Origin of the sequence: Streptomyces sp. NPDC051987 (assembly GCF_040680735.1) — a bacterium.
Taxonomy (GTDB): domain Bacteria; phylum Actinomycetota; class Actinomycetes; order Streptomycetales; family Streptomycetaceae; genus Streptomyces.
In genome coordinates, this window is record NZ_JBFAXI010000024.1 from 1 (window position 1) to 55,126 (window position 55,126).

The following is a 55,126-nucleotide window of genomic DNA, read 5'->3' on the forward strand; positions in this document are numbered from 1 at the left end:
TGCCCGAATCGCGCGGCGGCCCCCCCGCCCCGCCCCCCCCCCCCCCCGCCGCTCACGCCGCCAGCACCCTCTCCAACGCGCCCAGCGCCGACCGCAGTTCCTCCGCGGTGATGGTCAGCGGCGGGGCCAGCCGGATCGTGGAGCCGTGGGTGTCCTTGACCAGGACGCCCTCGCGCATCAGGCGCTCGCCGATCTCCCGTCCGGTGCCGATCGCCGGGTCCACGTCGACACCCGCCCACAGCCCGCGCGAGCGGAAGCCGACGACGCCCCTGCCGACCAGCTCCGTCAGGCCGTCCCGCAGGAGCACGCCCAGCTCGGCGGCCCGGCGCTGGAACTCGCCGCTCTCCAGCAGTTCGACCACCGCCGTGCCGACCGCCGCCGCCAGCGGGTTGCCGCCGAACGTCGAGCCGTGCTCGCCGGGACGCAGCACGCCCAGCACCTCCCGCCGGGCCACCACCGCCGACACCGGCACGATCCCGCCGCCCAGCGCCTTGCCGAGCAGCAGCACGTCCGGCACCACGTCCTCGTGGTCCACGGCGAGGGTGCGGCCGGTGCGGCCGAGGCCGGACTGGATCTCGTCGGCGACGAAGAGGCAGCCCTTGCGGCGGGTCAGCTCGCGGACCCCGGTCAGATAGCCCTCGTCGGGGATGAGCACCCCCGCCTCGCCCTGGATGGGCTCGATCAGCACCGCCGCCGTGGTCTCGTCGACCGCCGCCTCCAGCGCGGCCAGGTCGTTGTACGGCACGATCCGGAAGCCCGGCGTGAACGGGCCGAAACCCGCGCGGGCCGTGTCGTCGGTGGAGAAGCTGACGATCGTGGTCGTACGGCCGTGGAAGTTGTCCGCGGCGACCACGATCGTGGCCCGGTCGGCCGGGACGCCCTTCACGTCGTAGGCCCATTTGCGGGCCACCTTGATGCCCGACTCCACGGCCTCGGCGCCGGTGTTCATCGGCAGCACCATGTCCTGGCCGGTCAACTCCGCGAGCCGTTCGGCGAATTCGGCGAGCCGGTCGTTGTGGAAGGCACGGGAGGTGAGGGTGAGGCGGTCCAGCTGACGGTGCGCGGCCTCGACCAGCGCCGGGTGGCGGTGGCCGAAGTTCAGGGCCGAGTAGCCCGCCAGCATGTCGAGGTAGCGGCGGCCCTCGACGTCCTCCACCCAGGTGCCCTCGGCGCGGGCGACGACGACGGGCAGCGGATGGTAGTTGTGCGCGAGGACCGGGCCCTCCGCCTCGATCAGCTCGGCGGAGGTGCGGGCGCGTGCGGGTGCGGTCATCAGGGGGATCTCCTGGTCCTCTGCGGATGTCACCGGATTTCCTGGGTGCAGCACTTGATGCCGCCGCCGGCCTTGTGGAACTCCGACAGGTCGACGGGGACGGGCTCGTAGCCCTGGCCGGCGAGGCGGGCGGCGAGTGCCTCGGCCTGCGGCGCGATGAAGACGTGGCGGCCGTCGGAGACCGAGTTCAGGCCCCACGCGAGCGCGTCGTCGCGGGTGGCCAGGACCGCCTCCGGGAACAGCCGGCGGAGCACCTCGCGGCTGCCGGGGGAGAAGGCCTCGGGGTAGTAGACGATGTTCTCCTCGTCCAGGACGAACAACGCCGTGTCCAGGTGGTAGAAGTACGGGTCCACCAGGGTCAGGCTGATCACCGGATGGCCGAAGAACTCCTGGGCCTCCCGGTGCGCATCCCGGGTGGTGCGGAACCCGGTGCCGGCGAGCAGGTACCGGCCCGTCCAGACCAGGTCGCCCTCGCCCTCGGCCACTGATCCCGGGCGGTACACGTCGTAGCCCGCGGTCTTGAACCAGAGGTCGTAGTGGGTCGACTCGGGGCGCCGCTCGGGCGAGTGGAAGAGGGAGCCGAAGACCCGGCCGCCGACGACGACCGCCGAGTTCGCGGCGAACACCATGTCGGGCAGTCCGGGGACCGGTTCCAGCCGGTCGATGCTGTGGCCGTGGGCGCGGTAGGCGCTGATCAGCGCGGTCCACTGCTCCTGGGCCAGGTCGACGTCGACCCTGGTGTCGGGGTTCATCCAGGGATTGATCGCGTACTGCACGGCGAAATGTCTGGGTTCGCAGACGAGAAAGCGCCTGAGGCGCGGCACACGGCTTTCGGACACAGAGGGGTTCCTCCGCTTTCCCGCGGTGTCGACTGAGGGTTGACACCACGGTAGAAAGCGTCGGATACGGACGACAAGAAACAAATGTTGCGCGTCTGCGCAGGAACGCTGCGTCTCCGGTCATACAAACGCAGCGTCGGTGCGTTTACGCGCCGCGTCGGTGCGTTCACTCGGGGACGGGGTGGGTGGCCCCGGCCTCCGGGCTCTCCGGGAGCAGGTGCGACAGCACCATCACACTGATCGTCTTGCGGATGAACGGCTCGACACGGATCCGCTCCAGCACCTCCTCGAAGTGGTCCACGTCCCGGGCCCGCACGTGCAGCAGCGCGTCCGCGCCGCCGGTCACCGTCATGGCCGCGGTGATCTCCGGATGGTTGCGGACCACCTCCGCGAGCCGCCGGGGCGGGGCGGCGCCCTCGCAGTAGACCTCGACGTACGCCTCCGTGCGCCAGCCCAGGGCCGACGGCGTGACGGTGGCCGTGAACCCGGTGATCACACCGGTCTCGCGCAGCCGGTCCACCCGCCGCTTCACGGCCGTCGCGGAGAGCCCGACGGCCGCTCCGATCTCGGCGAAACTGGTCCGCGCGTTCGCCATCAACGCGGTGGTGATCTTCCGGTCGAGGTCGTCGAAAGGGACGGTGCCGCTGTTCATGCCCGCACTGTAACCACGGGCGCGGACACTTCGGGAGCGCCACTTCATCCGGCCCGGACGGCCACGTCCGCCGCATGTCCAGCGCCGGGCTCCGCCGCCTACACTCCGTTCATGCTGCGCGCCCTCGCCGTCGACGACGAACGCCCCTCGCTGGAGGAACTGCTGTACCTGCTCAACGCCGACCCGCGGGTCACCAGTGCCGAGGGCGCCGGGGACGCCACCGAGGCGCTGCGCCGCATCACCCGCGCGCTGGAGTCCGGACCGCAGGGCCCCGAGGCCATCGACGTCGTCTTCCTCGACGTCCAGATGCCGGGCCTGGACGGACTGGACCTGGCCCGGCTGCTCACCGGGTTCGCCCGGCCCCCGCTGGTCGTCTTCGTCACCGCCCACGAGGACTTCGCGGTCAGGGCCTTCGACCTCAAGGCAGTCGACTACGTGCTGAAGCCGGTCCGCAAGGAACGCCTCGCCGAGGCGGTACGCCGGGCCGCCGAACTGCGCGGCACCGCGCCCCCGATACCCGTGCACGAACCCGACCCCGACCACATACCCGTCGAACTCGGCGGTGTGACACGGTTCGTGGCGGTGGACGACATCACCCACGTCGAGGCCCAGGGCGACTACGCCCGCCTGCACACCGACCGCGGCAGCCACCTGGTCCGCATCCCGCTGTCCACCCTGGAGGACCGCTGGCGCTCCCGCGGCTTCGTCCGCATCCACCGCCGCCACCTCGTCGCCCTCCGCCACATCGGCGAACTCCGCCTGGACGCCGGCACGGTGAGCGTCCTGGTCGGCGCCGAGGAGCTCCAGGTCAGCCGGCGCCACGCCCGCGAGCTGCGGGACCTGCTGATGAGGAGGGCCTGACGATGCCCACCGACCCCGCCGAGCGCCGGGTCACCGTCACCGGCCCGCCCCGCCGCAGCCGTCGCGGCCACCGTGACTCCGGTCACTACCGGGCGCGCACCGAGATCGACGAGCAGACCACCCTCGGCCACACCTATGTCCGCTCCCTCATGCGCAGCCAACTGCGCGTCGCACTGGTCGTGTTCGCCGTCCTGGTGCTGCTCGTCGGCCCGCTCCCGCTGGTCTTCGCCGCGGCTCCCGAGGCCCGCCGCCTGGAGTGGCTCGTGCTCGGCTTCTGTCTCTACGCCCCGCTGATCCTGCTCGCCCGCTGGTACGTGCGCCGCGCCGAACGCAACGAGCAGGACTTCGTCCGCCTCGTCGAGGACCGATAGACCTGATGAACTCGACCTGCGGCGAGGCCGGATGAACCCCAGCTATGCCGTCCCGGCGGTCGCCCTCGTGGTCCTCGCGACCGTCCTCGTCGGCGCCTTCGGGCTGCGCGTCTCCCGGACGACCTCCGACTTCTACGTCGCCTCGCGCACCGTCGGCCCCCGCCTCAACGCGGCCGCGATCAGCGGCGAGTACCTCTCCGCCGCCTCCTTCCTGGGCATCGCGGGCCTGGTCCTCGTACAGGGCCCCGACATGCTCTGGTACCCGGTCGGCTACACCGCCGGCTACCTCGTCCTCCTCCTCTTCGTCGCCGCCCCGCTGCGCCGCTCCGGCGCCTACACCCTCCCCGACTTCGCCGAGGCCCGGCTCGCCTCGCAGCCGGTACGACGACTGGCCGGGGCGTTCGTCGTCGGCGTCGGCTGGCTCTACCTGCTGCCCCAACTCCAAGGTGCGGGGCTTACCCTGGCCGTCCTCACCGGCGCCCCCGACGCGCTCGGCGGACTCATCGTCGCCGTCGTCGTGGTGGCCACCGTGGCCGCCGGCGGCATGCGCAGCATCACCTTCGTCCAGGCCTTCCAGTACTGGCTCAAGCTCACCGCCCTGCTCGTCCCCGCCCTCTTCCTCGTCCTCGCCTGGCAGAGCGGCGGCGCCCCCACCCACGCCTTCGACGAACCGGCCACCTTCCGCGACCGGCGCACCGTGGACGTCCAGGACACCCTCTCCGTCAGGCTCGACCGCCCCCTCAGCGTCACCGTCACCGGCACGGTCGACGGCCGCCCGGTCCGGGACACCCGGCTCACCCTCCCCGAGGGCACCCACCGGATCACCGCCGGCACCCGCCTGACCTTCGCCAAGGGCGCCCGCGTCCCCGCCACCGACCGCGGCACCAACGGCGGCATGTCCACCTCGCTCACCGAGAGCCGCGAGGAACGCCCGCTGTACGCCACGTACGGCCTGATCCTCGCCACCTTCCTCGGCACCATGGGCCTGCCGCACGTCGTGGTCCGCTTCTACACCAGCCCGCACGGCGTCGCCGCCCGCCGCACCACGGTCGCCGTGCTGGCCCTGATCGGCCTCTTCTACCTGCTGCCGCCGGTGTACGGCGCCCTCGGCCGCCTCTACACCCCCGAACTCACCCTCACCGGCGAGACCGACGCCGCCGTCCTGCTGCTGCCCGACCGGGTCGTCGGCGGCCTCGGCGGGGACCTGCTCGGCGCGCTGGTGGCGGGCGGCGCCTTCGCCGCGTTCCTCTCCACCGCCTCCGGCCTCACCATGGCGGTCGCCGGGGTCCTCACCCAGGACGTCCTCCCGGCCCGCGGCGTACGGCACTTCAGACGGGGGACGGTCCTCGCCATGGCCGTGCCGCTGACCGCCAGCGTGCTGGTGGGCGGTTTACCGGTCGCCGACGCCGTTGGACTGGCCTTCGCCGTCTCCGCCTCCTCCTTCTGCCCGCTGCTGGTCCTCGGCATCTGGTGGCGGCGGCTGACCCCGCCCGGCGCCGCCGCCGGGATGCTGGCCGGGGGCGGCTCGGCGTTCTGCGCGGTGGCCGCGACCATGGCCGACCTGCCCGGCACCGGCGACCTGCACGCCCTGCTCGCCTGGCCCGCCCTCTGGTCGGTCCCGCTGGGCTTCCTCACCATGATCCTGGTCTCCCTGGCCACCCCGGGCCGGGTACCGCCCGGCACGGCCGCGGTCCTGGCCCGCTTCCACCTGCCCGAAGAGCTGCGCGCGGAGGTCAAGGCGTGACCGGGTTCCTGGCGGGCCTCCTCGTGGCGGTCCTCCCGCTCCTCGCCGCCGGCTTCTGGCTCGGCCGGCGCACCGCGCGCCCGGAGAGCCTCGGCGGCCTCGGCACCCCCGTCGAGCACGCCACCTTCGAGACCCTGCACACCGCCTCCCTCGCCGCGCCCCCGCTGCGCGCGGGCCTGACCGAGGAGACCGCCCGCCGCTCGGCCCGCCGGCTGCGCACCCTGCTCGGCACCGACGCCCTCTGCCTCACCGACCACGAGAACCTGCTGGTCTGGGACGGCGTCGGCAACCACCACCGCACCGAGATCACCAAGCGGCTCGCCGGGCCGCTGGAGTCCGGCCGCGGTGAGGCCTTCCCCCTGCACTGCGAGACTCCCGACTGCCCGGTCCGCTGGGCCGTGATCACCCCGCTGACCGTCGACGACCGCGTCCACGGCACCCTGGTCGCCTGCGCCCCGCGCGAGTCCGCCGTCCTGGTCCGCGCGGCCGGCGAGGTCGCCCGCTGGGTGAGCGTCCAGCTGGAACTGGCCGACCTGGACCGATCCAGGACCCGCCTCATCGAGGCCGAGATCCGCGCCCTGCGCGCCCAGATCTCCCCGCACTTCATCTTCAACTCGCTCGCCGTGATCGCCTCGTTCGTCCGCACCGACCCCGAGCGCGCGCGGGAGCTGCTCCTGGAGTTCGCCGACTTCACCCGCTACTCGTTCCGCAGGCACGGCGACTTCACCACCCTCGCCGACGAACTGCACGCCATCGACCACTACCTGGCGCTGGTCCGGGCCCGCTTCGGCGACCGCCTCACGGTCACCCTGCAGATCGCCCCCGAGGTGCTCCCCGTCACCCTGCCCTTCCTCTGCCTCCAGCCGCTGGTCGAGAACGCCGTCAAACACGGCCTGGAGGGCAAGACGGGCACCTGCCGCATCCAGATCACCGCGCAGGACGCGGGCGCCGAGGCGCTGGTCGTGATCGAGGACGACGGCGCGGGCATGGACCCGCTGCTGCTGCGCCGCATCCTCGCCGGCGAGACCAGCCCCTCCGGGGGCATCGGGCTGTCCAACGTCGACGACCGGCTCCGCCAGGTGTACGGGGACGACCACGGGCTCGTGATCGAGACGGCGCCCGGCGCGGGAATGAAGATCACCGCGCGGTTGCCGAAGTACCAGCCCGGGGTGCACTAGGCGCTCCGCGTGCGCCGTGGGTCAGTTGCTCTGGGTGACCACCATCGCCAGGGTCAGCAGGCCCAGGACCACCCAGCCGAACCAGAGCCAGCCGTTGCTGCCGAGTGCCACCGTGTAGGCCGTCACCACGACGAGGCCGCCGACGGTGAGCACCCCCATCGCCTTGGTCGCGCCGTTCGAGCCGTTCGCAGAACCGGGCATCGGGGCACCCTCCTCATGGTCCGACTCCCTCCATGGTGCCCCGGTTCTGCTTCTTCTGGGGGACCCTGTCAGCCCCTGCGTGCGTTCAGGGAGGCCAGATAGGCGTTGTACGCCTCCAGCTCCTTGTCGCCGTCCCGGTCGGCGGCCCGGTCCGTGCGGCGGGCCTGGCGCTGTTCGGAGCCGTACCACTGGAACAGCAGGGCGATCAGTACCAGCACGGACGGGATCTCGCTGAACGCCCAGGCGATCCCGCCGGCCGCGTTCTGGTCGGAGAGCGCGTCGATGCCCAGGGAGGCGGGCGGGTTCTTGAACGTCCCCACCATCGGCTCCGACGCCATCATCAACGCGATGCCGAAGAACGCGTGGAACGGCATGCCCGCGAACAGCTCCAGCATGCGCATGAGGTGCCCCGGCCGGCGCGGCCCCGGGTCGACGCCGATGATCGGCCAGAAGAAGACGACACCGACGGCGAGGAAGTGCACCATCATCGCGACGTGTCCGGCCTTCGAGCCCATCAGGAAGTCGAAGAGCGGGGTGAAGTAGAGCGCGTACAGGCTCGCGATGAACAGCGGGATGGTGAAGGCGGGATGGGTGATGACCCGCATGTACCGGCTGTGCAGCAGGGCCAGCAGCAGCTCACGCGGCCCCTTCCGGCCCCTCCCGGCGACGGGCAGCGCACGCAGCGCCAGGGTCACCGGGGCGCCCAGCAGGATCAGGATGGGCGACAGCATGCTGATGATCATGTGCTGTACCATGTGCACGCTGAACATGACCATCCCGTAGTCGTTCAGCCTGGTGCACATGACGAGCATGATCGTCAGCACCCCGACGACGAACGACACCGTGCGCCCCACGGACCACGTGTCCCCGCGCCGCCGCAGCCGCACCACGCCCCACCCGTAGAGCGCCAGCCCCGCCACACAGGCGACGAGGAAGAAGGGATCCGCGGACCACTGCAGCCCGCGCCCCAGCGTGAACGGCGGCAGATCCATCGTCATGCCGTGCCCGCTGTGATCCATCCGGCGGCTCCTGATTCGTGGGGGGTTGTACGTTTACTACCGACCCCAGATTAGAACCGTCGCCGACCGCACTTGCGACCGGGGGCCGGGCAGCCGACCCAGGGGCGCGGGGAACTGCGCGACGAGCCACAACGCGCCCGCACCCGGCAACGCATCAGAACCTCCCGCGGCGAGGCCCCTTAGAGCACGGTCTCCGCCTCGTCGTACCGCTCCGTCGGCACCGTCTTCAGCGTCTCCACGGCCTCCGCCAGCGGCACCATCACGATGTCGGTCCCGCGCAGCGCGGTCATGTGACCGAACTCGCCCCGGTGCACCGCCTCCACCGCGTGCCACCCGAACCGCGTCGCCAGCACCCGGTCGTACGCCGTCGGCGTGCCACCCCGCTGCACGTGCCCGAGGATCACCGGCCGCGCCTCCTTGCCGAGCCGCTCCTCCAGCTCGATGGAGAGCTGCCGGGCGATCCCGGCGAACCGCTCGTGGCCGTAGATGTCCTTGCCGCCCTCGTCGAAGGCCATCGTGCCCGCCTTCGGCTTCGCCCCCTCCGCCGCGACGACGATCGCGAACCGCTTGCCCGCCTCGAACCGCTCGCCGACCCGGCGGGCCAACTCCTCGATGTCGAAGGGGCGTTCCGGTACGACGATGGCGTGGGCACCGGCCGCCATGCCGGAGTGCAGGGCGATCCAGCCGGTGTGCCGCCCCATGACCTCCACGACCAGCACCCGCTGGTGGGACTCGGCGGTGGTCTTCAGCCGGTCGAGGGCCTCGGTGGCGACGCCTACGGCCGTGTCGAAGCCGAAGGTCACGTCGGTGACGGCGATGTCGTTGTCGATGGTCTTCGGCACGCCCACGATCGGCAGGCCGGCGTCCGACATCAGCCGGGCCGCCTTCAGCGTGCCCTCACCGCCGATCGGGATGATCGCGTCGAGACCGAGTTCGGCGACATGCCCCCGGGCCCGCTCCACACCGTCCCGCAGGTGGGAGGGCTGGACCCGGGAGGAGCCGAGGATGGTGCCGCCGCGGGCCAGGATGCCGGCCACGGCGTCGAGGTCGAGCTTGAGGTAGTCGCACTCCAGGAGGCCCTTCCAGCCGTCCCGGAAGCCGATGACCTCGTCGCCGTGGTCGGCGACGGCACGGTGCACGACGGACCGGATGACGGCGTTCAGGCCGGGGCAGTCGCCGCCGGACGTGAGGACACCAATGCGCATAGCCCGAAACAACCTTCTCCACGTGGGCCGGAGACCGGACCACGCTGTCCGGCTGTCGTCGGCGTCACCCTACCCGCGTGAGGGGGGCCTCCCGCACCGGGCGTCCGCCTGCTGGACGTGCCCGCACATGTGAGCGGACACGCTGTCAGGCGGGCCCCGGAACCGGTTGTTCCGCAGGGGTCACGCAGGCTGCTGAGCGGCCGCGATGCGCTCGTTGCGGAGTGCCTCGTACCACCGGTCGTCGATCGGCGGCAGCGCGTTGACGTCGAGGGCCAGCTTCAGCAGCAGGTCGGCGATGAGCGGGTTGCGGGCGAGCACCGGCCCGTGCATGTACGTACCGAAGACGGTCTCGTTGTACGCGCCCTCCGTGCCGTCCCCGGTGCCGTTGCCCCGGCCCAGCTGGACCCGGGCGAAGGGGCGGGCGGTGGGGCCGAGCTGGGTGACGCCCTGGTGGTTCTCGAATCCGGTGAGCTGCGGGAGCCCGAGGCGCGGGTCGATGTCGGCGAGCACGTCACCGACGCACCGCTCGCCGGTGCCGCGCACGGTCGTCACGTCGAGCAGGCCGAGGCCGGGCTCGCGCTGCCCGAGGTCGTTGATGAACTCGTGCCCGAGGATCTGGTAGCCCGCGCACACCGAGAACACGATCGCGCCGTTCTCCACCGCCCGGTACAGGTGTCCGTCGCGGCGCAGCCGCTCGGCGGCGAGCCGCTGCGGACGGTCCTCGCCGCCGCCGATCAGGTAGATGTCGCCGGAGGTCGGGATCGGCTGGTCGCTGCGCACGTCGAGCCGTGCCACGTCGAGACCGCGCTGGCGGGCCCGGCGCTCCACCACGAGCGCGTTGCCCTGGTCGCCGTAGGTGCTGAGCAGGTCCGGGTAGATCCACACCAGCCGCAGTTGGTTGTCGCTCATGAACGCTTCGTCCTTCGTGGTCAGTTGCCGACGCGGCGGCGCAGGTCCTGGAACGCGGTGTAGTTCGCGATGACCTCGATCCGGCCCGGCGGGCACATCTGCACGGCCTGGTCGAGGGAGTCGCAGACCTGGAAGTGCTGGCCCGCGACCTCCAGACGTACGGCGAGGTCCAGCTTGCGGTCACCGAGCACGAAGATCGGGTGGCCGGTCAGGCGCGTGTAGTCCACGTCCCACAGCCAGGAGGTGTCGGTGCCGTCGGCGCCGCGCGCGTTCACCGAGAGGATGACCGGCGCCGGCGGCGGGTCGATCAGCGAGAACGTCTCCAGCCAGCCGGCCGGGTTCTTGGCCAGCAGCAGCCGCAGGTCACGCCCCTGGAACTGCACGACGTCGTAGCGTCCCGCGACGGCCTGCACCTGGTACATCCGCTCCAGCGCGACCTGCGGCGGCACCCCGAAGACGGCGGCGACGGCGGCCGAGGAGGCCGCGTTCGCCTTGTTGGCGCGCCCCGGCAGCTGCAGGTGGATGGGCCAGGCGGAGCCGTGCGGGTCGAGGACGTGGTCCCCGGACAGCACCCAGCTCGGCGTCGGCCGTCGGAACCCGCACTCGCCGCAGAACCAGTCGTCGCCGGGCCGCTGCATCACGCCGCCGCAGGACGGGCAGGACCAGGCGTCGTCCTTCCACATCTGCCCGGCGGCGACCCAGATCACGTTGGGGGAGGAGGAGGCGGCCCACACCACCAGCGGGTCGTCGCAGTTCGCCACGATGACGGCCTTCGACCCGGCCAGGCCCTCCCGCCAGTTCTCGGCGAGCATCCGGGTCTCGGCGGCGCGGTCGAGCTGGTCGCGGGAGAGGTTGAGCAGCGCGATGCACTTCGGCGCCGTGTCCCGGGCCACCCCGGCCAGGTACTTCTCGTCGACCTCGATGACCCCGAACTTGGCGTCCGAGCCACCGGCCAGCGCCGAGGTGATGCCGGCGGGCATGTTGGCCCCGAGCGCGTTGGACACCACCGGCCCCGCGGCCTTCAGCGCCTCGGCGATGAGCCGGGTGGTGGTCGTCTTGCCGTTGGTCGCCGAGACGAGCGTGACGTCCAGGTGGGTGGCGAGCCGGGCGAGGAGGTCGGGGTCGAGTTTGAGCGCGACCCGGCCACCGATCACAGATCCGCTGCCGCGTCCCGCCGCTCGGGACGCCGCCGCGACCGCCTTGCCCGCGGTCACGGCCAGCTTGGCCCGCGGCGTGAGCGGGTCCGAGTTGCCTGCCATCAGTTCTCGATCCTCCTTGCGTACGCGCCGCGCCTGAGCCATCCGGCAACGTGGTGTGAGGTCAGCCTATCGAGATCCATTCGCACACCCGAATTCCGGCCCGTGCCTGCGCGGCGGGCAGGGCCCGATGCGAACCGTACCCTTACGGCCATGCGACACGGTTCCATTCCGGGCGCCCACGGGCGGGTCCGGCCTCTCACCCTGCTCGGCGACCCGGTCCTGCACGCCCGCTGCGCGGAGGTCACCGAGTTCGGCCCCGAACTCTCCCGGCTGGTGGAGGACTTGTTCGCGACGATGTACGCGGCGGAGGGGGTGGGCCTGGCGGCCAACCAGGTGGGGGAGCCGCTGCGGGTGTTCGTCTTCGACTGCCCCGACGACGAGGACGTCCGTCACCTGGGCCACGTGGTGAACCCGCGCCTGGTGGCGGCGGACGGCGTGACCGTCCGCGGCCCGGAGGGCTGCCTGTCCCTGCCGGGCCTGGAGGCGGGCACGGAGCGGTACGACCACGCGGTGGTCGAGGGTTTCACGGCGGCAGGTGAGCCGGTCACGATCCACGGCACCGGGTTCTTCGCCCGCTGCCTCCAGCACGAGACCGACCACCTGGAGGGCCGCGTCTACGCCGACCACGTCACGGGCTGGCGCAAGCGGAGACTGATGCGACAGGTGGCCAGAACTTCTTGGCACCGGTGAGGACGTCTCCCTGCTTTCAGGGGCGCTCAGCCGAAACCCGACCCGTCAGAACCCCGGACCTCCCACTTTGTCCCCCGCAGCCGCCAGCCGCCCCCACAGCAGATCGGCCAGACTCTTGACCAGCTCCGCACGAGAACACGGCCGCTCTCCCAGCCACCAGTCCCCGGCCGCGTGCATCATCCCGACGATCCCGTGCCCCCACACCCGCGCCAGCTGCTGACTCGCCGGGCCCAGATCCAGCCGGTCCTCGATCACCTGCGCCAGTTCCTCACCCATCCGCCGCAACAGCGGAGCCGAGTGCTTGCCGACGTCGAACCCCTGGTCGGCCCCGGTGCCGCCCTCCGCGGGATGCATCAGGAACCGGTACACCTGAGGCCGTGCCTCGATCGCCGCGAGGTACGTGTCGAGCGTCGCCTCGACCCGCTCGCGGCGCTCCGCGGGCGCGTCCAGTGCCTCCCGCAGCGAGTTCAGCAACGCGTCCGTGTGCCGCTTGGCCAGTGCCGCGTACAGCCCGCTCTTGTCGCCGAAGTGGCGGTAGAGGATGGGTTTGGTGATGCCTGCCTCCGCCGCGATCGCGTTCATGGAAGCCTGTGGGCCGTCGCGCAGCACCACCCGGTCGGCGGCCTCCAACAGCTCGCGCCGTCGGCGGTCGGCGGACCGTTGCTGTTCGGTCCGCTGTGTGGTGTCCATGTGCTCTCCCCACCCCGTGCTGTTTTCGGTGACGCCTGCGCAAACTAACACCTGACAGTCATCCACACTCGAACTGGCTGCCGAGGTGACCTTGGGAGTTGACTTTTCCTACCGACGAGTAACAGACTCGGGTTACCGCTAGTAACACATTATGCGCCGCCGCTGGAGGAGTCATGGCCGAGTTCACCATGGAACTCAACGACGAACAGAAGGAGGTCCGGGACTGGCTGCACGGTTTCGCCGCCGACGTCATCCGCCCCGCGGCCGCCGAATGGGACGAGCGTGAGGAGACTCCCTGGCCGGTCATCCAGGAGGCCGCCAAGGTCGGCATCTACTCCCTCGACTTCTACGCCCAGCAGTACTTCGACCCCACCGGCCTCGGCATCCCCATGGCCATGGAGGAGCTGTTCTGGGGCGACGCGGGCATCGCCCTGTCCATCGTGGGCACGGGCCTCGCCGCCGTCGGCGTCCTCGCCAACGGCACGGAGGAGCAGATCGGCACCTGGATCCCCCAGATGTACGGCGACACCAACGACGTCAAGGTCGCCGCGTTCTGCTCCTCCGAGCCCGACGCCGGCTCCGACGTGGCCTCCATGCGCACCCGGGCGGTGTACGACGAGGCCAAGGACGAATGGGTGATCAACGGCACGAAGACCTGGGCGACCAACGGCGGCATCGCCAACGTCCACGTCGTCGTCGCCGTCGTCGACCCGGAGCTCGGCTCCAAGGGCCACGCCTCCTTCATCGTCCCGCCGGGTACCCCCGGGCTGTCCCAGGGCCAGAAGTTCAAGAAGCACGGGATCCGCGCCTCGCACACCGCCGAGGTCGTCCTGGACGGTGTCCGGGTGCCCGGCTCCTGCCTGCTCGGCGGCAAGGAGAAGCTGGACGAGCGCCTGGCGCGGGCCCGGGAGCGGGCGAGGTCGGGCGGCGAGCGCGTCAAGAACGCGGCGATGGCCACGTTCGAGGCCTCGCGGCCCGCCGTCGGGGCGATGGCGGTGGGTACCGCCCGTGCCGCCTACGAGGTCGCCCTCGACTACGCCATGACCCGGGAGCAGTTCGGCCGGCCGATCATCGACAACCAGGGGGTGGCCTTCCAGCTCGCGGACATGCGGACGCAGATCGACGCGGCCCGGCTGCTGGTGTGGCGGGCGTCCTGGATGGCGGTCAACGGAAAGCCGTTCACCGCGGCCGAGGGGTCCATGTCGAAGCTGTTCGCCAGCGAGACGGCGAAGAAGGTGACCGCCCAGGCGATCCAGATCCTGGGCGGCAACGGGTACACGCGGGAGTATCCGGTGGAGCGGATGCACCGGGACGCCGCGATCTACACGATCTTCGAGGGGACGAGTGAGATCCAGCGGCTGGTGATCGCCCGGACGTTGTCGGGGATGCCGATCCGGTAGCGCCGCGGGGGTGCGGGTGCTTCGCGGGCCTTCCGTGCGTCGTGGTGGCTCGCGCCCGCGCGGCGGAGCCGCACGGGGACAACGCCCCCGCGCTCCATCGACTCACCGGTGCTTCAGAGGTGTCAGTTGCTCGATGTCGTAACGCTTCCGGAGTGCCTCGATCGCCTCGTGGTCGGGTGGACCGCCGTTGCCGAGGATCTCCAGGAGTTCCTCGAAGTAGCGCTCGTGGTCGGGCGGCGGGGACGCCTGGAAGAACATCCGCGCCGGGGTGTCGGTCGGGTTGGCGAAGGCGTGCGGGCAGCCGGGGGGCACGACGATCACCGTGCCCGGGGTGGCCCGCACCACCCTGTTGCCCGAAGTCGACTCCCACTTCTGCCAGTTGTCAGGAGTGCGGACGCGCGGCTCGAAAGCGAGGACGTCCAGCTCGCCTTCGAGGACGTAGAACAACTCCTCGCTGCGGGTGTGCACATGGGCGCCCACGTCGAAGCCCGGCGGGACCTCCACCTCGAAGGTGGAGGCCGTCCTCGAATGCGTGCCCGTCACCTTGAAGGTGACGCGCTGGGCCGACGTGTGGACCACGCGCCCGTGTCCCGGTGGTACGAGGAGTCCCTCGGTCGTGGTCATGGGCCGCTCACCACGTCACCGGAAGTGCCTCGGGTCCCCGGATCAACGCGCCCTTTCTGAAGGGGACCTGCTCCGGGGGAACCGCGAGCCGCAGGCCGGGCAGCCGGTCGAGAAGGGCGTCGACCAGCAGCTCCTCCTCCAGCCTGGCGAGCTGGCCGCCGGGGCAGTAGTGCGGGCCGAAGCCGAAGGCGACGTGCGGGTTGGGGCTGCGGGAGAAGTCGATCGTCTCCGGGTCCGGGAAGACCTCCGGGTCCCGGTTGGCCGCCAGGTAGGAGACGTAGACCGGATCGCCCGCGCGGATCCGTACGCCCCTGACCTCCACGTCCCGCAGGGCGATCCGGGACAGCCCGACCGCGCTGCGGTGCGGGATGTAGCGCAGGAGCTCGTCGATCGCCCGGGGGCGGATCGCCGGCTCGGTGCGCAGCCGGTCGAGCAGGTCGGGGCGGGTCAGCAGCAGGTAGAACATCTGCCCGCTGTTGTTGGTGACCGCCTCGCCGCCGATCTGGAGGAGGACGGCGAGACCGACGGCCTCCTCCAGCGTGACCTCGCCGCGGCCCACCGCGGCGCCCAGCAGCGAGCAGACGTCGTCGCCCGCGCTGTTCTCCCGCAGCCCGACGAGATCGGCGAAGTAGGCTGCCATCTCGCGCTTGGCCTTCTCGCTGACCTCCTTGCCGTGCGAGGAGGACAGGATCAGCTGGGTCCAGAGGTGCATGGCGTGCCGGTCGGCGGCCGGCACACCCATCACCTCGCAGATCACCGCGATGGGGAACGGGCTCAGGACCGCCGCCGTGAGATCGGCGGGCGGTCCGTCCTGGACGAGCTCGTCGACGATCTCGTCCAGCATCAGGCGGGCCCTGGCCCGGACCCGCTCCACGCCCTTGCTGGTGAGCGCGGGGGCCACCGAGCGGCGCAGCCGCGTGTGGTCGGGCGGGTCCAGGAAGCCGACCGCGCCGCGGTCCGGGATGAAGTGCGGGGCGAGCCGGGTGACCGGCTGTTCCAGCACCGCCTCCCGGCTGAACCGGGGGTCGTTGGCCACCATCCGTACGTCGTCGTACCGGGTGACCAGCCACGCCCAGGCCTCGCCGTTGGGCAGCTGGATCCGGGTGACCGGACCCTCCCGCATCAGCTCGGCCAGGGTGGGGTCGAAATCCACCCCCGTCAGGTCCGGCACCTCCCAGTGCCGGACCGGACAGACGGCCTCGCCGAGCGCCTCGCCGGATGCCTCGTCGGCGGGGTCGAGCGGTTCCGTGAGCGTCATCTCGGTCATGCCGCCTTCCCGTCCGCACGCCGCCAGCGACCCAGCGACATCTCCGCGGTGATGCCGGGACCGAACCCGGCCAGCAGGCCGCGCGCCTGGTGCTCGGCACCGCCCTCGTCGAACATGCGGCGTAGCGCGTCCAGCACGACGGCGCTGGCGATGTTGCCGTACTCGGTCAGCGTGGACCGGCTGAACCGGAACGCGTGCGGGTCGACCCGGAGGAACTTGCTCAGGTCGTCCAGGATGCGCGGCCCGCCCGCGTGGACTATGTAGAAGTCCAGGTCGGACGCGTCCCAGCCGTGCAGCCCCGCCAGGTCCTGGAGGGCCGGCGCGAGCGGCTCCATGGTCGCCGGGACCCGCTTGTCCAGCAGGAAGTGGAACCCGGTGGCCCGCACGTCGTACATGATCCACTCCTCGGTCTTCGGGATCAGGTACGAGCCGTTGCGTTCGAGTTGGACGCCCGTGCCGCCCTTGCCGCGGACCACGGCGGCGGCGATGCCGTCACCGAAGAGGCCGTTGGAGAGCAGCGAGCCGACGCCGAGGTCGGTCGGCTGGTAGCACAGCGAGCAGAACTCGCAGGCCACGATGAGGGCGTTGGCGTCCGGGTACGCCGAGCAGAAGTCGTGCGCCCGGTTGATCGCCGCTCCGCCGGCCGCGCAGCCGAGCTGTGCGATGGGAAGCTGGCGGGTGGTGGAGTCGAAGTCCATCTCGTTGATCAGCCACGCCGTGAGCGAGGGCATCATGAAGCCCGTGCACGAGACGTAGATGATCACGTCGATGTCGGTGGTGAGCAGTTCGGCGTCGTCGAGCGCCCGCTGGATGACGGCAGGGACCCGGGCCTTGGCCTCGGCCTCGTAGAGCTTGTTGCGCTCCTCGAAGCCGGGGTGCTTCAGGGTTTCCTCGATCGGCTGCACGATGTGCCGGGTGCGAACGCCCGTGTTCTCGATCAGTCTCAGCGCCAGTGGCAGCTGCGGGTGGTTCTCGTGGTGGGAGCGCGCCAGTTCGAGCGTCTCCTCCATCGTGATCACGTACTCCGGGACCGACACTGAGGGTTTGCACAAAGTCGCCATGAACCGTGCCTGCTTTCAGCCTTCCGGCGGGTGGTGGCCCGACCGGTCAGAGAGGTGGTTCACCTCAGGAGGTGGTTCCCTCACGATCACCCGGGAGGGCGACGATCTCTCGCCGGACTACTCCGAACCGGTGACCCGGTGTCAGGGGCCGAGCACCGCAGAGGTAGCCGCACGAGGCGTGCGCGCGGGCCGGCGCGGCTCCGGAAAAGGCCGAGAAAGCGCAGGTCGGAAGGGGTGTCGGACGCGACAGCCTATCCGTGGGTTCTGTGGGCCGGGCGAGTGGGGACCCAGTCGCCGCCCTCGCGCTGGAACAACACCGGTGGATCTCCGCCGACCGGCGCGCGTTCCTGCATCTGGCGCAGCCCGTCACCGGGCCGGCGACGGCCGGGTTCCTCGCTGTGCCGGCCGAGGGCGAGGAACCGGCGGCAGAGCGGCTGGGCGCTCTCGACGCGGAGTGCGGTGGCACGTACCTGGGGGCGCGGGGAACCGCGCGACCGGCCCCGACGCACCCGCACCCGCCGAACGCCCGCTACTGCCCGCTGCTGTGGGCGATGCAGGCCACGTCGATCCGGTCAGCCAGCTTGGCCAGTTCGATGGTCAGAGCAGCCACCGTGTCCTCGTCCAGCCCGCCCTCGTCGGCCTCCACCAGACGCAGCCACCGAGCCCCCAGCGTCCGCAACAACTTACTCACGTCGGCCGCGGCCACCTGCAAGGTCCCGCGGTCGTCGACGATCAGAGGCAGGGTCACTTCGCGGTTCACACCCGCGATCGTAGTCGTGCGGCCCTCACGCACCCTGCCAAACCGTGGTGATGTTGCAGAACTCCCGGATTCCGTGCCCGGACAGCTCACGGCCGTAGCCGGACCGCTTCACCCCGCCGAAGGGGAACGCCGGGTGGGAGGCGGTCATGCCGTTGACGAACACGCCGCCGGCCTCCAGGTCCCGTACGAACCGGTCCACCTCGGCGTCGTCGCGCGTCCACACGTTCGAACTCAGCCCGAAGGGCGAGTCGTTGGCGATGAGGACCGCCTCGTCCAGGTCGCCCGCCCGGTAGAGCGTGGCCACCGGGCCGAACGCCTCCTCGCGGTGGATGCGCATGTCGCGGTGGATCCCCGCGAGCACGGTCGGCGGGTAGTACCAGCCGGGCCCGTCCGGCCGCTGCCCGCCGCACAGCACCTCGGCACCCGACCGCTTCGCGTCCTCGACCAGCTCCTCCAGGTCCGTGCGCCCCTGCTCGCTGGCGAGCGGCCCGACGTCCGTCTCCTCGTCCATCGGGTCGCCCGTCCGCAGCGCGGCCATGCCCGCCACGAACTTCTCGGCGAACGCGTCGTAGACGTCCGTGTGCACGATGAACCGCTTCGCGGCGATGCACGACTGACCGTTGTTCTGCACCCGCGCCGTCACCGCGATCCGCGCGGCCCGGTCGATGTCCGCCGAGGGCATCACCACGTACGGGTCGCTGCCGCCCAGTTCCAGGACCGTCTTCTTGATCATCTCGCCGGCCGTGGCGGCGACCGCGCGGCCCGCGGGCTCGCTGCCGGTGAGCGTCGCCGCCTTCACCCGCTCGTCGCGCAGGACGTCGTCGACCGCGCCGGAGCCGATCAGCAGGGTCTGGAAGCAGCCCTCGGTGAAACCGGCCCGGTGGAACAGGTCCTCCAGGTACAGGGCGGTCTGCGGGACGTTGGACGCGTGTTTGAGCAGGCCCACGTTGCCGGCCATCAGCGCGGGCGCGGCGAAGCGGACCACCTGCCAGAGCGGGAAGTTCCACGGCATCACGGCGAGCACCGGCCCCATCGGCCGGTAGCGCACCCGCACCCGGGACGCGCCCGAGTCCTTCACGTCCGTCTCCGCGGGTTCCTCGTCGGCCAGCAGTTCCTCCGCGTGGTCGGCGTACCAGTGCATCGCCTTCGCGCACTTGGCGGCCTCCGCGCGGGCCTGCTTGACCGGCTTGCCCATCTCGGTGGTCATGGTGCGGGCGATGTCGTCCCGGTCCGCGTCCAGCAGGTCGGCGGCGGCGTGCAGCAGCCGGGCGCGTTCCGCGAAGGTGCTCGTGCGGTACGTGCGGAACGTGGCCTCGGCGAGTTCGAGCCGGCGTTCGAGCTCGTCCTCGTCCATGGCCTCGAACGTTTCGAGCGTCTCGCCGTTCGCCGGGTTGACCGTCGCGATGGGCATGGCTGACCTCCCTGGGAGCGGGCTTGCTACGACCTTCGCGCGCGGCCCCGGGGACCGCAACGCGTGGGCGTCTGCTCAGCCCGAGTGCTCCGCCAGCCGGTCGAGAAACGCGGCCTGGGCCGTGATGATCACCTCACGGGCCCGGTCGGGGGTCAGCCAGGCCACCCGGTCCAGCTCCGGGAACTCCTGGATCCGGCCCGATCTCGGCGGCCACTCCATCACGAAGGTGCCGGGGGCGATCGTGGCCGGGTCCAGGTCGGCCTCGATCGCCCACGCCGTCACGATCTTGCCGTTGGTCTGCCGGACCTCGCCCAGGTCGATCGCCTCGCCGTCCGGCGGCGGCAGCCCGAGCTCCTCCTGGAACTCCCGCCGGGCCGCCTCCCAGGCCGGCTCGGCGGGCTCGTACTCGCCCTTGGGGACGGTCCAGGCGCCCGCGTCCTTCTTCGCGAAGTACGGCCCGCCCATATGGCCGAGCAACACCTCAAGGCCCTCACCGGTATGCCGGAACAACAGCAGTCCCGCGCTTCGCCTCGGCTCCGTCAACGCCGTACCTCCGGGTGGGCGGCCAGCAGGGACTCCACCGTATCGGCCTCCTCGGGCCGTTTGTCCTCGCGGTAGCGGACCACCCGGGCGAAGCGCAGGGTGACCCCGGCCGGGTAGCGGGTCGACCGCTGCAGGCCGTCGTAGGCGATCTCCACGACGAGTTCGGGGCGCACGGTCACCACCCAGCCGTTGTCCGAGACCTCCAGCTCCTTGAGCCGGGCGGTCTGCCACTGAAGCATCGCGTCGGTCATGCCCTTGAACGTCTTGCCGAGCATGGCGAAGCCGCCGTCCGGGGTGCGGGCGCCCAGGTGGAGGTTGGAGAGCCTGCCGGTGCGGCGGCCGTGGCCCCATTCGGCGGCGAGGACGACCAGGTCGAGGGTGTGGACGGGCTTGACCTTCAGCCAGGAGGCGCCCCGGCGGCCGGCGCTGTAGGGGGCGTCCAGGGCCTTGACGACCACGCCCTCGTGGCCGCGGTCCAGGGCGGCCGCGAGGAATCCCTCGGCGGCCGGCGTCTCCTCCGGTCCGGACACCAGCGTCCGGCGCACCCGCATCGGCTCGGGGACCAGCCCGGCCAGCCGCGCGTGCCGTTCGGCGAAGGGGAGGTCGAGCAGGTCGTGGTCGCCGACCGAGAGCGCGTCGAAGAAGACGGGAGAGACCGGGACCTCCCGCGCGGCCTTCGCCACGTCCGTCCGGGAGCCGACCCGGCCCGCCGTCTCCTGGAAGGAGCGGGGCCGCCCGTCCGCGTCGAAGGAGATCACCTCGCCGTCGAGGACGAACCGGTCGCCGCCCAGCTCACGGGCGGCGGAGGTCACCTCGGGGAGGCGGTCGGTGATGTCGTCGAGCGTGCGGGTGAAGACCCGGACGGTATCTCCGTCCCGGTGGACCTGGACCCGGATGCCGTCCAGCTTCTCCTCGACCGCGCAGCCGCCCAGCTTCGCCACCGCCTCGGCGACCGAGGCGGCGGAGTGCGCCAGCATGGGCAGCACCGGGCGGCCGACGGTGAGCCGGAACCGGTCCAGGGCCGGCGGGCCGTCCGCCAGCAGTGCCTGGGCCACCGTCTGCAGGGACCCGGCGAGCATCACCGCCCGGCGGACGGCGGCCGGATCCGCGCCGGTCGCCTGCGCGAGCCCTTCGGCGGCGACCGCGTCCAGGGCGCCCTGCCGCACCTCCCCGGTGATCAGCCCGAGCAGGAAGCGCTGCTCGTCCGCCGTCGCCGCGCCCATCAACTCGCCCACTATCCTGGTCCGTTCGGCCTGCGAACCGGTCCCGGAGACCTTGCCGAGCTCGCTCAGCCGGGCGTCGACCTCGCGCACCGTGAGAGACGGCTCGCCGGCCGGCGGCACGGTCCTGCCCAGCACCTTCCAGCCGACGCCGAGGCGGCCCTGCGGGAGCCGGCCGGCCAGGTAGGGGATGACCACGGGCACGTCGTCGGGTTCCGTCTCGCGGAAGAGCTCGGCGAGCAGCCCGGTCTTGCGGGACCTGGCCGCGGTGGCGGCGATCTCCCGGGACACGTCGGCGAGCCGGGTCAGCAGCATGCACTCATGGTGCTCCGGATCCGGCCCCGCGACACCCCGACGGCCCCCGCGTCGGGTTCATGCCGAGGCGGACCCGTACACCTGCCGGGTGTTGGGGCGCGGTGCCGGGCGGTGCCGGGCCGCCGGGCCCTCGGCGAAGGCGCGCAGCAGGTTCTCGGTGGTGCGGGTCACGAAGGAGCGGGTGGCGGCGTCCATGCCGTGGTGCCGGCTGCCGTCGCCGGTGGCCGCCATCAGGGCCTCCACCCAGCGCATGGTGCCGGTCGCGAAGACCCCGGCGCCGCCGGGCACCGTGTAGTAGGCCGAGTCGCTGTGACTGCGCCGGCCGGTGCACACCAGGGGCGAGTGGGCCGTGATCTCCAGCGGGCCGGGAGCGGCCGTGCCGGGCACGACACGGTCGTACTCGACGCCCACGAGGTGGGCGAAGCCCTCGCCGGGACGGACCCCGGTGCCCTCGTACAGCCAGTGGTCCGCCGCCGTGACGACATAGGGCGCGTCCACCGGATAGCCCTCGTAGAGCACCCCGGTGAGCGAGGACTCCGGGTCGGCGCCGGGGGCGGCCCGGAAGTCGGTGGTGACCAGGGCGGGCCGGGCGGGGAAGCAGGGATCGGCGGCGTACGCGGACTTGTAGCAGACGACCGTGCGGCCGGGGCCGGTGTCCGAGGCCTCCACGCGGATCCGCCGGAAACAGGTGTTGGCGCCGAGGAAGGCGATGTTGGTCCCGGCGTCCCGGGCGTCCGTGACGTGCCGGCGCTGCTCGGGCGTCCAGTACTCGTCGTGGCCCAGGCAGACCACGGCGGCGGCCCCGGCCAGCACTCCCGGGTCGGTGTGCACGTCCGTCCCCGTGGTGTAGGCCAGCGGTATGCCCACCCGCTCGGCCAGCACGACCGCCGCCCGCTCGTACACCAGGAACTTCTCCGCGCCGTTCTGGTCGTAGGGCCGGTCGAAGGTGACGGCCAGCGAGCGTCCGGCGTAGCTGCCGTCGGAGCCGGCGTAGAGGCTGAGGCCGCCCCACCTGTTGTACGCCTGCCAGGTCGCCGGGGCGTGCATCAGGACGGTACGGCCCGTGCCCCGGGTGGAGCGCACGATCAGCGGGACGTACCGCTGGTGGCCGCTCTCGGCCTCCAGGCGCAGCAGATACGCGCCCTCCGGCCAGCCGGTCGTGTCCACGGTGAGCGTGCGCCGCCAGCCGGCCCGCACGGTGCGGGTGCCGGAGAGGATCCCGGGGGCCTGCTGGGCGCGGCCCGGTACGCGCGGCGAGAGCCAGACGCGGCGGGCCTGCTTCCCGCCGTACCAGCCGACGCGCAGCGCCGAGACGCGGAAAGCGGCGGCCGTGGTGGAGACGGCCAGCCCGAACTCCTCGCCCGGTGTCACGCTCACCCGGTCGGCGTAGCCGGCGATCGCGTCCGGCGTGCCGAGCGACCCGGTGCGCCAGTCGTCGGTCCCCGGGCGCCCGCGCTCCGCCTCCGGCAGGTGCGGATCGAAGGCGCCGGACCGGCCGGCCGGCGGTCCCGGATCGCAGGCGGCGGCCGCGCCCGCCCCGACGCCCGCGCACATCCCGAGGAACCGTCTGCGCGGAGGTCCGGACGCGGGCACCGGCGAGGTTCCCTCGCGCCGCTGAGCGTTCACGTGGCCTCCCTGGACCCGGGGCGTCCGTGCGGTCCCGGCAGCACCGGTCGCCGACCGGGCACGCCCCGGCGACCGTAACCCGCGCGGTCCGGCACCGCACCCCCGAGATCCTGCCGGATTGACAAACCCGGTTGCCGAAACTGCAATGCCTGCCATGACTACCGACGACGTCCTCGCCGGGGTGGGGCCCCGGTTGCGCCGGATCCGCAAGGAGCGGGAGGTCACCCTCGCCGCCCTCGCCGAGACCACCGGCATCTCGGTCAGCACCCTCTCCCGGCTGGAGTCCGGGCTGCGCAGGCCCAGCCTGGAGCTGCTGCTGCCGATCGCCCAGGCCCACCAGGTGCCCCTGGACGAGCTGGTCGGCGCCCCGTCGGCCGCCGATCCCCGGGTGCGCGCCAAGCCGATGGAACGCCACGGCCGCACCTTCCTCCCGCTCACCCGGCAGCCCGGCGGCCTGCAGGCCTTCAAGGTGGTCGAACGGCAGCGGCTGCTCGAACCCGAACCGCGCAGCCATGAGGGCTACGAGTGGCTGTACGTGCTGTCCGGACGGCTCCGGCTGGTCCTCGGGGAGCACGACGTCGTCCTCGGGCCGGGCGAGGCGGCGGAGTTCGACACGCGGGTGCCGCACTGGTTCGGGTCGACGGGGGAGGGGCCGGTGGAGTTCCTCAGCCTGTTCGGGCCGCAGGGGGAGCGGATGCATGTGCGGGCCCGGCCCAAGCGGACGTGACGAATCCGGCGTTCCGCCGGAAGGCTGTTCCCCTGCGGCAAGCGACCGCTTAGTATGCGATGGACCCCGGTCAGACGACGCAGTCGACGCAGTCCCGTGGAGGCACCGCATGCAGGCATGGCAAGTGCACGAGAACGGCGAGCCGAGCGAGGTGATGCGGCTCCAGGAGGTGGAGCGGCCCACGCCCGGCGACGGCCAGGTGCTGCTCAGGGTGCGTGCCGCCAACATCAACTTCCCGGACGTCCTGATGTGCCGCGGTCACTACCAGGTGCGCCCGCCGCTGCCGTTCACCCCGGGCGTGGAGATCTGCGGCGAGACCGAGGACGGGCGCCGGGTGATCGCCAACCCGGTGCTGCCGTACGGCGGTTTCGCCGAGTACGCGGTCGCGGACGCCGCCGGGCTGCTGCCCGCGCCGGAGGCGCTGGACGACGCCGAGGCCGCCGCGCTGCACATCGGCTACCAGACGGGCTGGTTCGGACTGCACCGCCGGGCGGCCCTCCAGCCCGGCGAGACCCTGCTCGTGCACGCCGCCGCAGGCGGCGTCGGCAGCGCGGCCGTCCAGCTCGGCAAGGCGGCCGGGGCCACGGTGATCGGCGTGGTCGGCGGCGCCGGCAAGGCAGCCGTGGCCCGCGCGCTGGGCTGTGACGTCGTTGTCGACCGGCGCGCCGAGGACGTCGTCGCCGCTGTCAAGGAGGCCACCGGCGGACGGGGGGCCGACGTGATCTACGACCCGGTCGGCGGCGAGGCCTACACCCAGTCGACCAAGGTCGTCGCCTTCGAGGGCCGGATCGTCGTCGTCGGCTTCGCCGGCGGCACCATTCCCAGCCCGGCGCTCAACCACGCCCTGGTGAAGAACTACTCCATCCTGGGCCTTCACTGGGGCCTGTACGCCACCAAGAACCCCGGGCTGATCCTGGACTGCCACCGGCAGCTCACCGAGCTGGCCGCCAAGGGGGCCATCAAGCCCCTGGTGAGCGAGCGGGTGCCGCTGTCCGAGGCCGCGGCGGCCGTGCAGCGGGTCGGCGACGGCGTCACCACCGGCCGGGTCACCGTCGTACCGGAAGGAGCCGCGGCATGACCGACGCCGACGAACTGACGCGCCGCACCGCCGAGTTCCTGGCCGCCCATCCGGTGGACGGCACCGACAGACTCGCCTTCCTCAGGGCCCGCTTCGACGCCGGCCTGGCCTGGGTGCACTACCCGGAGGGCCTCGGCGGCCTCGGCGCCCCGCGCTCCCTCCAGGCGGTCGTGGACGCCGAGCTGGAGGCCGCCGGCGCCCCCGACAACGACTCCCGCCGCAACGGCATCGGGCTCGGCATGGCCGCGCCCACCATCCTCAAGTACGGCACGGAGGAGCAGAAGCAGCGCTACCTGCGGCCGCTGTGGACCGGGGAGGAGGTCTGGTGCCAGCTCTTCAGCGAGCCCGGGGCCGGCTCCGACCTGGCGGCGCTCGGCACCCGGGCGGTCCGGGAGGATGGGGGTACCTCCCGCTCGAGCGAAGCCGAGAGTGGGGGAGACTGGGTGGTCAACGGGCAGAAGGTGTGGACCTCCGGCGCGCACAACGCCCGCTGGGCCATCCTCATCGCCCGCACCGACCCGGACGTGCCCAAGCACGCGGGCATCACCTACTTCATCTGCGACATGACCGACCCCGGCGTCGACGTCCGTCCGCTGCGGCAGATCACCGGCGAGGCCGAGTTCAACGAGGTCTTCCTCACCGACGTCCGCATCCCCGACTCCCGCCGCCTCGGCGCGATCGGCGACGGGTGGCGGGTCGCCCAGACCACGCTGAACAACGAGCGCGTCGCCATCGGCGGCATGCGGCTGCCCCGCGAGGGCGGCATGATCGGCCCGGTCGCGAAGACCTGGCGCGAACGCCCCGAGCTGCGCACCCACGACCTGCACCAGCGGCTGCTGAAGCTGTGGGTCGAGTCCGAGGTCGCCCGCCTCACCGCCGAGCGCCTGCGCCAGCAGCTCGCCGCCGGTCAGCCCGGCCCCGAGGGCGCCGGCATGAAGCTGGCCTTCGCCCGCCTCAACCAGGAGATCAGCGGCCTGGAGGTCGAACTCCGCGGCGAGGAGGGCCTGCTGTACGACGACTGGACCCTGCGCCGCCCCGAACTGGTGGACTTCACCGGCCGGGACACCGGCTACCGCTACCTCCGCGCCAAGGGCAACAGCATCGAGGGCGGGACCAGCGAGGTCCTGCTGAACATCGTCGCCGAGCGGGTCCTCGGCCTGCCGGCCGAGCCGCGCACCGACAAGGACGTCGCATGGAAGGACCTCGCCCGATGAGCGCACAGCCCGACCTGCTGTACTCGGAGGAGGAAGAGGCGCTGCGGGCCGCGGTCCGGGACCTGCTCGCCGACCACTGCGACGCGCCGGGCGTGATCGCCCGCACCGAGTCCGGCACCCCGCACGACGCGGCCGCCTGGAAGGCGCTCACCGAAGGCATGGGGCTCGCCGGGCTGCTGGTACCGGAGGAGCTGGGCGGCCAGGGCGCCTCGCACCGCGAAGTCGCCGTCGTCCTGGAGGAGTTGGGGCGAGCGGTGGCGCCCGTGCCCTATCTGTCCAGTGCGGTGGTGGCGACCGAGGCGCTGCTGGCTTGCGGCGACGGGCAGTTGCTCGGGAAGCTGGCGTCCGGGCGGACGGTCGGGGCGCTGGCGGTGGGGCTGCACGTCGCTCCCGGCGGCGCGTTCCGGACCGTACGCGTCGAGGACGGCCGGCTGAGCGGTGAGCTGACCGGGATCGCGGACGCGGTCGCCGCGGACGTGCTGCTGGTGCCCGGGGACGACGGCGGGCTGTACGCGGTGGAGGCGGGCGCCGTCGCCGTCACCCCGCAGGTGTCCTTCGACCTGACCCGGCCGCTCGCCACGGTGACCCTCGACGGGGCGGCGGGACGGCGCGTGGGCGACGCGGAGCCCGCGGTACGGCGGGCGCTGCGGGCCGGGGCCGGGCTGCTGGCCTCCGAGCAGTTCGGGGTCGCCGAGTGGGCGTTGACCGAGACCGTGCGGTACCTCAAGGAGCGCAAGCAGTTCAACCGGCCGGTGGGCGGGTTCCAGGCGCTCAAGCACCGGCTGGCGCAACTGTGGCTGGAGGTCGTGAGTCTGCGGGCCGCCGCGCGGGGCGCCGCCGACGCGTTGGCCTCCGGCGGGGACGCCGACGTGGTGGTGGCCGTGGCGGCGGCCTACGCGGGGCCGGTCGCCGTGCACGCCGCCGAGGAGGCGCTGCAGTTGCATGCGGGGATCGGGATGACCTGGGAACATCCGATTCACCTTTACCTGAAGCGGGCGAAGGCTGACTCGATCGCCTTCGGTACGGCGGGGGCGCATCGGGAGGCCCTGGGCGAACTGGTTGACTTGCAGGCGCCGTGAGCCAGCGGATTCGGGTGCGGGTGTGTGGGGGCTGATCGCGCAGTTCCTCCCCCAGCCTTCGGCCGGGGGCCCCAGCGCACCTTCGGGGCGCCTGGAGGCCTTCCTGGACGCCCGTGCGGGGCCGTGACACCACTCGAACGGGGGTCGTGTCAACCGCACGGGCCCGCCTTCCGCTACGCCACACTTGCGGCCGAACGCCCCGAAACGGGCGTGGCGGAGGAGGTTCGCGATGGCCGTTTCCATCTCTGTGGTGCTGCTGCTCCTGTTCCTGGCCGTGCTCTTCATGCGGCAGTGCGGGCTGAAGCTCTCGCACGCCCTGGTCTGCATGGTGCTCGGTTTCTGTCTGGCCGGCACCAGCATGGGGCCGACCATCAGCGGCGGGCTCACCGCGACCGCGGACCTGGTCGGCAGTCTGAAGCCCTGAGCCGGCCGGTCAGGGCCCGAAGAAGACGCCGATCCCGTTCGCCACGGCGCGTTCCGGGCTGTCGGTCGGGTGGTTGAGCACGCTCACCGTCTTCGCTCCCGCGGTGCGGGCCACCATCGTGGTGGAGCCGCCGCCGTCCAGGCTGAACGCGTCGACCGCCCCCAACCGGCGCATCTCGGCGGCGACTTCGGCGATGGTCAGGCCGCTGCGGTAGGCCACCGCGCCGTCCAGCGCCAGCAGCAGCAGTCTGCGGCCGCCGCTCGCGTAGCCCACGGCCGTGCGCACGGCCGAGGTGGTGTCGTTCAGCCCGGCCGGCGGCTCGCCGCCGCGCAGCACCGGGTAGCCGCCGACCGCGAAGCGGTACCGGATCCAGCCGGCGGACGCCGTCACGCGCTCGCGCACCGAGACCCGTTCGCCCTTGGTGAGGGCACGCAGCCGGTCCGCGCCCGCCTCCCGGCCCAGCAGGACGGTCGTACCCGCGGCGATCGGGCCGCTGCCCGGGGAGGCCGAGGTGGCGACCACCCGGCCCGCCCGGATGCGCACCTCGTAGGTGTCCGTGCTGCACCCGGCGGCCCGGTCGGTGTCCGAGCCGCAGGTGGCGCGCTTGCGGGAGGCCGCGCCCCAGGAGGTGGTGTAGGCGCCGACGGATCCCTGCGCCAGCGCGTACTGGTTGAGCCCGCGCAGCGCGAGGGTGGCGTCGGGAGTGCGGACCGTGCCGGAGAGCGTCAGCCGGCCGAGCCGGGCCCGGCGGTCCACGCCGACCCCGAAGACGTCGGTGGTGTCGGCGCTGGGCGGCAGCGAGGGGCCGAACCGCTGGGCCGTGGGCACCGCCGCCTTGAGCACCCGGCCGTGCGCGATCGCCGGGCCGACGCTCGCGCCGGTCGCCGCCACCCCCGGGTGCTGGGTCTCGGTGATGTCGAAGAAGTCGCCGTTCACGCCCGCGACCGCGCCCGCCGCGTCCGCCATCGCGGACACCGGCGACCGCGCGGCCACCGCGCCCGGGGTGAGCAGGTCCACGTGGACGCGTGGGTCGCTCAGGTCGACGGTCAGCAGGTGGACGTGGACCGTGCCCTTGGCCGCCGGGAGGTCGAACTGCCGGTAGGCGACACCGGACGCGATCCGTACGGCGCCCGGCACGGCACCGGCCGGTGCCGCCCCCGCGAGGGCCGCACCGGCCAGTAAAGCGGACGTGGTGATGACCGTGGACAGCGTTCGGGCCGTCGCCGCGAGCCGTCTCCGGCGATGCGTCACCGCTCCTCCTGATGTCGAGTCGAGTAGCTCAGGACTCAGGAAGTGCAGCAGACACGGGTGGCCGGCGGGGCGGCTAGCCGTCGACTACGCGAGAACGGGTGAGGAAACGCACCCCCTCGGGTGCTTCCAGGGAGAAACCGCTCCCTCGTCCGGGTACCACGTCCACGATCAGCCGGGTGTGGCTCCACACCTCGTACTGACTGCGGGACATCCAGAAGGTGACCGGCTGTTCGACCCCGTCCACCGCCAGCTCCGCCAGCAGGACGTCCGAACCGCCGGTACGGAACTCGCCGTCCGGATAGCACATGGGCGCGCTGCCGTCGCAGCAGCCGCCGGACTGGTGGAACATCAGCGGGCCGTGTTCGGCGTGCAGCCGGCGCACCAGTTCGGCGGCGCGCGGGGTGAGTTCGACGCGGGGCGGCGTCGCTGTCGGGTCGGCCATGGTCGCCCTCCCGGGGCCGGGGCGTCGGACCCCCTCAGTCTCACGCCCCGGCGCGGCCGCGTCCAGCAGCTGACGCCGGTTCACCCGCCGCCCGCGGGACGCGGCACCAGGTTCGCGACCGTACGCTCCACGAGGGGCAGCGCACGCTGGCCCAGGACGGCCGCGGCGATCGACGCGGCCACCGCGGTCAGGGCGAACGGGCCCAGCGGGGTGCAGCCGAAGAAGTGGCTGACTCCCGGTGTCTCGATCACCGCGACCAGGGCGGCGGCCGAGCCGAGCGAGGCCAGGCGGACCAACCCGCTGTCCCGGCGGTCCAGCAGCGTCTGGATCAGCTGGGTGCCGACCACCGCGGTCAGCGCCATCGTGCTGGAGCGGCGGGCCGTGCCGGGCGTGCAGCGGCCGACGAGCCAGGCCATGAGCGCGCCCGCGCTGGTCGTCAGGGCGCGGTGCCGGATCTGCCGGAGCAGGGGCGCGCCGAGCACGGCCGACGCCGACCCGGGATCCGACCGCGTTGCCGGCGCCTTCGGCGTGACCGCCACCGCCATCGCCGGGAACAGGTCGGTGAAGAGGTTGACCAGCAGCATCTGACGGGTGGACAGCGGGGCGCTGCGGGACAGCAGGGTGCCGAGGATGCCGAAGCCGATCTCGCCCGCGTTGCCGCCGATCAGGATGGCGACGGCGTCCGCGACGCTGTGCCACAGCGATCGGCCCTCCTGGACGGCGTCGACCAGCACCGTCAGGTCGTCGTCGGTGAGCACCAGGTCGGCGGCGTTGCGGGCGGCGGCGGAGCCGCGGGCGCTGATGCCCACGCCGATGTCGGCGGCGCGGATCGCCGCCGCGTCGTTGGCGCCGTCGCCGACCATGCCGACCACCCGCCCCGCGTCCCGCAGCGCCTCGACCACCTGCAGTTTCTGCTCCGGTGCCACGCGGGCGACGACACCCGCGTCGCGGAGCATCCGGGCCCTGCCCGTCCGGTCGGCGGCGGCCAGCTCGTCGCCGGTCACCACGACCGTGTCCGCGGGCCAGCCCAGCTCGGTGGCGATCGACCGGGCGGTCTGCGGGTGGTCGCCGGTGAGCATCACCGGCCGTATGCCCTCCTCGTGGAGGCCGCGCACCAGCGCGTCGGCGGTCTCCCGCGGTGCGTCCGCGAAGCCGAGCAGGCCGAGGAACTCCAGCTGCTCCAGAGGTTGTTCGAGAAGGTTCGGCGCGGTCTCGGGGGCGCCCACGCGGCGCTGGGCGACGGCCAGGACCCGCAGTCCTTCGGCGGCCAGCGCCTGTGCCGTGCGCGAGGCGTGCCGGCCGACGCCGGAGCAGGCGGGCAGCACGATCTCCGGGGCGCCCTTCACCACCAGCAGGGGAGCTTCCCCGCCGGACCGGCCGACGGCGGCGGCGTAGCCGCGTGCCGCGCCGAACGCGAGCTCCTGCGACTGCTCCCAGTCGGGGTCGGGCGCCGCCGCGTCCAGGACCGCCGCGTCCGTCGCGTGCTCCGGCGGTCCGTCGCCGTCGTCGAGCTGAGGGCAGGCACGGGCCGCCGCCCGCAGGATGCCGGCGGCCGCCGCCTCGTCCGGGGCGTGGCTCTCCCCGTCGGCGTCGGCCACCCGCACCAGGCGCAGGGTGTTCTCGGTGAGCGTGCCGGTCTTGTCGAAGCAGATGGTGTCCATCCGGCCGAGCGCCTCCAGTGCACGGGGCGCCCGGACCAGCACCCCGGCCCGGCTCAGCCGCCGGGCGGCGGCCAGTTGGGCCACCGTCGCCACCAGCGGCAGCCCCTCCGGTACGGCGGCCACGCCGACGGCCACGCCGCCGCTCACCGCCTCCCGGATCGGGGTTCCGCGCAACAGGGCGAGGCCGGTGATCGCGGCGCCGCCGCCGAGGGTCAACGGCAGGGCCTTCGCGGTGAGTTCGTGCAGCCGCGCCTGCACCCCGGCGGCCGGGGGCGTGCGCGCCGCGAGGTGCACGGCGCGGGCTGCCTCGGTGCGCTCACCGGTGTCCACCACGACCGCCCGTGCGTGACCCGCGGCCACCGTCGTGCCCTCGAAGACCATGGAGTGCCGGTCCGCCACCGGCACGTGCGGGGTGGCCGCGGTGTGCTTCTCGGTCGGCACCGACTCCCCGGTCAGCGCGGACTCGTCGACCTCCAGACCGTCCTCGGACAGCACCCGGGCGTCGGCCGGCACCACGTCGTCCGTGTGCAGGTCGATCACGTCGCCGGGCGCCAGGCGTGCCGCGTCCACGGTGTGCGTCTCCGGCTCCTCGGCGGAGTCGGCCACCCTGGCCTGCCGCTTCTGCTCGGCGAGCAGACCGGACACGGCCTGTTCGGCCCGCAGCCGCTGGATCCCGCCGATCAGGGCGTTGAGGTCGAGGGCGCCGACCACCAGCAGGGCGTCCACGGCCGAGCCGACGATCGCGGACGCGGCCGAGCCGACGGCGAGCACCGGGGTCAGCGGATCGTCCAGTTCACTCCGTACCGCCCTGGCGAGCCGTCGCGTCCAGCGCACCGGTGTGAGCAGTCTGCTCCGTGCCGGCTCGGCCTGCTCCTCCCGCTCCGCCTCCGCGGAGGTGCCGCTCTCCCGTTCGTGCTCCAGCCGCTCCAGGGTCTCCCGCGGCCCGAGTTCATGCCAGTGCACCCGCGCCCTGGGCTGCGGTGTGTCGGCCTTTGCCACCCGCAGGGCGGCCCAGGTGCCGGACAGCAGCGCGGCCGCGGCGGCGCCGTCCACGGGTGCGTGCCGCAGGCCGGGCAGCGCGAGCCGGCCGCCGCCGCGCCGGCCCTGCGACTCGCCCACGGCCACCAGGAGACCGGAGAGCGCGGCGCCCGACCGGGCCAGGGTCTGCGAGCGCCGGCCCACCCGGCGTGCGGCCGGTATCGCGGTCAGCAGCCGCCACACGTCGGGCAGCCCGTGCAGGGCGAGGGCGTCGGCGCTCCAGACGACCGCGCTGCCGCCGTCGGTGAGCGCGAGCGCGATGTCCCCGGCGAGCAGCCCGGCCAGTACCCCGTTGTCCCGGCCCGACCACAGCCGGGCCACCGTGATCACCGCGCCCGCGTCCTCGGGCAGGGAGCACACGATGTCGTCCAGCGGACGCCGGGCGTCCACCACCTGGTCGGCGAGGCCGGTGAAGTCCTCCAGTGCCGGGTCGTCCACCAGCACCACCCGCAGCCCGGCGCGCCGGGCCGCGTCCAGCACCGGCTCCGTCCAGGGATCGGGATCCCCGTCCGCGGTGGTGACCGCGCTGGGATGCAGCACGACCGTGCCGGCCAGCTCCAGCTCGCGCAGCCGCTCCGGATCGCGGACCAGCAGCCCCGACCGGGCCAGGACGGCGCCGAGCACCGCTTCGAAGGCGGTCGGCCCGTACCGGGCGGCCTTGGGGGAGGCCGCGAGCACGGCCTCCGCCGCCTCGGTGACGTCGTGCTTGACCAGCAGGGTGGCCGCCGCGCCCAGCGCACTGCCGGCGAAGGTGTGCGTGGCGTACTCCTGGGCCGGGGTGGTGCGCAGCGGCGGACGCGGAGGGCCGCCGCCCCCGACGCTCGGCCGGTCCCGGGCGCACAGCTCGTCGTGGAAGAACTCGAACGCGGCCGCCCGCGCCATGGTGTCGGCCAGCTGGCAGCCGCGCAGTGCCCCGTCGAGCAGCAGCGCGGCGGGGGTCTGCCCGGCCCCGTGGGCCGCCGCGTTGGCGCAGGTCAGCAGCAGGTCCATGGCGTCGGCGCCCAGGTGGGCACGGATCGCGCCGCGGACGCGGGGGTTCTCCCTGAGCACCGTCACCACCGCGGTGACGGCTCGCGGCGACGGCGGCAGCCGCAGGGAGTACGCGGCGAAACCGATCCCGGCGCCCGCCAGGTCGGCGGCGAGGGTCGCCAGGGCCGCCCGGATGCCCTTCGGGTCGGCCGGATGCGTGACCTCCTCGGCGGCGTCGGTGTCCACGACGAGACCGTGCCGGGTGGCGAGGTCGGCCGCGTGCGCCAGGACCTGGTCCGTGGCCGTCTCCTCGGCGGCGGCCACCACCAGGCGGCCGAGGCCCTCGTCCCAGTAGGCGAACAGTACGTCGGGGTGCTCGGCCAGCGCCTCGGCGACATGCCCGGCGATCCGCCGCACACCGCCCGCGGCTGGGGCCTGTCCGGTGTCGGCGGGCCGCAGGGCGAGGTGGGCGCGGGCCCCGGACCGCCACTGCCGTCCGTCGCCCGCCAGCGCGTTGCGGGCCGCCCGGGTCATCCGGGCGGCCGTGTCCAGACTCCTGACGCCGGCCCGCGCGGTGCCGGCGGCCGCCCCCGCGACCGCTCCGACTCCCGGCGCGGCCGCGCGCGCCAGCAGCCGGGGCGCCTCGGACAGCACCCGCGCGGCACGGGACGGCACCGTCGGCAATCCGAGCGCCATCGTCCGTCACCCCCGGCCCACGTCAGCTGGTCGGGGGCGGGGTCTGGTCGGCGGACGGCGGATCCTCTGCACCCTGCGACGCCTCCGGGGCGGCGGGCGGTGCCGTCGGGTCGGTGGGCGGGGCGGCCGGGTCGGCGGCAGGTGCGGTCGGCACCGTCGGATCGGCCGGCCGCGTCCAGCCGCCCGGCAACTCCTCCGCCAGCATGGGGCCGGGGGCGGCGGTGGCGGGGCGCTCCGGCGCGGACGTGGCCGCGTCGCCCATCGCCACGTAGGCGCCGTGGCCCTCGGCGGCTTCCGGCCGGGCGGTGTCGCCGTCGTGCTGCGGACGGGGCTGGGTGAGCCAGGCCACCGCGGCGCCGGTCAGCGCGACGGGCCACTCGACCAGTCCGGCCGCCCCGAGCACGCCGGCCCCGGCGTACACGGCCATCCGGCGGCCCCGGGGCGAGACGGCCCCGATCTTGTCCAGGGTGCCCTCGGCGGCCTTGGTCACCACTGCGGCGCCGGGTACGTGCCGCACCGCCGAGGCAGCGTTCCGCAGGGGCGCGATGAGGGCCGAGGACGACTTCTGCTCAGCCATGACAACTCCTCGTCAACGCAGGTGTCACACGTTCTGCCTTGCTGAGTGCCCAGGAACACCCGAGACATCCAGGATCCACCGGATATGCCGGAAAGTCGCACCCGCGCGGCGGTCCGGCCGGTTGACCGCCGACGTCCGCATCCATAGCCTCTATCTGCATATGTAGATGACGTATCCGTGGCAGTGAGGACCCTCGCCGATGAGCCAGCCCGTCGTGACCCGCTTCTCCGTGTATCCGGTGGCAGGCCGGGACTCCATGCTGCTCAATCTCTCCGGGGCGCACGCCCCCTTCTTCACCCGCAACGTCGTGGTGGTCGAGGACTCCGAGGGCCGCACCGGGCTCGGTGAGGTGCCCGGAGGAGCGGCGATCACCCGGACCCTGCGGGACGCCGAGCCCCTGGTGGTCGGCGCCCGGCTGGGGGACTACAAGCGGGTGCTGCGGGCCGTGGGGGAGGAGTTCGGCGGCCGGGACGCCGGCGGCCGCGGGGAGCAGACCTTCGACCTGCGCACCACCGTGCACGCCGTCACCGCCGTGGAGTCCGCGCTCCTCGACCTGCTCGGCCAGCACCTGGAGGTACCCGTCGCCGCCCTCCTCGGCGACGGCAAACAGCGCGACGCGGTCCGCGTCCTCGGCTACCTCTTCTACGTCGGCGACCCCGGCCGGACCGATCTCCCCTACCTTCGCGAACCCGACTCGGACGTGCCCTGGTACCGGATCCGCCGCGAGGAGGCCCTCACCCCGGAGGCGATCGTCCGGCAGGCCGAGGCGGCCTACGACCGGTACGGCTTCCGGGACTTCAAGCTCAAGGGCGGGGTGCTGGAAGGAGCCGAGGAGGTCAAGGCCGTCCAGGCGCTCAAGGACCGCTTCCCCGCGGCCCGGATCACCCTCGACCCCAACGGCGCCTGGTCCCTGCGCGAGGCCGTCGAACTGTGCCGCCCGCTGCTCGGCACGCTCGCCTACGCCGAGGACCCCTGCGGGGCCGAGGACGGCTACTCCGGCCGCGAGATCCTCGCCGAGTTCCGCCGGGCCACCGGGCTGCCCACCGCCACCAACATGATCGCCACCGACTGGCGGCAGCTCACCCACGCCCTCGCCCTGCAGTCGGTGTCGATCCCGCTGGCGGACCCGCACTTCTGGACCATGCAGGGGTCGGTGCGGGTCGCTCAGCTCTGCCACGAGACGGGGCTGACCTGGGGCTGCCACTCCAACAACCACTTCGACATCTCGCTGGCGATGATGGCCCACTGCGGCGCCGCCGCCCCCGGCGACTACAACGCCCTGGACACCCACTGGATCTGGCAGGAGGGGCAGGAACGGCTGACCGCCGAGCCGCCGAGGATCGTCGGCGGCGAGGTCGCCGTCACCGACGCGCCCGGCCTCGGCGTCCGGCTGGACATGGACCGCCTGCTCGCGGCCCACGCCCTGCACGAGGAGCACGCCCTCGGCGCGGGCCGGGACGACGCGGCCGGGATGCGCTACCTCGTGGACGGCTGGACCTTCGACGCCAAACGGCCCTGCCTGGTCCGGTGAGCCGTCAGGCGACAGCGGCGCGCCCGGGACGGCCGGGCCGAGGGCGCCGGCCGCCCTGCCGGTGACGGCCCGCGGACCCGTCCCGGCCGGCCGGCGGCGGGGTCAGCGGTCGCGGTGGGCCCGGCGGGCCTCCAGCAGCAGCGGCAGCAGGGACAGGACGACGATCACGCCGATCAGCGGCAGCAGGTAGCGGTCGACGTGGGAGACCGAGGAACCCAGCGCGTAGCCGGCCAAGACGAAGCTCTGCGACCAGAGGACGCCGCCGACGGCCTGCCAGACGGTGAACGGCCGCACCGGCACCCCGAGCGCCCCGGCCGCCGGATGCAGCACCGACCGGAGCATCGGCACGAAACGGCCGATCACCAGCGCCTTGCCGTATCCGTAGCGGGCCAGCAGCCGCTCCGCCCGGACGGCACCCTCCCGCACCCGCGTCCGGGAGGTACGGGCCAGCAGTGGTCGCCCGCCGTGCCGGCCGATCAGGTAGCCGACCTGGCCGCCCGCCACCGCGCCGACGGCCGCGCACAGCAGCACCTGCCACAGCTCCAGCCGGGGCGGCCGGTCCGCGGTCGCCGCGCACAGCACACCGGCCGGGAAGAGCAGCGTGTCACCCGGCAGGAAGAAACCGACCACCAGCAGCCCCGACTCGGCGAAGATCACCGCCAGCACGCCCAGCGCCCCGAAGGCAGCGAGCAGCGAACCGCTGTCCGTCGGATTGACGGCGATCACCACGCTCGCCTCCCCGCCCTGTGCGCCGGCCGTCCCACTCAAGTGTCGCGTGCCGGCCCCGCGGCCCACCCCGCGACACCGCGCCTCCCGAGCGTCCCCGCGGCCGCCGCGGGCTGCTCAGCGGCCCCAGATCCGCCGGTAGGCCTCCCGGTAGCCCGGCGGGTCCCAGGTCGTGGCCCCGGCGCTGTTGGCGGCCGTCGAGACATGGGTGGGGGCGACGTAGCCGCTGGCGGGGCGGCCGGAGAAGGCCCGGTTGAACTCGTCGACGATCTGCCAGCCCTGCTGGGTCAGCGGCTCGGGAACGGTGGCGCTCTGGTACTGCCGGCCGTTGATGCGCTGGAAGGCGGACGGGTCGCCGTCACCGGCACCGATGTTGAAGGGCGGTCCCGCACCGCTGCGACCGGCCGCGCGGAAGGCGGGGGCGGCGTCGGCGAAGTACAGGTCGTTGATGGCGACGGAGTGCGTCCAGGTGTCCGGGAAGCGGGAGAGCAGCGAGGCGATCTCGCGCGGGGTGCGGTTGCCCGCGTCCGGGATGGGGATGTTCTCGTAGGCGAGCAGCCGCACCCCGGCGCAGGTGGCGAGCTTTGCCTTGATCAGATCCGACTTCCGCTTCGCGAACGGCACCGAGGCGTCGGTGAACAGGACGACCCCGGCCCGCCCGCCGGAGTGTGCGATGACCCACTGCGCGCTGATGCCGGCCACGTTCTCGACGCGGGTGGTGACGTTGGTGAAGAGCGGAGGCCGCCGGCTGGGGCCGGGGGCGGCGACCGCGTGCCAGCCGACGAGGGGGATGCCCGCCGCTTCCGCCGCCGCGACCTGCTGCGCGGTGGACCCGGGGTCGAAGCCGCCGATGACGATGCCCGAGGGCCGCAGGTCCACGGCCTCGCTCATGGCCGCCTGGATGCCCGCGGGACTGCCGCCGCCGTCGATCACCCGGAGCTGCCAGCCGACGACCCGAGCCGCCTCCCGCAGCCCGCCCGCGACGCCCGCGACTCCGGGATTGGTCATGGTCTGCGCGACGTAGACGATCGTCCTGCCGGACACCGCCGCGGGGCCGGTGACCGGCCCGTCCCAGGCGGTGTCGGTCCGCTCCGCCCGTGCGACGGCGGCCAGGGCCGCGGCCTGGACGGCGGGGCAGCCACCGGGTCCGGTGGCGGTCACGTCGGGGCCCTGCGGAGCGCCGGACCGGCAGCCGGCCAGCGCGGCGGTCGCGGCCAGCAACCCGAGTACGGCGGACCCGACCAGGCGCCCCCGGCGGGCGGCGGCCCGCTGCGCGCGGCAGGATGCGGCCTGGTGGGCCCGGTCTGCGGCGGACCGGTGGCCCTGACGTGCCGTGGCCCGGTGGGCCCGGTGTGCGGGACCGGCCGGCGTGGGAACCGGCGCCGGGCCATGGCCGGGGGCGAGGGCGGGGCCATGGCCCGGGGCGGGCAGGGAGCCTCGGGTGGCGGTCATGGTGCGGGGTCCGCGGGTCCGTCGTCGGCGGCCGTCGCGGGCGGCGGTACGGCCGCCGGTGTGCCGGGGGGCGCGTCGGCCCCGGTGCGCAGCCGGCGGGCGGAGTACCCGGCCAGGCCGACGGCGAGCAGCAGGGTGCCGCCGTAGAACAGGGGGACCGTCCAGAACGCGGCGCCCAGCTGGCCGATGCCGGTGAGGCCGACGGCCAGCACGGCGACGGCGACGAGCGTGCCCAGGGCATTGGGGCGGCCGGGCCGGATCGCGGTGGAGCCCAGCAGGGCGCCGACGAACGCCGGCAGCAGGTAGTCGAGCCCGACGCTGGGGTTGCCGATCTGCTGCTGTGCCGCCAGCAGCACCCCGGCGAAGCCGACGATCAGCCCCGACGCCGAGAAGGCGTGCACGGTGTACCTGCGGGTCGGAATGCCGACCAGTTCGGCGGCGCGCGGGTTGGCCCCGATGACGTACAGGCACCGGCCGAGCGGCAGCCGCTCCAGCACCACCCACAGGGCGACGGCGACGGCGAGCACGTAGAACGCGGGCAGCGGCAGGCCGAGCAGCGTGGAGTCGTAGAGGTCGGTGAAGCCGGTCGGCAGCCCGTGCGGACCCGGGACGATCCGGCCCCCGCCGGTGACCCAGCCGGTGACGGCGTACAGCATGCTGCCGGTGCCGAGCGTGGCGATGAACGAGTCGATCCGGCCGAACTCGACGATCACTCCGTTGAGGACGCCCACCACTCCGCCGCCTGCGATCACCACCAGGCAGGCCCAGGGCCACGGCCAGCCGGCCCCGACGACGAGGTGCAGCACCATGACATGGGCCAGGCCCAGACCGTAGCCGAGGGAGAGGTCGAAGGAGCCGGTCACGACGGGGACCATGGCGGCGAGCGCGAGCACGGCCGGGATCGACTGGTTGGACAGGATCGAGTCGAGGGTGGCCCGGGTGGGGAACGTGTGCGGCAGCGCGACCGAGAAGACCAGCACGAGCAGCGCGGTGAGGGCCAGCAGGCCGTAGGCGCCCGCGAGGTGCCAGGCGGGACTCCGCCGCAGCGGCCGGCGGCGGGATGCGGGGGGCGGGGGCGCGGCGGTCATGAGCCCGTGGCGGTGCCGGGGGCCGGCGGGGCCGAGGCCGCGCGGGCGAGCCCCGTGACCGTGAGGTCCGCACCGCTCAGCTCGGTGGTCGCCCGGCCGCGGACGAACACCAGGGCACGCCGGCACACCTGAGCCACCTCCTCGAAGTCGGTCGAGACGAGCAGCACCCCGAGGCCGCCGGCCAGCGCCTCGTCGAGCAGCCGATGCACCGCGGCCTTGGCCCCGACGTCCACGCTCGCGGTCGGCTCCTCCAGGATCAGCAGCCGCAGGTCCGCCCGGAGCCACCGGCCGATCAGGACCTTCTGCTGGTTGCCGCCGGACAGGGTGGCGAGGGGGGCCTCGCTGTCCGGCGGCCGCACCGCGAAGCGCTCGATCAGCTGCGCGGCCCTGGCGCGCTCGCGGCGGGTGCCGATCCAGCGCGGCGTGGGTTGACCGCCCGCCCGGGGATTGGCCAGCAGGTTCTCGCGCACAGTCAGCCCCATGGCACAGCCCTCGCGCTGTCTGTCGCCCGGCACCAGACCCACCCCGGCGCCGACGGCCTCGGTGACGGTGCGGGGCCGGTAGGGGCGGCCGCAGAGGAGGGCCCGGCCGCCGAGGAGGGGCCGGGTGCCGGCCAGCGCGCGGCCCAGTTCCAGGTGCCCGGCGCCGGTGAGGCCGACCAAACCCACGGCCTCCCCGGCGCGCAGTTCGAGGGTGACCGGCGCCGTGCCGGCGGTCCACGCGCGGTCGAGGACCAGGACGGGCCGACCGCATCCGGCGACGGCGGCCGACAGCGGTAGGGCGGGCGCACCGGCCTCCTCGGCCTCCGCCGGCTCCTTGGCCGCTGCCGGCTCCTCGGCCGCTGCTGGCTCCTCGGCCTCCGTGGCCCCCACGGCCTCCTCGCCGACGATGTCCCGGACCAGCCGGGCGGGGCCGTGGCCGGCCAGCGGGCCGTGGCTGACGAGGCGGCCGTCGCGCAGGACGGCGAACGCGTCGGCCACCTGGTACACCTCGTCCAGGCGGTGGGTGACGTAGAGGATGCCGTGTCCCCGGTCCCGCAGGGCGCGCAGCACCCGGAAGAGCCGGGCGCAGTCCGCGGCGGGCAGGCGGGCGGTCGGCTCGTCGAGCACCACGAGCCGGGCGCGCGCCGCCAGGGCCCGGCCGACGGCGACCAGCGAACGCTCGGCGGGACCGAGCCGGGCGACCGGCGTGTCCGGGTCGAGGTGCGCGGCGACGGGCTCCAGGGCCTCGGCGCCCCGCTGCCGGGTCAGCCGCCAGGAGATCAGTCCGGCGCGGCGCGCATAGCCGCCGGCCAGGGCGATGTTCTCGGCGACGGTCATCCACTCCACCAGGCCGAGGTCCTGGTGGATGAAGGACATGGCGCGGGCGGCGCCGCGGCTTCCGAGGGGGTGGCCGGCCACTGTCACGGAACCCGCGTCGGCCCGGTGGATCCCGGCGAGCACCTTGATGAGCGTCGACTTTCCGGCGCCGTTGGGCCCGAGCAGGGCGAGCAGCTCACCGGCCCGTACGTCGAGGTCGACCCCGTCCAGCGCACGGGTCCCGCCGAACCGCTTGGTGAGCCCGCGGATCCGTACCAGCGGGTCGGCGGGATCGTGCACGGGACATCTCCGGGGGGTCGGCCTGACGTTCTCTTCTTCCTCTTCTTCCCGGCTCTGGTCTTACGCCGCTCACCTCTCGCCGGTGATGGTCATGGGCGAAATCATGTCATTCCGGAGCTCGCACCCACGGGTCAGGCGCGCCCACGACCTCGGCGCGCCAGGGCCTCAGGCGGCGTCGAGCGGGCACTCGGCCCAGATGACCTTTCCCTCTCCGAGGTAGCGGGTGCCCCAGCTCCGCGTCAGCTGGGCGACCAGGAACAGACCGCGGCCGCCCTCGTCGGTGGTGGCCGCCCGGCGCAGGTGCGGGGCGGTGTTGCTGTGGTCGGAGACCTCGCAGATCAGGGTGCGGCCGTATAGCAGACGGACCCGCACGGGGCCGGAGCCGTGGCGGATGGCGTTGGTGACCAGCTCGCTCAGCACCAGCTCCGCGGCGAACGCGGATTCCTGAAGTCCCCAGTCGGCCAGGCGGCGCAGCGCCGCGGAGCGGACCTCGCTGACCAGGGACGGGTCGGCGGCCAGGTCCCAGACGGCGATCCGGTCGGCCGGCAGGGCACGCGTGCGGGCGACCAGCAGGGCGATGTCGTCATGAGGATGGACCGGCGCCACGTTGTCCAGGACCGTCCTGCAGATCTCCTCAGGGGTGCGACCCGGATGGGCGAGGGTGTCCCGCAACCGGTCGAGCACGACGTCGACGTCGCGGCGGCGGCCCTCGATGAGCCCGTCCGTGTAGAGGACCAGCCGGCTGTCGGCGGGGAGATCGATGTCGACGGCCTCGAAGGGCAGGCCGCCGAGACCCAGCGGGGGCCCGGCGGGCAGGTCGGGGAAGGACACCGTGCCGTCGGGGTGGACGAACGCCGGGGGCGGATGCCCGGCGCGGGCCATGGTGCACCGTTGGGTGGTCGGGTCGTAGACGGCGTACAGGCAGGTGGCGCCGATGATGCCCGGCTCGCCCGTGGCGGGGGCCTCCCGGTCCAGCCGGCCCACCAGGTTGTCCAGGTGGGTGAGCACCTCGTCCGGGGAGAAGTCCAGTTCGGCGAAGCTGCGGGCGGCGGTGCGCAGCCGGCCCATGGCGGCGGCCGAGAGCATGCCGTGACCCACCACGTCCCCGACGAGGAGGCCGACCCGGGTGCCGGACAGGGGGATGACGTCGTACCAGTCGCCGCCCACGTCGGACTCGGCGGGCAGGTAGCGGTGCGCCACCTCGACGGCGTCCTGGTCGGGCAGCCCCTGCGGGAGCAGGCTGCGCTGCAGCGCCAGGACCATGGTGCGCTCCCGCGTGTAGCGCCGGGCGTTGTCGACGGACAGGGCGGCCCGGCCGGCGAGTTCCTGGATGAGCGAGCGGTCGTCGTCGTCGAAGGGGGCGACGTGCGGACCCCGGTAGAACGCGGCCACGCCGAGCACGACGCCGCGGGCCACCAGGGGGACGGCGACGAGGGAGCGGACCTGGTCCAGCATGGCCTCGGTGCGCTGCGGGTCGTGCGCGAGCCAGCCAATGGCGGCCTTCAGGTCCGGTTCCAGCACCGCCTCCCCGTCGGCCAGGCAGCGCAGGTGCGGAGTGGCCGGGCCGTAGTCCACGCGCTTGCCGACCGGGTGGAACGGACAGTCGTCGGCGACGCCGTGGACCACCGTGCGGTACAGGTCGGTGAAGGGGTCGGGGGCCTCCTCGCCCCGTAGGACGGCCTCGGGCAGGTCGATCGTGACGTAGTCGGCCATCCGGGGCACCGCCGTCTCGGCGAGCTCCTCGGCGGTACGACGCACGTCCAGGGTGGTCCCGATGCGCGTGCTGGCGTCGCTCAGCATCTCCAGGCGGCGCCGGGCGGCGAGCGCGTACCGCCCCACCTGCGGCTCTCCCACCAGGACCAGCCCCCTGGCCGGCGGCCCCGCGGGCTGCCGCGCGCCACCAGGGCCACCGGCCGTCGCGCCGTTGCCGCCACCCGCGCCACCCGCGCCGTTCGGACCCCCCGCGCCGTTGCCGCCACCCGCGCCGTCCGGACCGCGCGGTGTGCCGCCCGGAACGCCTGTCGGCGCGGCGGCGCCGCGCGGACCGGCTCGCAGCGGGACGGGTACGGCCGCCGCGGCGACGGGCACAGGGCGAGATGTCGCGGCGACCGGAACGGCCGCGGACGCCGGGACGACGAGGACGGCGGACGTCGCCTGGACGCGCGCGGCGTCGGCTTCCGCGGACGTGGGCAGGGCGGACCCGCCGACGGCACCGCCGAAGCCGGTGGGGGCGACGGTGAGCCGAGGCTCCTCGGCCGGCCACGGGAGGAGGAGGGGCTCGGCCGGTGCGGGGCCGGGCAGGAGGGCCTCGGTGACGAAGCCCTCCACCCCCGTGGCGGTCGTCATCGGGCGGCTCACCAGCGTGACCTGCCGGCCGTCGGACAGGGCCACGCGGACCGCGGCGCGCTGCGCGCAGGAGATCAGCTCGGCGGACTTCTCCAGCAGGATCGCCTGGTCGCAGGGGCGCATCCCGAGGGCCAGGTCGCCCACCCCGACGCTGCGGTGAGCTCGGGCGTCGGCCTCGGCGCCCGTCTCCAGGTACGCCCGCAGCAGGGCCCGCTCACGTCGGGAGCTCTGACCGAGCAGCCGCCTCTCGATGGCGTCGGCCGCCCGGCGGATCACGGTGGCCAGCACCGGGTCCTCGGCACAGCGCGGGTAGCCGAGGCACAGGACACCCTCGATGCGGCCGCTGATCGGGTCGCGGACCGGGCAGGCCCGGCAGGCGTTGCCCTGCGCGCGTTCGGCGAAGTGCTCGGCGCCGTACACCTGGACGAGCCGCCTCTCGGCCAGCGCGAGCCCGATGCCGTTGGTGCCGGCGTACTGCTCGGCGAAGACGAATCCGGGGATGCGCTGGAACGCCGGCAGACTCCTGGCCAGGGACGACTCTCCGAAGCGGCGCAGCAGGACGGTCCCGCTCGCGTCCGCGAGGGAGATGTTCATCCTGGTGCCGGCGAACCGGGACTGCAGCCGGTCCAGCACCGGCACGGCCGCGCGGGTGATCCGGGCATCGTGCTCGAAGTCGTCCCGGAAGGGGAGTCCGGGCTGGTCGGGGGAGAGCCCCAGGGCCCGGCAGCGCTGCCACGAGTGCGAGATGGGCGCGCGGACCTCTGCTTCGACCGCCTCGCCCTGCAGAAAACGCTCACGCGAACGGGCGGGCCCCTTGCCGTCCGTCGCCCGTCTCGTCGCTCCCGCTGTCCCGCCACCCCGAACCATGCTTCGCCTCATTCGCGTCCGCAGAGTCCGTTCACCTAACACAACAGGATATACGGTAGATAACAGACATTGCGTCTTCTGGGTTACAGAACGGCGACCGGGTTGACCGGTGAGCCCGTTCCGCCGGGGATGTTCAGGGGCGCGACGACGAGCAGGAACTCGTACCGGCCCGTCCGGGCCGTCGCGGCCGCCAGGTCCTCCAGACCGACGTTGTCCAGGAGCGGCACCCCCATCGCGGCCAGCGCCAGGGCGTGCACGGGCGAGTGCACGCCGTCCACGGGGGAGGGCCGCACGTCACTGTCGCCGTCTCCGCCGAGCAGCGCGATGCCGCGTTCGGCCAGCAGCGGTACGGCGTCCACGTGGAACCCCGCGCAGGCCGTGTCCGGGTCCCAGGCGCCGAGCTCGGCGCGGCGGCGGGCCTGCCCGGAGCGCAACAGCACCGCGTCGCCCTCGCCGATCCGTACGCCGAGCGTCCGCTCCGCCGCCAGGACGTCCGCCGCGTGCACCGCGAGCCCCGGCTCCAGCCAGCGGGTCCCCAGGACGGCGGGGAGGTCGAGGAGGACGCCTCGGGTGACGAGGGCGCCCAGGTCCGACACCGCGGCGAACCCGGCCCCCGCCGCGCCGACGGTCTCCCGCGCCGTCCGGCCGCCGTAGAGCCGGCCCCGGTAGGAGACATGGCACAGGGCGTCGAGATGGGTGACGGCCTTGCCGTGGTAGTCGGCGGCGATGAAGTCCTTGTGGGTGGCGGGCTCCGGGCTCTCCACGTCACCGAGATCGGTCATGTGGTGCAGGGCGGGCCGGGGGTTGTCCGGGCCGGGCACGGTGTTCCAGGGCAGCGCGAGCGGCACGACCTGCCCGGACCGCACGGCACCGGTGGCCCGCCGTACGTGCTCCGCCGTCACCCGGTTCCAGGCGCCGCGGCCGGCCGGGGTCCAGCGTCCCCAGGTGCGGACCGCGGCGAAGAGCGCGTCGAACTCCCCGCGGGAGACGGCGGGCCCGTTGCCGGCACGGCCCGGCGCGGGGTGCCGACCGTCCGCAGGGCTTCCGCTCATCCGTGCTCACCGTTCCCGGCCTCATGTTTCCCGGCCTCATGTTTCCCGGCCTCGGGTTTCCCAGCCTCGGGATTCCCAGCCTCGCACGACCCGCGCCCGCTCGCCGTGCCGGTTCGCGCCGCGCCCGGCCGCGGGGTCCGCTCGCCAGGGGCGTCCGCCGGGCCGCGGCACGGCGGGCAGAGCCGCAGCACGGACCGTAGATTGAGGAGGAAGCCGTTGAGGCGGGAAGGAGCGTCAGCGGTGGCATCGCGGGTTGACCACACGGCGCTGTTCGCCGCGACACCGAGCCCGTATCTGGTGCTCGGGCCCGACCTCGTCATCGTCGATGTGAACCGGGCCTATCTGGCGGCCACCGGACGCACCCGGGAGGACCTGCTCGGACGGCACATCTTCACCGCGTTCCCGGACAACCCCGCCGACCCGGACGCCGACGGGGTCCGCAATCTCGGCGCCTCCCTGCACCGGGTCCTCGCCACCGGCCGGCCCGACACGATGGCGCTGCAGAAGTACGACATCCCCGTCATGGGGAGGCCCGGGGTCTTCGAGGAGCGCTGGTGGTCCCCGGTGAACACCCCCGTGGCCGGCCCGGACGGGCAGGTGGCCTACATCATCCACCGGGTGGAGGACGTCACCGCGTTCGTCAAGGAGTACGGGGCCGGGCGTCCCGGCGGCGGCCGGGCGGAGGAGTCGCTGAAGGAGACGCACGCCCTGGAGGCGGAACTGTACGCGCGGGCGCGCGAGCTGGAACGGCTCAACGAGGAACTCCGGCAGGCCCACACCCGCGAACGCGAGGTCGCGGTCCTCCTCCAGGAGGCCATGCTCCGCGTCCCCGACCTCGCCCACCACCGCGACATCGCGGTGCGCTACCTGCCCGCCACCGGCTCCCTGAACGTCTGCGGCGACTGGTACGACGTCATCGACATCCCGCCCGACCGGCTCGCCGTCTCCGTCGGCGACGTCATCGGCCACGGTCTGGAGGCGGCGGCCGTCATGGGCATGCTCCGCAGCGCCCTGTCCGCCGCCATCCGGGCCCTGGAACGCCCCGCCCAGGCCCTGGAGGTCCTCGGCCTGTACGCCAGGTCGGTCGAGGGGGCGCTGGGCACCACCGCGGTCAAGGCCGTCGTCGACACGCGCAGTCGGCTGATCACCTACAGCAATGCGGGACACCCGCCGCCGATGCTCATCCACGCCGACGGCGGCTGCGAACTGCTGGACCAGGCCACCGACCCCCCGCTCGGTGCGCGTCCGCAGCACGTCCCCCGCCCGCAGGCGAGCCTGGCCTACCGGCCCGGCGACACGCTCGTCCTGTACACCGACGGGCTCATCGAGCGGCGGGACCAGGACATCGACGTCGGCCTGGACCAACTGGAGCGGGTCCTCGGCGAGTTCGTCCACCTCGGCACCGAGGAGCTCGCCGACACCGTGCTGGCCCGCATGGGCGTGGCCGGGGGCGGCCGGGACGACATCGCGCTCGTCGTCGTACGGCTCTGACGCGTACGGCGCGTCGCCGTCCGCCTCTAGCGGCCGGCCCGCACCCCGTCCAGGGCGATGCCGAGGACCCGGTCGCGCTGGGCGTCGTCCTCGAAGGCGGTGGCCGTGACGCCGGAGACCAGGCGGAGCAGGTCGCCGATCTCCATGTCGGTGCGGACCACGCCCGCCTTCTGGGCCCGCTCCAGGAGCGGGCCGCCGGCCGCGTACATCGAGTCACGGCAGGCCTGGAAGATCTCCGACTCGTCGTTGAGGGCCTCGCGCACCGCCCGCTTGGTCACCATGTAGCCGGTGAAGCGGTCCAGCCACGACCTCAGCGCCGGCCACGGCTCCAGCTCCGCCAGCTCCACGGCGGTCCGGCACAGCGCGTTGACCTCGTCCGCGTAGACGCTCTCGAAGAGGTCGCGGCGGGTGGGGAAGTTCCGGTAGAGGGTGCCGATCCCGACCCCCGCGCGGCGGGCGACGTCCTCCAGGGAGACGTCCGCGCCCCGCTCGGCGAAGGCCTCGCGGGCGGCGCTGATCAGGGTGTCGTAGTTGCGGGCCGCGTCCTTGCGGTGCGGTCTGCGGGCCGCGACGATCTCGCCGACCGGGAACGTGCTGTCCGTCACTGCTGCCTCCCGTGCGACAGGGATGAACCGGAGGGATTCCTCGACTTCGGTTGAAGCGGAGGTGTGCCTCCAGTACAGTGGAGGGGTACCTCCACTTTAGCAGTGCGGAGCGGCGACGCCATGGCCGGACGCGGCCCCCGCCCTTCCTCCGCCCTTCCCCCTGTTCTCGCTCCGCCTGTTCTCGCTCCCTCCGTCAGTTCTCCCTCCGTTCCGATTCCGGAGAGGCACCTCATGCCCAGGAAGTCCACCCGCCTCACCTTCGCGGTCCTCGCGACCGGTGCGGGCGTGTTCTCCATGCTCCAGTCGCTGGTCGCGCCGGCCCTGCCGACCGTCCAGCACGCCCTGCACGCCTCCCAGTCCACCGCGACCTGGGTGATGACGGCCTATCTGCTGTCCGCCTCGGTCTTCACCCCGATACTCGGCCGTGTGGGTGACCTCGTCGGCAAGAAGCGCACCCTTGTCGCCGTCCTGCTGGCCGTTCTGGCCGGCTGTCTGCTCGCCGCGCTCGCGCCGAACATCGGCGTCCTGATCGTCGCCCGGGTCGTCCAGGGCGTCGGCGGAGCCCTGTTCCCGCTCTCCTTCGGTATCATCCGCGACGAGTTCGCGCCGGGTGAGGTCAGCGGCAGCATCAGCAACCTGTCCGCGGTGATCGCGGCCGGCGGCGGCGTCGGCATCGTGGCCGCGGGCCCGATCGTCTCGGCGCTCGACTACCGCTGGCTGTTCTGGATCCCGGTCGGCGTGGTCGCGGTGACCGTCCTGATCGCCGCCCGTTACGTCCCCGAGTCGCCCAAGCGGGCCGCGGGCAGCGTCAGCTGGCTCGGCGCCGCGCTGCTCTCCGCCTGGCTGGTGGCGCTGCTGCTGCCGCTGAGCCAGGCCGGCCAGTGGGGCTGGGGCTCGGTCCGGGTGCTCGGCCTGTTCGGTACGGCCGTCGTCCTGTTCGCCGTCTGGCTGCTCACGGAGTCCCGCTCGGCCTCTCCGCTCATCGACCTGCGGGTGATGCGGCTGCCCGCCGTCTGGACCACCAACACGGCCGCCCTCCTGTTCGGCGCCGGCATGTACGCGATCTGGTCCTTCCTGCCCGGCTTCGTCCAGACCCCGGCCTCGGCCGGCTACGGCTTCGGCGCCACCGTCACCGCCTCGGGCCTGCTCATGCTGCCGATGCTCGTCGCCATGTTCCTCTCGGGCGTCATCGGCGGCCGCGTCGAACACCGCGTCGGCGCCAAGACGCAGCTCACCGCGGGGGCCGCGCTCGGCGCACTGGCCTGCGGCCTCCTCACCCTCTGGCACGACCAGCAGTGGCAGATCGGCGTCGTCGCGGGGCTGTTCGGCCTCGGCATCGGCCTGGCCTTCGCCTCGATGGCAAACCTCGTCGTCGGCAGCGTGCCGCCCGAGCAGACCGGCGCCGCGACCGGGATGAACGCCAACATCCGCACCATCGGCGGCTCCATCGGCGCCGCGCTCACCAGCGTCCTGGTCACCGGCCGGCTCCAGCCCTCCGGGCTGCCGTACGCCTCCGGCTACACCCACGCCTGGGCCCTGCTCGCGCTGTTCTGCCTGACGGCCGCCGGTGCCGCCCTCCTGGTCCCGGCGCGCCGCGCGCCCCGGGCCCCCGACCCGGTCACGGAGCGGCCGGCGGCAGCACCCGTCCGCGTGCGGTAGTGTTGACCTGCGTGATCACGCGGAACACCGCGTGACCGCGCAGCGGGACGTGGCGCAGCTTGGTAGCGCACTTGACTGGGGGTCAAGGGGTCGCAGGTTCAAATCCTGTCGTCCCGACCAGCTTTGACGCAGGTCGTAGGCCGTTCTCTCGTCTTCGGGAGGGCGGCCTTCCGCGTTTCCGGCCCCTTGGCGGTCGCGCCGCCCTAGTCGAACTGGCTCGGCAGCGGTTTCGGGGTCTTGCCGGACAGCACCTGCTGGAGGCGCTGGGCGCCGTTCTGGACGGCGAGGGCGGTGCTGTCGTGGTCGACGCCGGACAGGCCGCCGTTGGTGACCGCCGCCCCGGAGGCGCCGACGCGCATCGCCGCGACGTCCAGGCTGGTGGTGGCGGGCTGCCCGTTGGAGGTGCCCTGGACGGTGACCGTGAGCGCCGCCAGCGCGTCGGCCACCTTGGGCGGTTCCTTGTACTCGACCACCTGCACGGTCCGTTGGCCGCCGTCCGAGGCGGTGGCCGTGAACTGGCTGCACTTCTCCGGCAGCCCCTTCAGCCAGTTGATCGTGGCGTCCATGGCGGCCTGGCCGTAGTCCCCGACCTGGTACAGCAGCCGGGAGTCCGCCGACGTGAAGCCGCGCAGCCCGGAGGCGCCGGCGGCGCGGCCCAGCAGGGTGTCGGAGTAGAGGCTGTCCAGCAGCCGCTGGCAGTCCGCGGCACTGGTCTTCGCGTTGAGGAACTGCGCGACGTCGACCTTGCCGATCAGCATCTGGTTGCGCCAGGTGGCGGCGTCGGCCGCCAGTTGCCAGTCGTCCTCGATGTCGGCCGGGGTGATCAGCGCGGCCTCGGCGCCGGTGCGGGTGAGGGCGGCGGTGGGCGAGGCGCCGGGAGAGCGCTCGGCGGCGGGGGAGACGGCCGCGGCCTCGGGGGAGCCGCCGCCGTCCGAGCAGGCCGCCGCGGCGAACAGGGTCCCCGCCGCCAAGGCCGTGGCGAGAACACGCGCGGGTCGGGACGGACGGGTCATCACGACTGCCTCCTCGGGAACGCGGTACGTGCCTCCACGCCACCACCGGCCACGAGCGCCGACCACTCGCACGTGCCAATCGGGTGAGCGGCGGGTTCAGACCGCGGCGATCCGCACCCGCCGGCTGTGGCAGCGCGGGCACACCGCGTCCGTGAGCGGTGACCGGACCGCCCGGCCCGCCTCGTCGACGTACTCCAGGGTGCTCTGCAGCTCCGGGTCGGCGACCGGGTCGGTGAAGAACACGGCCTGGAAGGTGGCCGTCCAGCCGTGCCCGCACCGCCCGCAGCGGAACGCGAAGGTCTCGGGCACGGCGCCCGGCACCGGCCCGGGACCCGGGGGCTCGGTCATCGGCTCCGGCTCCTGTCACTCGGCCTCGGCCACCAGCGCACCGCCCTGCCCGCCCGGCGGCAAGTCGGCGGCCGGAGCGGGGCCGCGGCGGGGCCGGGTGTCCCAGGCGTGGACGCCCCCTTGACGCCGGACGGAGGCCGATCGACACTCCAGAGGGGAATCCTAGTGAAAAGGTAGGGAAAGATGGCTCGCCTGCGCACGCTCACCGGCCGACCGCGCCGCGAGAGCCCCGCGCCGTGGGCGGCCCCCCTGCTCACCTCCCGCCGCCATCTCGACCTGCTGCGGATGTGCGGCGCCACCGGCCGCTGAGCCCGAGTCCCCGCTCCCGGCCCCAGGAGCCGGCACCCACCCGCCAGGACTCGCCGAGTCGCACCGAGAACCCACCGACGAACGCTTCCGCCGCGCGTACGTCCGCGTGCCCGCGCCCGCCCCGGGGAGACGCATGTCCATCACTCCGCTCACCGCCCTGCCGTCCGTCCGCACCGCCCCCGGCTTCCGGGGACGCATCGGACGGGACGCGCGCAGCGGCCACTACGCCGTGCCGGGCCGCTACCGGCTCCACCTCGCCACCGCCTGTCCCGACGGCCTCCGCATCGCCGTCGGCCACAGCCTGCTGGCCCTGGACGGCTGTTGTCCGGTCACCTTCCTGCCCGCCGTCCCGGACTGTCCCGACGGCAGCCACACGTCACTGCGCCCGCTGTACGAGGCCAGCGCCCACCGGTACTCCGGACCGGCCCTGGCGCCGGTGCTGAGCGACGACTGGTCGGGCCGGATCGTCTCCACCCACGGCCGCGACATCCTGCGCGACCTCGACCGCCACTTCGGTGACGGTGTCACCCGCCTCTACCCGTGCGGTGCCGAGGCCGAGATCGAGGCCGTCGAGCGGCTCTGTGCGGAGGAGATCGAGCAGGCCGCACAGCGGGCCGGCCGCGAGGGCGGCGACCCGCGGGCGCTGGAGACGCTGCTCGCCGCCCTGGACGGACTGGAACACCGGCTGACCGGGGTGGAGTTCCTGGTCGGCGGAGAACTCACCGCCGCCGACATCGAGTTGTGGGTCGCCCTGGTCCAACTCGACACCGTGCACCGCAATCACCTGGACGCCGCCGCGGTGCACGCCATCGCCGGCCACCCGGTGCTGTGGGCCTACGCCCGGCGGCTGGCCGCCCACCCGGCCTTCGGCGCCCACCTCGACCTGGACGGCATCGCCCGCCGCCACCACGGCCGTTGCCAGGGCCTGGAGGCAGCCGGCGCTGCCGTCCAGATCCTGGACTGGGCGGGGCACGCGGCGGACGCACCCGGCCTTCCGCGCAGGTGAGAGCGGTCCGAAACTGTCCCGCCTGTCGGACAGGCGTTGACATTCCTTCGGGCAACTGCGTTACTTGCGAACCAGAACGGTCAAGAGCGTCAGCATCAAGCCCTGGCTTGCTGACCGGCAACCCTCGCATCGCGGTGGGGTGCCCCAGGTGACGACCGGACCGGATGACGACGTTCGGTAAGCGCGAGGCCCCCTGGGGCTCATCACGACAGTGACAGGTGACGGACATGTACGCAGTTTCCCGCACGGCCCCGCGCCGCGCGCAGGGCTGCGTACGGCCGTACCCGAACCCGCTCGTCGCCGACCGCGTCGTCGATCTGCTCCGCGTCAACAGCGCCCTGTGTAGCGCGTGTACCGCACCGGGCCGTGCCCGCTGTCGGGTCTGACCAGGCTCTCCCGCCGCACACCCGCAGCCTCGCGCCTCAGCGTTCGTGATGAAAGCACCGGCCGCCCGGTGCGCTGCCGTCCGCCCAGCCCCCGTGTCCCGCGCGCCCCCCCCGCGCACCGTGCCGTGCCCGAACACGGCCCGGTGCCGCGTACCCGGTCGTGGGATCCGGGGTGTCCGACTCCGCCGGAGCCCGCCATGAGTGAACCCCCAGGCGCCACCATCGCCCCCGAGGCGCCGCCCGCCGCCGACGAACCGCCCAAGTCCCTCACCGCGCAGCGGGTTCTGCCGCTGCGGCGGCCGGGACGCTGGATCGCCACCGCCGTCGTTCTCGTCCTGGTCGCCCAGTTCGTGCACGGACTGGTCACCAACCCCTTCTACCAGTGGGACCGCTGGGGCTACTGGTTCCTGCGGCCGACGATCCTCGACGGACTGGTCATCACGCTCGAAGTGACCGCCTACAGCGCGGTGCTGGGCCTTGTGGGCGGCATCCTGCTGGCTCTGGCCCGGCTCTCGAAGAGCCCGGTGCTGCGTGCGGTCTCCTGGACCTATGTCTGGGCGCTGCGCTCCATCCCGCTCATCGTGGTCCTCCTCTTCCTGTACAACTTCAGTGCCCTGTACAAGACGTTGAGCGTCGGCGTCCCGTTCGGGCCGGCCTTCTTCTCCTTCGACGAGTCGAAGCTGGCCACCGACATGGCCATCGCGGTCATCGGTCTCAGCCTGAACGAGGCGGCGTACGCGGCCGAGGTGGTGCGCGGCGGGATCCTCTCGGTGGACCAGGGCCAGCACGAGGCGGCCGCCGCACTCGGTCTGCCCAAGGGCTACCAGTTCCGGAAGATCGTCTTCCCGCAGGCGCTCCGGTCGATCATCCCCAACTACGTCAACCAGCTCATCGGCCTGATCAAGTCCACCTCGCTGGTCTTCTACGTCTCGCTGCTGGACCTGTTCGGTACGGCGCAGAGCATGGGCTCCACCTACCCCGGCGACATCGTGCCGCTGCTGCTGGTGGTCACCGTCTGGTACCTGATCCTCACCAGCGTCGTCTCCGTGGTCCAGTTCTACGTCGAGCGGTACTACGCCCGGGGCGCCACCCGCTCCCTTCCGCCGACGCCCCTGCAGAAGCTGCGGGCCGGCGTGACCGACCTGCGCGCCCGCATCCGCCGGGAGGCCGCCGTATGAGCACCACCGACGCCCTGCAGACGGCCCCCGCCGCCCTGGAGATCCACGACGTCCACAAGTGGTACGGCGCCCACCGCGTACTCGACGGCGTCGACCTGACCATCCGCCCCGGCGAGGTCACGGTCATTCTCGGGCCGTCCGGCTCCGGCAAGTCCACGCTCCTCAGGGTCATCAACCACCTGGAGAAGCCCGAGATCGGCTACGTCAGCATCAACGACGAGCTGATCGGGGTGAGACGGCAGGGCGACCGGCTGAAGGAGCTGAGCGAGCGGACCATTCTCGGCCAGCGCAGCCGGATCGGCTTCGTCTTCCAGAACTTCAACCTCTTCCCGCACCTGACCGTGCTGGACAACGTGGCCGCGGCCCCCGTCGCCACCGGAAAGCTGACCAAGCCCGAAGCCCAGGCGCTGGCCAAGGAACTCCTCGAACGCGTGGGCCTCGGCGAACGCGTCGGCGCCTATCCGCGCCAGCTGTCCGGCGGCCAGCAGCAGCGCGTGGCCATCGCCCGCGCCCTCGCCCTGCGCCCCGGTGTGATCCTTTTCGACGAGCCGACCTCCGCCCTGGACCCCGAACTCGTCGGGGAGGTCCTCTCCGTCATCAAGGACCTCGCGACCAGCGGCACCACGCTCGTCATCGTCACCCACGAGATCGGCTTCGCCCGCGAGATCGCCGACCGGGTCGTCTTCATCGACGGCGGCAGGATCGTCGAGCAGGGCCCGCCCTCCGAGGTCCTCGACCGGCCACGGCACGAGCGGACCAGGGACTTCCTCAGCAAGGTCCTCTGAACCGCGCACCCAGACCTCCCCCCACGCCCTCACCCTCATCACCGGCACCGACAAGGAACGGCCATGCCTACCCACTTCACCCGACGCAGCCTGCTCAGAGGCATCACCGCGGCGACCGCCGTCGCCGCCCTCGCCACCGGGCTCGCCGCCTGCGGTGGCAGCAGCGACGCGGCCACGACCACCGACAGCGCCAAGTCCGGCGAGGTCGTCGTCGGCCAGGTCTCCAACGGCGCCGCCACCCCGACCACCATCAAGGTCGCCGAGGTCAAGTCGATCAGCGCCGAACTGCCCGCCGCCGTCCGCAAGAGCGGCACCCTGAAGATCGGCATCGGCGCCCTGCCCGCCGGCTTCCCGCCCCTGGCCTTCACCGGCAGCGACCAGAAGACCCTGACCGGCTCCGAGCCCGACCTCGGCCGCCTGGTCGCCGCGGTCCTCGGGCTCAAGCCCGAGGTGCAGAACTCCACCTGGGAGAACCTCTTCGTCGGCATCGACAGCGGCAAGGTCGACGTGGCCTTCTCCAACGTCACCGACACCGAGGAGCGCAAGAAGAAGTACGAGTTCGCGTCCTACCGGCAGGACAACCTCGCCTTCCTCGTGCCGAAGAAGAGCACCTGGAACTTCGACGGCAACTACGAGAACCTCGCCGGCAAGACGATCGCGGTGGGCTCCGGCACCAACCAGGAGAAGATCCTCCTGGAGTGGAAGGCGAAGCTCGCCAAGGAGGGCAAGAAGGTCACCGTCAAGTACTTCCAGGACAGCAACAGCACCTATCTGGCCGTGTCCAGCGGCAAGGTCGACGCCTCCTTCGGCCCCAACCCCGGCTTCGCCTACCACAACAAGCAGACCGCGGGCACGCCCAACGCCACCCGCACCGCGGGCACCTACTCCGGCGCCGGCGCCAGCCTCCAGGGGCTGATCGCGGCCACCGCGAAGAAGGACAGCGGCCTCGCCAAGCCCCTCGCCGACGCCATCAACTACCTGATCAAGAACGGCCAGTACGCCCAGTGGCTCAAGGCCTACAACCTCTCCAACGAGGCCGTCGCCAAGTCCGAGGTCAACCCGCCCGGACTGCCGCTCGACAACTCCTGACCCCCGCACCGGCACGCCGGCCCGACTAGGAAGGACTCCGCCTCCGTGACCATCCACACCGACTCCCGCGGAGGCGGAGCCCCGCTCGTTCCCGGCCTCTTCCCTCTCGGCCACGCCGACCCTCTCGGCCACGCCGACCCTCTCGGCCACGCCAACCCCCTCGGCCACGCCGACACCCCGTTCCCGCACCCGGCCCCGGACAACGCCACAGCCGTCCGGCTCCCCGGGTCGGCCGGCCGCCCTGAGCGCCCGCGCCGCCGCACCCCGCTGGTGCGCAGCCCGGGAACACCCGGGCACCCCCGGCTGTTGTGACTCAGGACGAG

General features: G+C 73.3%; 50 protein-coding genes, 1 tRNA gene and 1 riboswitch. Of the genes, 21 read left to right on the forward strand and 30 right to left on the reverse strand.

The features are described from left to right. Positions 1-52: 52 nt before the first annotated feature. The 3 genes from rocD to AB0M11_RS15470 form a co-directional block, all read right to left on the reverse strand. Positions 53-1,273 (reverse strand): ornithine--oxo-acid transaminase, encoded by a 1,221-nt coding sequence (gene rocD, locus AB0M11_RS15460; RefSeq protein WP_365705610.1) that lies wholly within the window; start codon positions 1,271-1,273, stop codon positions 53-55. A gap of 29 nt (positions 1,274-1,302) precedes the next feature. Further along, positions 1,303-2,112 (reverse strand): dimethylargininase, encoded by an 810-nt coding sequence (gene ddaH, locus AB0M11_RS15465; RefSeq protein ID WP_365705443.1) that lies wholly within the window; start codon positions 2,110-2,112, stop codon positions 1,303-1,305. A 166-nt stretch (positions 2,113-2,278) separates the two neighbouring features. After that, positions 2,279-2,764 carry an Lrp/AsnC family transcriptional regulator gene (locus AB0M11_RS15470; protein WP_365705445.1) on the reverse strand — a complete coding sequence of 162 codons (486 nt, stop codon included), beginning with the start codon at positions 2,762-2,764 and terminating at the stop codon, positions 2,279-2,281. A 111-nt stretch (positions 2,765-2,875) separates the two neighbouring features. Here AB0M11_RS15470 and AB0M11_RS15475 point away from each other — a divergent pair, with 111 nt between their 5' ends. Genes AB0M11_RS15475 through AB0M11_RS15490 form a run of 4 tightly spaced genes read left to right on the forward strand, consistent with a single transcriptional unit; the run spans position 2,876 to position 6,918 of the window. Further along, positions 2,876-3,625 (forward strand): LytTR family DNA-binding domain-containing protein, encoded by a 750-nt coding sequence (locus AB0M11_RS15475; RefSeq protein WP_365705447.1) that lies wholly within the window; start codon positions 2,876-2,878, stop codon positions 3,623-3,625. A 2-nt stretch (positions 3,626-3,627) separates the two neighbouring features. Beyond that, positions 3,628-3,996, forward strand: coding sequence for a hypothetical protein (locus tag AB0M11_RS15480; protein WP_365705449.1), 369 nt, complete (start codon positions 3,628-3,630; stop codon positions 3,994-3,996). Between the two features lie 31 nt (positions 3,997-4,027). Further along, complete coding sequence (locus AB0M11_RS15485) at positions 4,028-5,740, forward strand: cation acetate symporter (protein WP_365705451.1); 1,713 nt, start codon at positions 4,028-4,030, stop codon at positions 5,738-5,740. Further along, the gene (locus AB0M11_RS15490; RefSeq protein ID WP_365705453.1) at positions 5,737-6,918 is read left to right on the forward strand and encodes a histidine kinase; all 1,182 of its coding nucleotides are present in this window, start codon (positions 5,737-5,739) and stop codon (positions 6,916-6,918) included. The genes AB0M11_RS15485 and AB0M11_RS15490 overlap by 4 nt, the downstream gene beginning before the upstream one ends. A 21-nt stretch (positions 6,919-6,939) precedes the next feature. On the opposite strand, the gene AB0M11_RS15495 is transcribed toward AB0M11_RS15490, so the two are convergent. The 5 genes from AB0M11_RS15495 to AB0M11_RS15515 form a co-directional block, all read right to left on the reverse strand. Continuing rightward, positions 6,940-7,119 carry a hypothetical protein gene (locus AB0M11_RS15495; protein WP_293996352.1) on the reverse strand — a complete coding sequence of 60 codons (180 nt, stop codon included), beginning with the start codon at positions 7,117-7,119 and terminating at the stop codon, positions 6,940-6,942. A gap of 68 nt (positions 7,120-7,187) precedes the next feature. Beyond that, on the reverse strand, positions 7,188-8,138 hold the full coding sequence (locus AB0M11_RS15500) for a cytochrome c oxidase assembly protein (protein WP_365705455.1): 951 nt from the start codon (positions 8,136-8,138) through the stop codon (positions 7,188-7,190). A 179-nt stretch (positions 8,139-8,317) separates the two neighbouring features. Then, entirely contained in the window at positions 8,318-9,343 is a 1,026-nt protein-coding gene (locus AB0M11_RS15505) for a 6-phosphofructokinase (protein ID WP_365705457.1), read from the reverse strand. Between the two features lie 180 nt (positions 9,344-9,523). Next, a complete protein-coding gene (locus tag AB0M11_RS15510; RefSeq protein ID WP_365705459.1) occupies positions 9,524-10,252 on the reverse strand; it encodes a glutamine amidotransferase in 729 nt (242 codons plus the stop codon). 20 nt (positions 10,253-10,272) lie between these two features. After that, positions 10,273-11,511, reverse strand: a complete 1,239-nt coding sequence (locus AB0M11_RS15515) for a MurT ligase domain-containing protein (protein WP_365705461.1) — start codon at positions 11,509-11,511, stop codon at positions 10,273-10,275. A gap of 150 nt (positions 11,512-11,661) precedes the next feature. On the opposite strand from AB0M11_RS15515, the gene def reads away from it, so the two are divergent. Then, complete coding sequence (def, locus tag AB0M11_RS15520) at positions 11,662-12,201, forward strand: peptide deformylase (RefSeq protein WP_365705463.1); 540 nt, start codon at positions 11,662-11,664, stop codon at positions 12,199-12,201. A 45-nt stretch (positions 12,202-12,246) separates the two neighbouring features. Here the strand turns inward: def and AB0M11_RS15525 are convergent, their stop codons facing one another. After that, complete coding sequence (locus AB0M11_RS15525) at positions 12,247-12,891, reverse strand: TetR family transcriptional regulator (protein ID WP_365705465.1); 645 nt, start codon at positions 12,889-12,891, stop codon at positions 12,247-12,249. A 173-nt stretch (positions 12,892-13,064) separates the two neighbouring features. On the opposite strand from AB0M11_RS15525, the gene AB0M11_RS15530 reads away from it, so the two are divergent. After that, positions 13,065-14,291, forward strand: coding sequence for an acyl-CoA dehydrogenase family protein (locus AB0M11_RS15530; RefSeq protein WP_365705467.1), 1,227 nt, complete (start codon positions 13,065-13,067; stop codon positions 14,289-14,291). A 102-nt stretch (positions 14,292-14,393) separates the two neighbouring features. Here the strand turns inward: AB0M11_RS15530 and AB0M11_RS15535 are convergent, their stop codons facing one another. From AB0M11_RS15535 to AB0M11_RS15570, 8 genes are all read right to left on the reverse strand, one after another. After that, entirely contained in the window at positions 14,394-14,915 is a 522-nt protein-coding gene (locus AB0M11_RS15535; RefSeq protein WP_365705469.1) for a cupin domain-containing protein, read from the reverse strand. Between the two features lie 7 nt (positions 14,916-14,922). Further along, positions 14,923-16,182, reverse strand: a complete 1,260-nt coding sequence (locus tag AB0M11_RS15540; RefSeq protein WP_365705471.1) for a cytochrome P450 — start codon at positions 16,180-16,182, stop codon at positions 14,923-14,925. After that, positions 16,179-17,243, reverse strand: coding sequence for a type III polyketide synthase (locus tag AB0M11_RS15545; protein ID WP_365705473.1), 1,065 nt, complete (start codon positions 17,241-17,243; stop codon positions 16,179-16,181). Before AB0M11_RS15545 ends, AB0M11_RS15540 begins: the two co-directional genes overlap by 4 nt. 529 nt (positions 17,244-17,772) lie before the next feature. Further along, positions 17,773-18,003 (reverse strand): DUF6213 family protein, encoded by a 231-nt coding sequence (locus AB0M11_RS15550; RefSeq protein WP_365705475.1) that lies wholly within the window; start codon positions 18,001-18,003, stop codon positions 17,773-17,775. 25 nt (positions 18,004-18,028) lie between these two features. Then, the gene (locus tag AB0M11_RS15555; RefSeq protein WP_365705477.1) at positions 18,029-19,414 is read right to left on the reverse strand and encodes an NADP-dependent succinic semialdehyde dehydrogenase; all 1,386 of its coding nucleotides are present in this window, start codon (positions 19,412-19,414) and stop codon (positions 18,029-18,031) included. 75 nt (positions 19,415-19,489) lie between these two features. Continuing rightward, a complete protein-coding gene (locus tag AB0M11_RS15560; protein WP_365705479.1) occupies positions 19,490-19,957 on the reverse strand; it encodes an NUDIX domain-containing protein in 468 nt (155 codons plus the stop codon). After that, on the reverse strand, positions 19,954-21,492 hold the full coding sequence (locus AB0M11_RS15565) for an ATP-dependent DNA ligase (RefSeq protein ID WP_365705481.1): 1,539 nt from the start codon (positions 21,490-21,492) through the stop codon (positions 19,954-19,956). The genes AB0M11_RS15560 and AB0M11_RS15565 overlap by 4 nt, the downstream gene beginning before the upstream one ends. Before the next feature lie 57 nt (positions 21,493-21,549). Further along, entirely contained in the window at positions 21,550-23,046 is a 1,497-nt protein-coding gene (locus AB0M11_RS15570; protein ID WP_365705612.1) for a N,N-dimethylformamidase beta subunit family domain-containing protein, read from the reverse strand. 226 nt (positions 23,047-23,272) lie between these two features. Between AB0M11_RS15570 and AB0M11_RS15575 the strand changes: the two genes are divergently transcribed. The 5 genes from AB0M11_RS15575 (at position 23,273) to AB0M11_RS15595 (ending at position 27,640) form a co-directional block, all read left to right on the forward strand. Next, positions 23,273-23,845 carry an XRE family transcriptional regulator gene (locus AB0M11_RS15575; protein ID WP_365705483.1) on the forward strand — a complete coding sequence of 191 codons (573 nt, stop codon included), beginning with the start codon at positions 23,273-23,275 and terminating at the stop codon, positions 23,843-23,845. Positions 23,846-23,954: 109 nt separating this feature from the next. Continuing rightward, entirely contained in the window at positions 23,955-24,923 is a 969-nt protein-coding gene (locus AB0M11_RS15580) for an NADPH:quinone oxidoreductase family protein (protein WP_365705485.1), read from the forward strand. Then, a complete protein-coding gene (locus AB0M11_RS15585) occupies positions 24,920-26,137 on the forward strand; it encodes an acyl-CoA dehydrogenase family protein (protein ID WP_365705487.1) in 1,218 nt (405 codons plus the stop codon). Before AB0M11_RS15580 ends, AB0M11_RS15585 begins: the two co-directional genes overlap by 4 nt. Then, entirely contained in the window at positions 26,134-27,216 is a 1,083-nt protein-coding gene (locus AB0M11_RS15590; RefSeq protein ID WP_365705489.1) for an acyl-CoA dehydrogenase family protein, read from the forward strand. Before AB0M11_RS15585 ends, AB0M11_RS15590 begins: the two co-directional genes overlap by 4 nt. 229 nt (positions 27,217-27,445) lie before the next feature. Continuing rightward, complete coding sequence (locus AB0M11_RS15595; RefSeq protein ID WP_365705491.1) at positions 27,446-27,640, forward strand: hypothetical protein; 195 nt, start codon at positions 27,446-27,448, stop codon at positions 27,638-27,640. Positions 27,641-27,649: 9 nt separating this feature from the next. On the opposite strand, the gene AB0M11_RS15600 is transcribed toward AB0M11_RS15595, so the two are convergent. From AB0M11_RS15600 to AB0M11_RS15615, 4 genes are all read right to left on the reverse strand, one after another. Further along, on the reverse strand, positions 27,650-28,891 hold the full coding sequence (locus AB0M11_RS15600; protein WP_365705493.1) for a phosphodiester glycosidase family protein: 1,242 nt from the start codon (positions 28,889-28,891) through the stop codon (positions 27,650-27,652). Between the two features lie 73 nt (positions 28,892-28,964). Beyond that, on the reverse strand, positions 28,965-29,333 hold the full coding sequence (locus AB0M11_RS15605) for a DUF779 domain-containing protein (RefSeq protein WP_365705495.1): 369 nt from the start codon (positions 29,331-29,333) through the stop codon (positions 28,965-28,967). 80 nt (positions 29,334-29,413) lie between these two features. Further along, complete coding sequence (locus AB0M11_RS15610; RefSeq protein WP_365705497.1) at positions 29,414-33,697, reverse strand: cation-translocating P-type ATPase; 4,284 nt, start codon at positions 33,695-33,697, stop codon at positions 29,414-29,416. Between the two features lie 22 nt (positions 33,698-33,719). Beyond that, a complete protein-coding gene (locus tag AB0M11_RS15615; protein ID WP_365705499.1) occupies positions 33,720-34,274 on the reverse strand; it encodes a hypothetical protein in 555 nt (184 codons plus the stop codon). Positions 34,275-34,473: 199 nt separating this feature from the next. Between AB0M11_RS15615 and AB0M11_RS15620 the strand changes: the two genes are divergently transcribed. Next, positions 34,474-35,805, forward strand: a complete 1,332-nt coding sequence (locus AB0M11_RS15620; RefSeq protein WP_365705501.1) for an enolase C-terminal domain-like protein — start codon at positions 34,474-34,476, stop codon at positions 35,803-35,805. A gap of 102 nt (positions 35,806-35,907) precedes the next feature. Here the strand turns inward: AB0M11_RS15620 and AB0M11_RS15625 are convergent, their stop codons facing one another. From AB0M11_RS15625 to AB0M11_RS15650, 6 genes are all read right to left on the reverse strand, one after another. Next, complete coding sequence (locus tag AB0M11_RS15625; RefSeq protein ID WP_365705614.1) at positions 35,908-36,531, reverse strand: DedA family protein; 624 nt, start codon at positions 36,529-36,531, stop codon at positions 35,908-35,910. Positions 36,532-36,648: 117 nt separating this feature from the next. After that, positions 36,649-37,983, reverse strand: a complete 1,335-nt coding sequence (locus AB0M11_RS15630; RefSeq protein ID WP_365705503.1) for a substrate-binding domain-containing protein — start codon at positions 37,981-37,983, stop codon at positions 36,649-36,651. After that, positions 37,980-39,071 (reverse strand): ABC transporter permease, encoded by a 1,092-nt coding sequence (locus AB0M11_RS15635; protein WP_365705505.1) that lies wholly within the window; start codon positions 39,069-39,071, stop codon positions 37,980-37,982. Before AB0M11_RS15635 ends, AB0M11_RS15630 begins: the two co-directional genes overlap by 4 nt. Further along, positions 39,068-40,669, reverse strand: a complete 1,602-nt coding sequence (locus AB0M11_RS15640) for a sugar ABC transporter ATP-binding protein (RefSeq protein ID WP_365705507.1) — start codon at positions 40,667-40,669, stop codon at positions 39,068-39,070. Before AB0M11_RS15640 ends, AB0M11_RS15635 begins: the two co-directional genes overlap by 4 nt. Positions 40,670-40,834: 165 nt before the next feature. Then, on the reverse strand, positions 40,835-43,882 hold the full coding sequence (locus AB0M11_RS15645) for a SpoIIE family protein phosphatase (RefSeq protein WP_365705509.1): 3,048 nt from the start codon (positions 43,880-43,882) through the stop codon (positions 40,835-40,837). An 83-nt stretch (positions 43,883-43,965) separates the two neighbouring features. Next, positions 43,966-44,934 (reverse strand): cyclase family protein, encoded by a 969-nt coding sequence (locus AB0M11_RS15650; protein WP_365705511.1) that lies wholly within the window; start codon positions 44,932-44,934, stop codon positions 43,966-43,968. A gap of 240 nt (positions 44,935-45,174) precedes the next feature. Here AB0M11_RS15650 and AB0M11_RS15655 point away from each other — a divergent pair, with 240 nt between their 5' ends. After that, complete coding sequence (locus tag AB0M11_RS15655; protein ID WP_365705513.1) at positions 45,175-46,425, forward strand: SpoIIE family protein phosphatase; 1,251 nt, start codon at positions 45,175-45,177, stop codon at positions 46,423-46,425. 26 nt (positions 46,426-46,451) lie between these two features. Here the strand turns inward: AB0M11_RS15655 and AB0M11_RS15660 are convergent, their stop codons facing one another. Further along, positions 46,452-47,030: a helix-turn-helix domain-containing protein gene (locus AB0M11_RS15660; RefSeq protein WP_365705515.1), complete on the reverse strand. Its 579-nt coding sequence runs from the start codon at positions 47,028-47,030 to the stop codon at positions 46,452-46,454. Positions 47,031-47,261: 231 nt separating this feature from the next. Here AB0M11_RS15660 and AB0M11_RS15665 point away from each other — a divergent pair, with 231 nt between their 5' ends. Further along, positions 47,262-48,689, forward strand: a complete 1,428-nt coding sequence (locus tag AB0M11_RS15665) for an MFS transporter (RefSeq protein WP_365705517.1) — start codon at positions 47,262-47,264, stop codon at positions 48,687-48,689. A 43-nt stretch (positions 48,690-48,732) separates the two neighbouring features. Continuing rightward, positions 48,733-48,809: transfer RNA gene (locus tag AB0M11_RS15670), tRNA-Pro, on the forward strand. An 83-nt stretch (positions 48,810-48,892) separates the two neighbouring features. Here the strand turns inward: AB0M11_RS15670 and AB0M11_RS15675 are convergent. Both AB0M11_RS15675 and AB0M11_RS15680 read right to left on the reverse strand, forming a co-directional pair. Beyond that, positions 48,893-49,702, reverse strand: a complete 810-nt coding sequence (locus tag AB0M11_RS15675) for a hypothetical protein (protein ID WP_365705519.1) — start codon at positions 49,700-49,702, stop codon at positions 48,893-48,895. A gap of 96 nt (positions 49,703-49,798) precedes the next feature. Beyond that, the gene (locus tag AB0M11_RS15680) at positions 49,799-50,050 is read right to left on the reverse strand and encodes a hypothetical protein (RefSeq protein ID WP_365705521.1); all 252 of its coding nucleotides are present in this window, start codon (positions 50,048-50,050) and stop codon (positions 49,799-49,801) included. Between the two features lie 183 nt (positions 50,051-50,233). Here AB0M11_RS15680 and AB0M11_RS15685 point away from each other — a divergent pair, with 183 nt between their 5' ends. The 6 genes from AB0M11_RS15685 to AB0M11_RS15710 all read left to right on the forward strand — a co-directional run bounded on the left by AB0M11_RS15685 (position 50,234) and on the right by AB0M11_RS15710 (position 55,115). Continuing rightward, positions 50,234-50,359 (forward strand): hypothetical protein, encoded by a 126-nt coding sequence (locus tag AB0M11_RS15685; protein ID WP_365705523.1) that lies wholly within the window; start codon positions 50,234-50,236, stop codon positions 50,357-50,359. Between the two features lie 133 nt (positions 50,360-50,492). After that, positions 50,493-51,365 carry a glutathione S-transferase C-terminal domain-containing protein gene (locus tag AB0M11_RS15690; protein WP_365705525.1) on the forward strand — a complete coding sequence of 291 codons (873 nt, stop codon included), beginning with the start codon at positions 50,493-50,495 and terminating at the stop codon, positions 51,363-51,365. 78 nt (positions 51,366-51,443) lie between these two features. Next, a riboswitch (SAM riboswitch) is annotated at positions 51,444-51,555 on the forward strand. Between the two features lie 393 nt (positions 51,556-51,948). Beyond that, on the forward strand, positions 51,949-52,929 hold the full coding sequence (locus AB0M11_RS15695) for an amino acid ABC transporter permease (protein WP_365705527.1): 981 nt from the start codon (positions 51,949-51,951) through the stop codon (positions 52,927-52,929). Then, positions 52,926-53,714 carry an amino acid ABC transporter ATP-binding protein gene (locus AB0M11_RS15700; protein ID WP_365705529.1) on the forward strand — a complete coding sequence of 263 codons (789 nt, stop codon included), beginning with the start codon at positions 52,926-52,928 and terminating at the stop codon, positions 53,712-53,714. The genes AB0M11_RS15695 and AB0M11_RS15700 overlap by 4 nt, the downstream gene beginning before the upstream one ends. A gap of 63 nt (positions 53,715-53,777) precedes the next feature. Further along, entirely contained in the window at positions 53,778-54,803 is a 1,026-nt protein-coding gene (locus AB0M11_RS15705) for an ABC transporter substrate-binding protein (protein ID WP_365705531.1), read from the forward strand. A 45-nt stretch (positions 54,804-54,848) separates the two neighbouring features. Continuing rightward, entirely contained in the window at positions 54,849-55,115 is a 267-nt protein-coding gene (locus AB0M11_RS15710) for a hypothetical protein (RefSeq protein WP_365705533.1), read from the forward strand. Positions 55,116-55,126 lie beyond the last annotated feature (11 nt).

What these genes read in the sequence shown, in the direction of transcription:
- AB0M11_RS15495 (WP_293996352.1), bottom strand. Translation starts at nt 7,119, where the DNA reads ATGCCCGGTTCTGCGAACGGCTCGAACGGCGCGACCAAGGCGATGGGG.
- AB0M11_RS15475 (WP_365705447.1), top strand. Translation starts at nt 2,876, where the DNA reads ATGCTGCGCGCCCTCGCCGTCGACGACGAACGCCCCTCGCTGGAGGAA.
- AB0M11_RS15580 (WP_365705485.1), top strand. Translation starts at nt 23,955, where the DNA reads ATGCAGGCATGGCAAGTGCACGAGAACGGCGAGCCGAGCGAGGTGATG.
- AB0M11_RS15665 (WP_365705517.1), top strand. Translation starts at nt 47,262, where the DNA reads ATGCCCAGGAAGTCCACCCGCCTCACCTTCGCGGTCCTCGCGACCGGT.
- AB0M11_RS15545 (WP_365705473.1), bottom strand. Translation starts at nt 17,243, where the DNA reads ATGGCGACTTTGTGCAAACCCTCAGTGTCGGTCCCGGAGTACGTGATC.
- AB0M11_RS15555 (WP_365705477.1), bottom strand. Translation starts at nt 19,414, where the DNA reads ATGCCCATCGCGACGGTCAACCCGGCGAACGGCGAGACGCTCGAAACG.
- AB0M11_RS15535 (WP_365705469.1), bottom strand. Translation starts at nt 14,915, where the DNA reads ATGACCACGACCGAGGGACTCCTCGTACCACCGGGACACGGGCGCGTG.
- AB0M11_RS15525 (WP_365705465.1), bottom strand. Translation starts at nt 12,891, where the DNA reads ATGGACACCACACAGCGGACCGAACAGCAACGGTCCGCCGACCGCCGA.
- AB0M11_RS15500 (WP_365705455.1), bottom strand. Translation starts at nt 8,138, where the DNA reads ATGGATCACAGCGGGCACGGCATGACGATGGATCTGCCGCCGTTCACG.
- AB0M11_RS15685 (WP_365705523.1), top strand. Translation starts at nt 50,234, where the DNA reads ATGGCTCGCCTGCGCACGCTCACCGGCCGACCGCGCCGCGAGAGCCCC.
- AB0M11_RS15595 (WP_365705491.1), top strand. Translation starts at nt 27,446, where the DNA reads ATGGCCGTTTCCATCTCTGTGGTGCTGCTGCTCCTGTTCCTGGCCGTG.
- AB0M11_RS15620 (WP_365705501.1), top strand. Translation starts at nt 34,474, where the DNA reads ATGAGCCAGCCCGTCGTGACCCGCTTCTCCGTGTATCCGGTGGCAGGC.
- AB0M11_RS15480 (WP_365705449.1), top strand. Translation starts at nt 3,628, where the DNA reads ATGCCCACCGACCCCGCCGAGCGCCGGGTCACCGTCACCGGCCCGCCC.
- AB0M11_RS15675 (WP_365705519.1), bottom strand. Translation starts at nt 49,702, where the DNA reads ATGACCCGTCCGTCCCGACCCGCGCGTGTTCTCGCCACGGCCTTGGCG.
- AB0M11_RS15705 (WP_365705531.1), top strand. Translation starts at nt 53,778, where the DNA reads ATGCCTACCCACTTCACCCGACGCAGCCTGCTCAGAGGCATCACCGCG.
- AB0M11_RS15690 (WP_365705525.1), top strand. Translation starts at nt 50,493, where the DNA reads ATGTCCATCACTCCGCTCACCGCCCTGCCGTCCGTCCGCACCGCCCCC.
- AB0M11_RS15695 (WP_365705527.1), top strand. Translation starts at nt 51,949, where the DNA reads ATGAGTGAACCCCCAGGCGCCACCATCGCCCCCGAGGCGCCGCCCGCC.
- AB0M11_RS15470 (WP_365705445.1), bottom strand. Translation starts at nt 2,764, where the DNA reads ATGAACAGCGGCACCGTCCCTTTCGACGACCTCGACCGGAAGATCACC.
- AB0M11_RS15590 (WP_365705489.1), top strand. Translation starts at nt 26,134, where the DNA reads ATGAGCGCACAGCCCGACCTGCTGTACTCGGAGGAGGAAGAGGCGCTG.
- AB0M11_RS15530 (WP_365705467.1), top strand. Translation starts at nt 13,065, where the DNA reads ATGGCCGAGTTCACCATGGAACTCAACGACGAACAGAAGGAGGTCCGG.
- AB0M11_RS15610 (WP_365705497.1), bottom strand. Translation starts at nt 33,697, where the DNA reads ATGGCGCTCGGATTGCCGACGGTGCCGTCCCGTGCCGCGCGGGTGCTG.
- AB0M11_RS15585 (WP_365705487.1), top strand. Translation starts at nt 24,920, where the DNA reads ATGACCGACGCCGACGAACTGACGCGCCGCACCGCCGAGTTCCTGGCC.
- rocD (WP_365705610.1), bottom strand. Translation starts at nt 1,273, where the DNA reads ATGACCGCACCCGCACGCGCCCGCACCTCCGCCGAGCTGATCGAGGCG.
- AB0M11_RS15505 (WP_365705457.1), bottom strand. Translation starts at nt 9,343, where the DNA reads ATGCGCATTGGTGTCCTCACGTCCGGCGGCGACTGCCCCGGCCTGAAC.
- AB0M11_RS15540 (WP_365705471.1), bottom strand. Translation starts at nt 16,182, where the DNA reads ATGACCGAGATGACGCTCACGGAACCGCTCGACCCCGCCGACGAGGCA.
- AB0M11_RS15650 (WP_365705511.1), bottom strand. Translation starts at nt 44,934, where the DNA reads ATGAGCGGAAGCCCTGCGGACGGTCGGCACCCCGCGCCGGGCCGTGCC.
- AB0M11_RS15635 (WP_365705505.1), bottom strand. Translation starts at nt 39,071, where the DNA reads ATGACCGCCGCGCCCCCGCCCCCCGCATCCCGCCGCCGGCCGCTGCGG.
- AB0M11_RS15575 (WP_365705483.1), top strand. Translation starts at nt 23,273, where the DNA reads ATGACTACCGACGACGTCCTCGCCGGGGTGGGGCCCCGGTTGCGCCGG.
- AB0M11_RS15510 (WP_365705459.1), bottom strand. Translation starts at nt 10,252, where the DNA reads ATGAGCGACAACCAACTGCGGCTGGTGTGGATCTACCCGGACCTGCTC.
- AB0M11_RS15700 (WP_365705529.1), top strand. Translation starts at nt 52,926, where the DNA reads ATGAGCACCACCGACGCCCTGCAGACGGCCCCCGCCGCCCTGGAGATC.
- AB0M11_RS15645 (WP_365705509.1), bottom strand. Translation starts at nt 43,882, where the DNA reads ATGGTTCGGGGTGGCGGGACAGCGGGAGCGACGAGACGGGCGACGGAC.
- AB0M11_RS15570 (WP_365705612.1), bottom strand. Translation starts at nt 23,046, where the DNA reads ATGTGCGCGGGCGTCGGGGCGGGCGCGGCCGCCGCCTGCGATCCGGGA.
- def (WP_365705463.1), top strand. Translation starts at nt 11,662, where the DNA reads ATGCGACACGGTTCCATTCCGGGCGCCCACGGGCGGGTCCGGCCTCTC.
- AB0M11_RS15630 (WP_365705503.1), bottom strand. Translation starts at nt 37,983, where the DNA reads ATGACCGCCACCCGAGGCTCCCTGCCCGCCCCGGGCCATGGCCCCGCC.
- AB0M11_RS15515 (WP_365705461.1), bottom strand. Translation starts at nt 11,511, where the DNA reads ATGGCAGGCAACTCGGACCCGCTCACGCCGCGGGCCAAGCTGGCCGTG.
- AB0M11_RS15485 (WP_365705451.1), top strand. Translation starts at nt 4,028, where the DNA reads ATGAACCCCAGCTATGCCGTCCCGGCGGTCGCCCTCGTGGTCCTCGCG.
- AB0M11_RS15615 (WP_365705499.1), bottom strand. Translation starts at nt 34,274, where the DNA reads ATGGCTGAGCAGAAGTCGTCCTCGGCCCTCATCGCGCCCCTGCGGAAC.
- AB0M11_RS15565 (WP_365705481.1), bottom strand. Translation starts at nt 21,492, where the DNA reads ATGCTGCTGACCCGGCTCGCCGACGTGTCCCGGGAGATCGCCGCCACC.
- AB0M11_RS15605 (WP_365705495.1), bottom strand. Translation starts at nt 29,333, where the DNA reads ATGGCCGACCCGACAGCGACGCCGCCCCGCGTCGAACTCACCCCGCGC.
- AB0M11_RS15680 (WP_365705521.1), bottom strand. Translation starts at nt 50,050, where the DNA reads ATGACCGAGCCCCCGGGTCCCGGGCCGGTGCCGGGCGCCGTGCCCGAG.